The following is a 57,671-nucleotide window of genomic DNA, read 5'->3' on the forward strand; positions in this document are numbered from 1 at the left end:
TCCGGTTGGCCCGGCCCATCACGGCATTGGCCTCGTGCAGGATCGACGGCACCCCCGTCAGCCGCGCAGCCATCATCGGCGGAAAGGTGGGATAGCCGCCGAAGCCGACGACAACGGCGGGTTTGATCTGCCGGATGACACGGCGGGCCTGCAGCGTGCCGCGGGCAAGGCTCAGAACCGTCTTGAGCAAGGCAACGGGCGACTTCGAGCGCAGGGTTTCGGAGGCGATGATATGCACCTCCCTAGCCGGAAAGCTGGTGCCATAGCGGTCGGCGCGCTCGTCCGTCGCCAGATCCACGGTCCAGCCCCGCCGCACCAGCTCATGCGCCAGCGCTTCGGCAGGGAACAGGTGGCCACCGGTGCCGCCGGCCGTCAGGAGAATGGTCTTGCTCATTGAATACCCGGCTGAATGAGCTGTGACGGCGGCACCCGGGCCACCGTCACGCTGTCGCTGTGCAGCGGCCGCGGCTTGCGGCGCGACAGGGCCAGAATGAAGCCCGCCGTCAGCGCCGTCGAAAGCAGCGAGGAACCGCCGTAGGAAATGAAAGGCAGCGTCATGCCCTTGGCAGGCATGAGGTTGAGGTTCACCATCAGGTTGATGGTCGCCTGCAGGCCGAACATCAGCGTCAGGCCGGCCGTCGCCAGCCGCGAGAAGGCATCCTGGTCCCGGCCTGCATTGCGCAGGCCCCGCAGGATGATGAAGGCGAAAATCGCCACCAGCAGCATGCAGACGATGATGCCGAATTCTTCGGCAACCACGGCAAAGATGAAGTCGGTGTGACTGTCCGGCAGTCCGCGCTTGACGATGCCCTCTCCCGGCCCCTTGCCGAACCAGCCGCCCGAGAGGAAAGCTTCACGGGCACGGTCGATCTGATAGGTGTCGCCGGAATCGGGATCGAGGAATCTGTTCACACGCGTGGTCACGTGCGGCAGCAGGAAATAGGCCGAGGCAAGACCGGCAACGCCCACCCCGCCCAATCCGATGATGGCGATCCACGGCAGGCCGTTCATGAAGAACAAACCGCCCCAGACGAGGCCGATCAGCATGGTCTGGCCGAAGTCTGGCTGCGCAACCAGCAGCGCCGCGCACATGGCGAAAAGCAGGGCGGACAGAACCATGCCCGGCACTTCACGGCGGCGTCCGCTTTCCGACAGCAGGAAGGCGACCAGCACGACGAAGGCAGGCTTCAGGAATTCGGAAGGCTGCACCGAAAAACCGGCAATGTTGATCCAGCGGCGGGCACCCTTCACTTCGGCGCCGGCGAAGAGCGTCGCAACCAGAAGCGCAAGCGACACGCAAAAGAGCAGCAAGGCCCCCCGGCGCACCATCCGCGGCGACATCAGCGAGACGCCGAACAGCACGACGACCGCCAGCGGCAGGAACATGGCCTGCCGCTTGACGAAGTAATAGCTCTCCACACCGATGCGCTCGGCCACCGGGGGACTGGCCGCAAAGGACAGCACGACGCCGCCGATCATGAGCAGGACGAAAAGCGCGAGAAGGATGTGGTCAACCGTCCACAGCCACTCGGCCAGCACACCACGATCAGCGCGAGAAACCATCAGGCATCCTCCGTCTTTTCCGGCACCGCCAGCAGGGCCCGGACGCTTTCGGCAAACGCATCACCACGCACTTCAAAATTCGGATACTGGTCGAACGAGGCACAGGCCGGGGACAGCATGATCACCTTCTCGGCATGCGGATCGAGCGCCGCATCCGCCGCCGCACGCTGCACCGCCACGTCCAGCGTGCCGCTGATCTCGTAGGGCACCTTGCCGTCCAGCGTGCGGGCAAACTCCTCGGCCGCCTCGCCGATCAGATAGGCCCGGACAATGCGCGGGAACAACTCGCCCAGCGGCTCGATGCCGCCCGACTTCGGCTTGCCGCCCGCGATCCAGTAAAGCCGGGGATAGCTCGCCAGCGCCCAGGCCGTGGCATCCGCGTTGGTCGCCTTGCTGTCATTGATGAACAGCGTGCCCTCATGGCGGGCGATGATCTGCATCCGGTGCTTGAGGCCGGGGAAGCTCTCAAGCCCTGCGGCGAGCTGCTGCGGCAAAACGCCAAGCGCCAGCAGTGCAGCACAGGCCGCCGCCGCGTTCTGGGCATTGTGCTGTCCGCGAAGCGACGGTGCGCGCGACAGATCGGCAATGACCGTCTCTACGCCCTTGTCCGCGCAGATCAACAGGCCATCACGGGCAAAGACGCCATTGGTCTGCGTCTGATAGCCGGAAATGCGGCGCACATCGTGCCCGGCCGCTTCCAGCCGGTCCGCGATGGCAGCACTCATTTCATCATCCACGCCGACGATGGCGGTACGGGCCGCTGCAACGAGCCGCTCCTTGATGCCGGCATAGTTCTCCATGGTCCCGTGCCGGTCGAGATGATCCGGCGACAGGTTCATGTGAATGCCGGCCGTAGGGGCGAGGCCGGGGGCAAGGTCGATCTGATAGGACGAGCACTCGATGACATAATGCCGGTGCGGCGTCAGAGCGGCGAGGTCGAACACCGGCGTGCCGATGTTGCCGCCCATCTGCACATCCCGCCCCAGCGACTTCAGCAGATGCGTGGTCAGCGCCGTTGTGGTGGACTTGCCATTGGTGCCGGTGATGCAGATGACAGGGGCATCCGGGCACACGAGCGCCCTTTCGCGCGAGAACAGCTCGATGTCGCCGATGACTTCGACGCCCGCCTCACGCGCGAGCTCCACCGTCCAGTGCGGCTCGGGATGGGTCAGCGGCACACCGGGAGACAGCACCAGCGCAGACAGGCACTTCCAGTCGAGTTCGGCCAGATTGCGGGCCTCAAGGCCTTTTGAGCGGGCAAGATCATTGCGCGCAGGCGCATCGTCCCAGACGGTGACATGCGCCCCGCCTTCCTTCAGCGCCAGCGCGCAGGAAAGGCCCGAGCCGCCAAGCCCGAAGAGCGCTACCTCTTTTCCCTTGAAGCAGGTGACCGGGATCATGACCGCCTTACCTCAGCTTCAGGGTGGCAAGGCCGACGAGGGCGAGAACCACGGCGATGATCCAGAAGCGGATCACCACCTGGGACTCGGTCCAGCCCAGCTGCTCGAAATGATGATGGATCGGCGCCATGCGGAACACACGCTTGCCGGTCAGCTTGAAGGAGGCCACCTGCACGATGACGGACACTGCCTCCAGCACGAACAGCCCGCCAACGATGGCCAGAACGATCTCATGCTTGGTGACGACCGCAATCGCGCCGATCATGCCGCCTAGGGAAAGAGAGCCCGTGTCGCCCATGAAGATGGCGGCCGGAGGCGCGTTGAACCAGAGGAAGCCAAGCCCGGCGCCGATCACGGCGCCGCAGATGACGGCAAGTTCGCCCGTGCCGGGCACGTGGTGGATCTGCAGATACTCGGCAAAGACCGCGTTGCCCGACAGATAGGCGATGAGGGCGAAAGTGGCCGAAGCGATCATCACAGGCACGATGGCCAGCCCATCGAGCCCATCCGTCAGGTTCACCGCATTGCCTGCGCCGACGATGACGAAGGCGGCGAAGGGAATGAAGAAGATGCCCAGATTGAGCAGCAGGTCCTTCACGAAGGGGAAGGAGATGGAGGTGGCGAAGGCGCCCTTGTCCAGCATGGTCACCGCCAGCGCCGCCAGACCGGCAATCAGGAACTCGATGCCGAGGCGCGCCTTGCCGCTGAAGCCCTTGTGGGTGGCTTTCGTCACCTTCAGATAATCATCATAAAAGCCGATGGCGCCGAAGCCGACGGTGACCCACAGCACGATCCAGACATAGGGATTGCGCAAATCCGCCCACAGCAGGGTGGAGACGATGAGGCCGGACAGGATCATCAGCCCGCCCATGGTCGGTGTGCCCTTCTTGGTCAGAAGGTGGCTCTGCGGCCCGTCTTCACGGATCGGCTGGCCCTTGCCCTGACGCAGGCGCAGGCCGGCAATGATGCGCGGCCCGAACAGGAACACGAAGAACAGCGCCGTCATGATGGCACCGCCCGTGCGGAACGTGATATACTTGAAGACGTTCAGCGCAGAAATCTGGCCGGACAGTTCACCGAGAAGATAGAACATTTGGATTCCTCAGGCCGAAGCCACTTCATCCGCTGCGGGATATTCCTGCTTGAGCGCGTCCACAAGGGGGCCCATGCGGCTCCCGAGAGACCCTTTGATCATGATGATATCGCCGGGGCGCAGCTCATCCTTGAGGCGCTCGGTCAGCGCTGAGGATTGCTCGGCATAGACAGCGCGTTTCTCACGCGGCAGCCGCTCCCACAAGGCGCGCATCAGCGGGCCGGAGCAATAGACCAGATCTGCGCCGCTGTCTTCGACCGGGCCAATCAAGTCCGCATGCAACTGCCCGGCTGCATCGCCCAGTTCCAGCATATCGCCAAGCACCGCAATCTTGCGGCCCGGCGCTGCGGCCTGCATGCCGCCAAGCACGCTGAGAGCCGCGCGCATGGAGGCCGGATTGGCATTGTAGCTTTCATCGATCAGCACTGCCTCGCCGCCCGGCAGCTTCAGCCGCGTCTGGGCGCCGCGACCCTTGGGGGCCGAAAGCTCCGCCAGAGCCAGCCCGGCCAGCGCCAGATCGCCACCCAGCTCGCAGACAGCCAGCAGCACGGCGAGGCTGTTGCGGACAAGGTGCTTGCCCGGCGCGCCGATCTTGTAGGTGATCTCCTGCCCCAGCACCCGCGCCTGAATGGAGGAGGACCCGGCCTGCACCGCATAATTCTCAAGCAGCGCGTCGCTGCCCTCAGCTTCGCCAAAGGTCTGGATACGCTCGACACCAGCCGTCTTGGCAAGGAAAGTCAGCAGGTCGAACTGGTCATTGTCCTGATTGAGAATGGCAAGGCCGCCCGGCTCCAGTCCGAGGAAGATCTCGGCCTTGGCCTGCGCGATTTTCTCGACCGAGCCGAAAAACTCCAGATGCACCGCCTGCACGGTGGTGATGATCGCCGCATGCGGGCGCACCATCTGCACCAGCGGCGTGATCTCGCCGGCGTGGTTCATACCGATTTCGAAGACACCGAATTCGGTATCCTCCGGCATGCGCGCCAGCGTCAGCGGCACACCCCAGTGATTGTTGAAGGACGCGGCCGAGGCGTGGACCTTGCCAGAGCGGCCAAGCGCGAGGCGCAGCGCCTCCTTGGTGCCGGTCTTGCCGACCGAGCCGGTGACCGCCACGATCCGGGCGCTGGTGCGCGCGCGCGCGGCACGTCCAAGATTGCGCAGGGCCTCCAGCGGATCATCCACCACAACGTAGCGGCCGTCCCGGGGCAGATCGGCCAGCTTGTGCCGGGCAACCAGCGCCAGCGAGGCGCCGGCTTCGAAGGCCTTGGCCACATAATCATGCCCGTCCAGCCGGTCACCGACGATGGCGACGAAAGCCTCGCCCGGCGCGATGGTGCGGGTGTCGATGGAAATGCCGGTGATTTCAGCCTGCGGCTCTCCGCGGGCCTCGCCGCGCGTTGCGGCCAGAAAGGCATCGAGGGTCCAGAGCGGTGCGCTCATGACCGGGCTCCTTGTGCAAGCGCGGTGCGAACCGCATCATGATCCGAGAACGGGAGCACCGTCTTCCCGACGATTTGGCCCGTTTCGTGACCCTTTCCGGCCACACACAACACATCCCCGCTTTCCAGCATGGAAACAGCCGTTGCGATGGCCTCCGCCCGGTCGCCGATCTCCAGCGCGCCTGGAGCGCCCGCCATGACGGCCTTGCGGATGAGTGCAGGATCTTCCGTCCGCGGGTTGTCGTCTGTGACGATGACCACATCGGCGCGGCGGCTGGCAGCTTCCCCCATCAGCGGACGCTTGCCCGCATCCCGGTCACCGCCGGCTCCGACGACCACAATGAGGCGGCCGGTGGTGAAGGGACGCAGTGCAGCGAGTGCATTGTCCACGGCGTCGGGCTTGTGGGCATAGTCCACGAAGCAGAGAGCGCCATTGTCCTTGCGGCCCACCAGCTCCAGACGGCCCGGCGCGCCTTCCAGCGTCTCCAGCGCCCTGAGCACGGCGCCCGGCGCCTCACCAGCCGCAATGGCAAGGCCTGCGGCAATGAGCGCATTGGACGCCTGAAAATGCCCGGCGAGCGGCAGGGAGACCTTGTATTCCCCGCGCGGTGTATCGATCGTCAGAACCTGGCTGAAACCGCTGAACTGGACATTGCGCAGGTGCAGGTCCCTGCCCCGCTCGCCCACGGTCAGCACCTGCTGGCCGCGTTCTCCAGCCACCGCCAGCACGCGGTCAGCCTTGTTCTGCGCCGGGTCCACGACCACCGTGCCGCCGCTGGGCAGAAGCTCGCGGAACAGGCGCAGCTTGGCCTGCAGGTATTCCTCTTCGGTGGCGTGATAGTCCATGTGATCACGGCCAAGGTTGGTGAAACCGGCGGCCACCAGTTCCACCCCGTCCAGCCGGTACTGATCGAGACCATGGCTGGACGCTTCCATCGCGGCATGGGTGACACCGGCATCGGCCAGCTTCGCCAGTTCCGCATGCAGGGAGACCGGGTCCGGTGTCGTCAGCCCGCCATAGCTGGTGCCGGAGGCTGTCACCGTTCCAAGCGTGCCGAGGCTTGCAGCATTGTGGCCACAGCGCTGGAAGATCTGGCGGACGAAATAGGCAACGGAGGTCTTGCCGCTGGTGCCAGTGACGGCCACCATGGTTTCCGGCTGGCGCCCATGAAAGCGGGCTGCAATCTTCGCAAGCGCCAGACGCGGGTTCGCGGCCACCATGACCGGCGCCGGCACGCCGCCACCGGCCTCGATCAGCGCTGCGCCCTCTGCATCGGTCAGAACAGCGGCCGCGCCCTGCTCCACCGCCTTTGCGGCAAAGCGTGCGCCATGGGCCTGTACGCCGCCAAGGGCAAAAAACAAAAAGCCCGGCCCAGCCGCCCGGCTGTCCGAGGTCAATCCCCCGATCACGAGGGTATCATCAGGAACGGCGATGCCTGTGCCCGCCGCAAGTGTTCCTAGCTGCATTGTCTGCCAAATCCGGTAGTGCGCCGTCACAAGCCGGTGCGGAACCCTTTCTCAGCTGCGACCCTGATGTCCCGCTCCGGCGCTTCGATCACGTCTCAATAAGATACTTCGATTGCCTTTGTCCCATCAGTCTGTTTCGGCATCACGCCCAGCATGGGTGCCGCGCGGCGGATGATGTTGCCGACCATTGGCGCGGTGTTCATGCCTGCGGTTGCGGGCAGGCCCGGTTTCTCCGGCTTCGGCTCATCGAGCACGACCAGCACCACATACTTGGGATCATCCATCGGGAAGGCCGACAGGAACGAGTTGCGGCGCTTGTTGGGCGAATAGCGGCCGTTTTCGACTTTTTCAGCTGTTCCCGTCTTTCCGCCGACGATATAGCCGGGCACCTCTGCACGCTTGCCGGACCCGCCCGGATGTACAACGTTGAGGCGGAACAGGTAACGGATCTTGCGGCTGGTCTCTTCGGAAATCACCTGCTTGCCCAGAGACTTGGCCGTTATTTCATCCCGCGGCAGGAAGGTCGGCGGAATGAGATAACCACCATTCACAAGAGCAGCTGCCGCCGTTGCCGTCTGCATCGGCGTCACCGAAATCCCATGACCGAAGGACGCGGTGATGGCCGCCAGTTCACCCCAGCGGCGCGGCAGCAGCGGAGCCGCATTTTCGGGCAGCTCGTTGGACTGGCGCTCGGTCAGGCCGAGGCGTGCATAGAACTCACGCTGATAGTCGACACCGGTCATCAGCATCATCTTGGCCGTGCCGATATTGGACGAATAGAGGAAGACTTCCGGCACCGAGAGGATGCGTCTTTTTCCGTGGAAATCGTTGATCGTGCGCCCACCGGCGCGGATCGGGCGGCTCGCATCGAAGCTGTCGTTCATACCAACCCGGCCCGAATCGAAGGCGCTGGCGAAGGTGAAGGTCTTGAAGACGGAGCCCATCTCGAACACGCCGCCCGTGGCACGGTTCATCCGGTCCTTGTCGAGGGCCTGGGCGCGGTCATTCGGATCGTAATCCGGATAGGACGACATGGCGACGACTTCGCCCGTGTGCACATCCAGAATGATACCGACGCCGGCAATGGCGTTATAGCGCTCAACGCCTTTGACCAGCTCGTCCCGCACGACGAACTGCACACGGGAATCAAGCGCCAGCTTGACCGGCTCCAGCGACCGGTCCGTGGCAAAGCCAAGCTTCTGCAGTTCGGACAGCCATGAATCATCGAGATACTTCTCAAGGCCGCCAATGCCCTGATTGTCGATATTGACCGATCCGATGATATGCGAGGCCAGCGGTCCACCCGTATAGAAGCGCTGTTTCTCCCAGAGGAAGCCGATGCCCGGAATGCCGAGACGGTGAATGGCCTGGTGCTGGGCCGGCGTAACCTCACGCTTCAGCCAGATAAACCCGGCGCGGCTGCTCAGCCGCTTGCGCATGTTCTCATTGTTCAGCTCCGGGAACACGCTGCCGATGCCCTCCAGCGCCTCATCCACGTCGATGATCTTGCGCGGCTCGGCATAGATGGAGGCCGTCTTGATGTCGGTCGCAAGAATTTCGCCGTTCCGGTCGATCAGATCGGGCCGGGAAGCCGCGATGGAATCCTGCGCCGAGATGAAAGCAGCGTTGGGCGCCTCTTCCATCTGGGCGAGATGCACGAGCCGGACGCCGATCACGGCATAGAGCATGGCGAAGGCCGCCATCGCAAAATAGATGCGGGTTCTGACGGTGCTGGTTGACACCGAGCCATAGGCCGGGCGCGCTGCCGCACGGGGCTGGCTGCGCTGGAACTGCAGGAAGGAGGCGGGCTCGCTTGCCATTGTCATTGCAGCGCTCCTATCGGATGGACGAGGTGGAGGCAGGGTCCCGCAGGGCCGCAAAACCATCAAGCGGGGCCTCACCGCCAACAGGGGGCAGCATGACGGGCCGCATCGGCAGATCCTGCAGCTGCACGATCTGCTTGCCCGGATCCATCTCCTGGAGCTTCAGAAATTCATCATAGCGTTCGGTCAGCCCCTGCAGGCGGGCAGGCTGATTGAGAACGCTCCATTCGGCACGCAGCACCCGGATGGCTTCATGCTCTTCGTCGATCTTGACCTTGAGCGACGCCACATATTCGGACGTGTGCTCGGCCTCCATCTTCATGTCGTAAACGACACCTGCGCCCGTCAGCACAGCAAGGACACAGACGATATTGAGATAACGGCTCACCATCGCTCAGCCTCCAAGTCCTTTGAATTCCGCCAGATGCGGAACGCCAATGGCGTGAATATCCAGATCGCGCGCCGGAGCATCGGTCCGCCGCGCCGCTCTGAGGCGGGCCGAGCGGGCGCGCGGGTTGGCCTGCGTCTCGCTCTCGTCCGGCTCCTGACCGCCCTTGACCACCAGCTCGAAGGTCGCCGGCGGCACATCCTCTTCCGGCATATGCCGGGAACCGCCGCCGCGCGTGCGCGTGCGGTCGGCAAAGAACTTTTTCACGATCCGGTCTTCGAGGCTGTGGAAGCTGACGACCACCAGCCGCCCGCCGGGACGCAGAACCTTTTCCGCCGCACCCAGCACGGACGCTGCCTGATGCAGCTCGCCGTTCACATAGATGCGCAGCGCCTGAAACGTGCGCGTCGCCGGATGGATGTGCATCTTCTTCGGCGAGCGCCCGACGACCTTCTCGATCAGCGCGGCAAGATCACCGGTGCGGGTGAAGGGCTGCTCCTTGCTCCGCTGCTCGATGGCGCGCGCCACCTGCCCTGCCCGCTTTTCTTCACCCAGAAGACCGATGATCCGGGTCAGATCCCTGGCGGGAAGCGTATTCACCACATCGGCAGCCGATGGTCCGGCCTGCTCCATGCGCATGTCGAGCGGCCCGTCACGCATGAAGGAGAAGCCGCGATCGGCCTCATCCAGCTGCATGGAGGACACGCCCAGATCCAGCACGACGCCATCCACGGCCTCGACACCGAGCGACGCCAGATGCGCCTCGATATCGGCAAAGCGCCCCGGCACCAGCGTCAGCGCGCCATTCGAGGCTTCTACAAGCGGCTGGCCGCCTGCGATGGCATCCGGATCCCGGTCAACGCCGATGACCTTGGCACCCGCAGCCAAAAACGCGCGGGAATAGCCGCCAGCCCCGAAGGTGCCGTCCACGACAACTTCACCCGGCTTCACGGACAGCGCCGAAAGAACCCCGTCAAGGAGGACAGGCACATGGCGGACAGGTCCGCCGGCGCCTTCAGTCTCGTGACCTTCTGCGCGGCCCGCCATCATGCCGGTCCTCCTGACGCAGCAGCCGGACTCATGCCCGACAGCATCGCAAGCGCGCGCTTCTGGGCCTCTGCGCGATGCTCACGAAAACGCTCCGGCTCCCAGAGCTGAAACTTGTAACCCAGACCCGCGAAAGTGATCTGATCGGTTACACCCGTCTGCTCGCGGATCATGTCGCTCAGAACGATGCGGCCATCGGCATCAATCTTCGGCGTCTCACTGGCACCGAAGAGCGCAATGGCGAGAGCATCATGATCCGGCGACAGCTTGGCAAAGGCGGCAAGGCGCCCTTCGATCTCATTCACCAGCTCATTGCCGCCCGCATCAACGGCAGGCGCATGGGGAGAGGCAATGCAGTAAAGGCCCTCAAATCCGTCGCGCGCCAGCACGGCCCGGAACGGCGCAGGGATCGAAACACGCCCCTTCGCATCCAGCCGGTTGGTAAAATGCGACACAAAGCCGGCCATGATCCCCTTTCAACGCGCCATCCTGGCGCCTGCTGCACTGGCAAAGTCTGAAACTTGCAAAACGAAACCGAGCGTCCCGGCACTCACGGGACAGCCCCTGAAAACAGCCGCCTCGAACGGAACCGGAGGCAGCTTCATGGGTTAATATGGGATAGCATGGGAGATCATGGGCGTCAATGGAATCGGGCGGATTCCACGGCTTGATGCCCTGTGCAATTGCCCCTTCCTCCACAAACATCAACATGGTTAACAAAATGCTGCCTGCGACAGAAATGCTCCGGTTTCCGCGCAAGGCGGTGAACTTGATCCAAGGAGAGGAAAAGGTGTCAGCCGGCCTGTAAGCCGGGTTCTGTAAGGCACGGAAGCAAGCTTCCATACGCGACGGTCATTCATCTGGGACGCCTGTTGCCAGACGCCTCACGCAACCTACCCGGATGGCTGGCCAGGAAACCAACCCGGACCCGAAGGCCCTGTGCCATCCCTATTCGGTTTTGCTCCCGGTGGGGTTTACCGTGCCGCGTCCGTTACCGTCCGCGCGGTGGGCTCTTACCCCACCCTTTCACCCTTACCCCTTGCCCGAAGGGCCGGGGCGGTTTGCTTTCTGTGGCACTTTCCCTGAGGTCGCCCTCGCCGGGCGTTACCCGGCACCGTGTTTCCATGGAGCCCGGACTTTCCTCCCCCGCGGCCTTTCGGCACTTGCGGCAGCGACCGTCCGGCCAGCTGACCGGCTCCCCATACGGAGGAAACGGCAGCCGGTCAAGGACGCTTCTTGCGGGTCCCCTTCATGCAGAAGGCGGCTTGCGGGCAATCATGCGCTGGTAGAGGTAGCCGATGGCGATCAGAACCGCGCCCAGCCCCAGGAAGGACAAGGCCCTCAGCACGCCCTGCAGCGAGGACATGTCGAACAGGAAGACCTTGACCACCACCAGCGCAACAATGGCGCCGGCCACCTGCCGCAGGCGCAGGCTGTCGCGCCAGAGCCCCGCCACCACCCCCGCCACGCCCAGCACCAGCCAGACGATGGAATAGACGTAGTTTTCCAGTTCGCTCACGGGTTCCGTGGTGAGGATCAGCGGGCTGAAGGCATGGCGGATGGTCAGGTTGACGAAGAAGACGCCCATGAGGCCTGCAAAGACCGTCACCAGCCAGACATATCCGGCCGGACGCACCGGGCGCGCCGCATAGGCCAAGAGGGCATAGACCACGAAGGGAACGCCGTAACCGAGCGTGACCCAGTTCAGCACCGGCGTGTAGCCAACCGGAGCCCCGGTCCACAGCGGGTTCTCACTCAGCAGCAGAAGGCCACCCGTCAAAATGCCAAGCACGCTGACGAGCATTGCACCGCCCGAGAATACCAGATTGCCCCTCGCCCCATCCGTGCCCGGCACGATGCGGGTAAGGCCCAGCGAGATGGAGCCTCCGATAATGACCATCATCGCCGTTGCCTTGAACCGGCTGGCATCCGAATAGAATGTGAAAGTCGGATCAATGGCATGCAGCGCCAGCATGGCCAGAGTGATGCTGACACCAGCGATGGCCATCGCCTGCAGGATGCGGGCCCACAGGTCATCACGGGTGCGGGTCAGCGCCCATGCGGCCAGAACCAGCCCCAGCGCCGGGATGCCGTAGCCGTAGAGCAGCTGGTTGAACACCGGCGTGATGCTGAGCTGGCCGCCCGCGATGAACGGGTCCCACAGCAGACGGCAGACATAGGGCAGGATGGCGACGGGTGCCAGAACACGCAAGCCATGCACCGGATAGCGCAGATAGACGAACACGAAGGCAGGCACCAGAAGGCCCAGCGCCGTGGTCAGGAAGCTTCCCTCCAGAACGATGGCGATGGACAGGCCAACGCCGCAGAGTGTTCCGGTGAACCAGGCCGCCGCCGCTCCGGCACTGCCCGGATGCGTGTCCGCGACATCATCCCCGGCCTTCGGCCCGCGCACGGCAAAGAGCGCGGCCAGCCGGTCGCCGAGGAGCAGGAAGGCCGCGGACAGGGCAAGTCCGGTCACGGCAAACAGCGGCGATGCGGCAAGGCCCTCCACCCGCCACCAGGCAGCGGCAAGCAGGGCAAGGCTGCCGGACGCCGCCAGCGAGGCGAGGACGGCACGGGAGGCGGATTTCAGGCTGCCTGCAATGCCCGCAGCCAGCAGAATGGCCCCGCTCACCAGCCCCAGCATGCCGAAGCGGGACAGCATGGCCTGCGTCCCGGACGGTACCGGCGAGATTACCGGGCCGTAAGGGCCATCCACGCCCGCATAGGCGCCAAGGTCCCTGAGCGGCAGATCAAGGCTGGCATAGGCAACCACCTGCACCAGCAGCGGCACCACGGCGGCATAGCGCAGGGCGCTGCAGCCATAGGCGAGCGCCAGCGGCACGGCAGTGAGAAGCAGCGTTTCCAGAACGAAGAGTGAAGCACTGTCCGACAGGCCGACATGGCCAAGGAAGGGCAGCGCCAGCGCGCTGAGCGCGGCCGTGGCGTACCAGTCCGGCTTTTCGGCTTTGTCCGGCGTAAAGTCATGGAAGCGCCAGACGAAGCCCGCCGCCGTGATGACATAGGCGCATGCCAGATAAAGATCGAGCAGCAGCCGGTCTCCGGCACCGGCCGCCATTTCGAAAAGCAGCGCCCAGCCGGAGAGACCCGCCACCGCAAGGCCCGCGAGCCACAGCCAAAGCCGGATGCGCCCGACGGCCACCGCGGCAGCCGAAACGGCCAGCACATAGAGGACCGCCGGGAGGATCTGCGAACTGCCGGAAGACACAAGCATGGGCACCGCATAGCTGCCCGCAAGCCCGAGCGCGGCAAGCGCGGGCCCGTGCAGAAGGGCGGCCAACATGGTGAGGAGCGAGACGGCTCCCAGCAGCACGAAGGCGCCAGCCGGGCCGATCAGATCGTAAAGCGCATAGGCAGCGTAAACATCTGCAAACAGCGCCAGCGTGCCTGATGCGGTCAGAACGGCAGGAATATTGGCCGTGGCAAAGCCCGGCAGGGAGAAGGTGCCCGGCCGGCGGCGGGTCCACTCGCCAAGCCCCAGCAGGATCAGGCCCAGCGCCGCACCGGCGAGAATGCGGGCAAGCGGACCGAGGAGATCGTTCTCGACCGCAAAGCGCACCAGGAACACGGCACCTGCGGCCAGGGCAATGCCACCGGTCCAGATGGTCCACTTGCCGCCGATCTGCTGTTCACGGGCGGCGGCTGCGTCTCTGGCGTCCTGCGCCTCCCTTGCGTCATCCGGAGCCGCAGCCGCGCTGCGGCGGGCTGACGATGTGCGCGCGGCAGCCGCAAACGGGCCTGCGGGGCGTGCTGCTTCCCCGCTTTCGGGCTCTTCTGCGGGTCCGCTTTCCTCCGCCGGACTCGGGGTTTCCGGCTCATCCGCTTCTACAAAGAAATCATCAGCAGAAGGCTGTTGCGGGGTGGTTTCCGGCTGATCGGGCACTGCCGACCCGGCATCCGTCTCCGGTGCGGCCCTTGCGGCAGCCTCATTCAGCTCCAGCCGCCGCTGCAGGCCGGTGACGATCTGCTGCAGGGCTGAAATTTCGCGTTTCTGCAGATCAATCTGCCGCTGCAGGCCGCCCGTCGTGCCATAGAGGATGAGCGGCAGAATGAAACTGACGAACAGGAAGACCAGCGCGAAGCCGATCAGGAGCATGAATTCCATATCCAAGGTTCGTCTCCGCAGACATGCAGATGCACAAAGTCAGCCTGCATCCTGACGCAGGCTGATCAGATTACCTAGTCTCATGTGAAAGGCTGCCCTGTGACTTGCGCCACAGCCCGGAGCTTTTTGAGGCGCAGCCGCCCTCAGGCTGTCTGCTCTGCGGGCTCCCGGGCACCGGCCTCTTCCTCAGAAACTGCCGGAAGAGCGCGCTCGTCGATGGCTTCCGGACCTTTGACGGCGCCGGGACGGCCAAAGAGATAGCCCTGCACCAGATCGCAGCCGGCTGCGCGCAGCAGCACCACCTGGTCCTGATTTTCGACGCCCTCCGCCGTGATCAGCACATCGAGCGAGCGGCCAAGGCCGATGATCGACGTGACGACGGCATCGGTGCCCGCATCCTTGCCGAGGTTCTTGATGAAGCTGCGGTCGATCTTGATCTTGTTGAACGGGAAGCGGTTCAGGTAGCTCAACGAGGAATAGCCCGTGCCGAAGTCATCCATAGCGATGGTCACGCCCATGGCGCTGATGGCTTCCAGCGTTTCCACGACCGCTTCGGTATCGGCGATCAGCAGGCTTTCGGTGATCTCGATCTCAAGCCGCTTCGGATCAAGGCCGGATTCCTCCAGCGCTCTGGCCACCTTGCGCTGGGTTTCCCCTGCCTTGAACTGGGCCGGGGAGAAATTGACGGCGACGCGCAATGTCTTGTCATGCCACTCGGCCGCCTCACGGCAGGCCCGGCGCAGCACCCAGTCACCGATGTCCTCGATGAGGCCGGTGTCCTCTGCCACCGAGATGAACACGTCCGGGGAGATGGTGCCCTTGGTCGGATGCTCCCAGCGGATCAGCGCCTCATAGCCCTTCAGCGTGTTGTCATGCAGCGAGAACTGCGGCTGGTAGAGCAGGTCGAACTGATCATATTTCAGGGCCTTGATCAGCCCGGCTTCCACTTCCTTGCGCCGCTGCGCTTCCGCGTCCATTTCCGGCTGATACCAGAAGAAGGTGGAGCGGCCGGAGTGCTTGGCCCGGTACAGCGCCAGATCGGCGCAATGCAGCATGCGCGAGGAGCGCCAGTTGCCGTCATTGGCCCGGGCGATGCCCATGGACAGGGAGATCTGCAGCTCGATACCGTCAATGATGCAAGGCGGCTTGGTTGCCGCGATCATGTCGCTGGCGAGTTTGGTGATCCGTGCCACATCGGAGAAGGATGTCACCATCACGGCGAATTCGTCACCCGACAGGCGCGCCACCAGATGTTCCCCGAAGACCGCACGCAGCCGGTCGGCGATCACCTGCAGGAAGATGTCCCCCGTACCGTGGCCATAGGTGTCGTTGACCGACTTGAACTTGTCCACATCGATCAGGATCACCGCCATGTTGCTGGCCTTGGCGTGGGTCACGCGCAGGGCTTCCGTCAGCTTGGCGCTGAACAGCGCCCGGTTCGGTAGCGAGGTCAGCGGATCATGATGGGCGAGAAATTCCATGTTGCGGCTGATCCGCACCACATCCCGGTAGCGGAACCAGAGCAGCAGGCCCACAGCAAGGGCAGAGCTGACGGTCAGAACGGCAAGAAGGACCGTTGCCAGAAGAACCGTCCGGTTGGCCCCGGCCAGAACAGGGGCAATGTCGAGCGCCAGCAGATCGACGGAGGTCACGGTGCTGCCATCAGCAACGGGAACAGACACCAGCGCCACATCCTTCGCAGCGCCCCACCAGCTGTAGAATATGGTCACACGCGGCAGACCGCCGTCCCGGGACTGTTCCAGCGCGCGGCGGACCGCCCCGCTGCTGATACCCGCTTCAACGATTGCGGCCGGCATCTCCTGCGGCACGATGCTGCTGCTCTCGTCCGCCGGAGTGTCATCCACAAGCGGCACCCTTGCATGGGCACGCATCGCGGATGAGCCCAGATCTGCCATCACAGTGTCTGCAAAGCGCGTCAGTTCGAAGATATGCAGGGTACCGTCATCAACTCCGGCAATATGCGGCACGAAACTCTGGCTGAAGCTGCGCAGCCGCAGCAGCGCGCTGGACAGATCCTCCGCTTCACGCCCCTGCCCCGCATCAAGGCGCAGATCCGATTCGGTCCAGTTGCGCAGGGACGACTCCAGCGCATCGCCCACCAGCCAGCTGGACAGCAGCCGGTTGCTGGCGAAAATGCCCAAAGACAGCGCAAACACGACAGCAAGCATGGTTGCTGCGGCCATCAGTTCCTGGCGGCTGATTGTGCGCTTCATAGCTGTCTGGACTACCCTGTTTACCAATGTCCCGGCAGCACAATACGCAGATGATGGTTTAGCCCAGGTGAATGAAATCTGCCCTCGCGTTATTTTGCCATCAGTACGCCGGTAGGGGCTTGCGCGCCCCGTGCCGGTGCCTGTACTCGGGTAGGGAAGAAGCAGCGGTGCCCGCCTTTGGCCAGACGGGACCCCGATCCCGGAGCCTGACGCGGTGAACATCTGGTCCAGCATTGGCGCCATCGTCGCAGCCATCGGCTCGGCCATTGGTTCAGGCGGCGCGCAGCTGATCGACCGGCTGGTGCAACTTGTCCTTGCCCGGCCGGAAGGAACATGCACGGTCGGCTTTACCGTCGCCATGATTGCACTGTCTGCGAAGATGGCCAAGGCAGACGGCGTGGTGACGACCGACGAGGTCCTCGCCTTCCGCAAGCTGTTCGAGATCCCCGAAGGGGAGGAACGCAATGTCGCGCGCCTGTTTGATCTCGCCAAACAGGACATTGCCGGCTTCGATACCTATGCCAAGAAGCTGGCGGATCTCTTTCCCTATGACCGCAAGACCCTCTTCGACATTCTCGACGGCCTGTTCTTCATTGCCAAGGCCGATGGGCTGATCCACACGCAGGAGCTTGAGTTTCTGCGTGAGGTGGCACGGATATTCGGCCTCGATGAGCGCGAGTTCAACAAGGTGGTTGCCCGCCATGTGCGCGACCGCAACGACCCCTATGCGGTTCTGGGCATCCATCCGGATGCATCAAACGAGGACGTGAAGGCGCATTACCGCCGCGAGGTGCGGGAAACCCACCCGGACGTGCTGATTGCCCGCGGCGTGCCCCAGGAATTCGTCCGTATCGCCAATGACCGTATGGCCGCCCTCAATGCGGCCTATGCCAAGATCAGTTCGGAGCGTGGCCTGTGAGTGTGAAGCCTGATTGCGGCGTGCCCGCCAGAGTGCACCCATCCCCCAATCACAATGAACGCCGGGACGGCGCAGCGGTTGACATGATCATCCTGCATTACACCGGGATGCAGACCGCCGATGAAGCCCTGCAGCGCCTGTGCGACACGCGCGCGGAAGTCTCCGCCCATTATTTCGTCCATGAGGATGGCCGGATCCTGCAATGCGTCCCGGAAGCCCGCCGCGCCTGGCATGCGGGCAAGTCCTTCTGGAAGGGCGAGACGGACATCAACTCCCGCTCAATCGGCATCGAAATCGTCAATCCCGGCCATGAGTGGGGCTACCGTCCCTTCCCCGAGGCACAGGTCGAAGCGGTTCTGCACCTGTGCCAGGACATCATGCTGCGTCACCAGATGAAGCCCTGGCGCGTGCTGGCTCATTCCGATGTCGCCCCCGGCCGCAAGGAAGATCCGGGCGAGCTGTTTCCATGGAACGTTCTGGCCGCCGGCGGCGTTGCCCATCATGTTGACCCGGTTCCCGTCACCAGCGGCCGGTTCTTTCAGGAGGGCGAAAGCGGCCAGCCCATCGAGGCGCTGCAGTCGATGCTGGCGATCTATGGCTATGACGTGCCGGTGCAGGGGGAGTTCGACGCCCGCACCAAGGCGGCCGTTACTGCCTTCCAGCGCCATTTCCGCCCCGAAAGGGTGGACGGTATCGCCGATGCCTCCACCATTGCCACGCTGCACAAGCTGCTCACGGCCCTGCCCGAACTCTGACCTGCAGCCGGCGGACAGCGGCAATGGCCGGAAACAGCCAGCATCAACCGGCAAGGCACGCTATTGTGCATAGCAACATCCGGGGCAAATCCTGAGATAAAGACGGGCACTTTGATGGCTGAACGCTTCTCACCAAACAAGCGCCCCGCTTTTGCCCAGATCTGCATGATTTACCTATAAAACGCTTAAATATTTAACGGGCTACCCTTAATTTCTGTAACATTTCGTGATGATAGCGGGCCGATTTTGGCCCAAACCGGCGGTCATTTCTCCCCCAATCGAACCGCGGCAAGCCGCATTGACCTCAGCCGCGGGCTGCCCCCGGAAGACACTCACGGAGCCACAAAACATGACCCAGACGCGCACCTCCCTGCGCCGGGCTTTTTATTGCCTTTTCTCTGTTGCGCTGACCCTGACCATGATGCCCGGCGAAAGCCATGCCAAAAGCCGTGCAGCCGCTCCATCCCCTGAAGCCAGCGAGGCAGGCAGCGAAAACGCAAAACCGGAAATGCGCGAGGTCCTGGTCATGGTCGGGGGACGTCTGACGCCTGCCCTCCGTCCCGTCACGGATGAAACGCCCGGCGGCCTGGTCGTCAAGCGGAGCAAGACCGCCGCAACCGAAGCCGGAACACAGGGCACCAGCGAAAGCGGCAAGCTGGCCGCTGCAAGCACGGCGGATGATGACAGCAGCGTTGCAGGACACAGCGCCTATGATCATCTGATCGCCGCTGCCGCCAGGCGTCATGGGGTTTCCGTGGAACTGGCCCACGCCGTGATCCGCGTGGAAAGCAACTACAACGCCCGCGCAAGGGGCCGCCATGGGGAGATCGGCCTCATGCAGATCAAGCCTGCCACCGCGCGTGGTCTCGGCTTCCGGGGCAAGGCGTCGGCACTCTATGATCCGGCAACCAATCTGGAATGGGGCATGCGCTATCTGGCCGGTGCTCAGGCCCGCGCCGGCGGCGACACCTGCGGCACGATCCTGCGCTACAACGCCGGCCATTTCGCCACCCGGATGAACGCCCGCAGCCGCCAGTATTGCGGCCAGGTGAAGCAGATCATCGCCTCGCTGTAACCGGATACGCATAAAAAAGGCGGCCGGATGGAAATGAAAGCCTCCATCCAGCCGCCTCTTGCATTCATTACATGGCCGCAGCTGCCCGCGCCGCCTGATCGTAGGAGCCGGAGACAGAGCGCAGGATGGCCGCAAGGCGCGACAGTTCCTTCTCGTCAAAGCCGATGGCCTTGACCGGCTGCACCAGCAGCGCCTCGCGCAGGCGGCGGTATTCGAGACATGCCTTTTCGCCTTCAGGCGTGATCGCCACCGTCTTCTCCTTGCCCCGCCGCCCGGAGACGATCAGCTTGGCGGCTTCAAGCTTCTTCAGCGCATAGGACACGGTGTAGGTATCCTCGATATTCAGCACGAGGCAGAGATCGGCCAGCGTCTTGGCCCTGCCCCGGTGATTGATCGAGTGCAGCACCTGGACGTCCAGCGGGCTCATGCCCGGCACACCGGCAGCAGCCATGCAGCGGACCATCCAGCGGTAATAGGCGTTGATCATCATCGTCACGCCGAACTCCACCTCCGACAGCGACGGCATGGCGCCAGAAGCCAGATGGGCGGCGGACACGACCGGACCGATCGGAGCCAGTTCCTGCGGTTCTTCTTTTTCTGTCATTGGTCCAGCACATCTCCCCGGTGCGAAATCCCACAATCAAACGCAGCTGCAAACTACCCGACAGATACGCGCCCCAGCAACAGACCCTAAGCCGGCCGCTTGCGCAGATATGACATGCACCTGCTGTTTTACCGGGCACTTTGCCGTCCCGATAATGCACCGGCATGAAAAGACCGCGCATTCCTGCGGCTTAACCGCAGATATTATGCTTGCAAATTCGTCAGGACAGCGCCAGCCGAAACAGCGATGATTTATTGACATTTTATCGGCGTCAATTACCGTTCCGGCAGGGACTGTGAGTTGGGAGGCTTTGCAGCATGACAGGAAGATCAAGCAGGCCGTTTGAGGCTGTTGCTGCATGAGCGTTTCCGGCCCCATTGCCGTCATCGGTGCAGGCATTGCCGGTGTATCAACCGCCGTCTGGCTCGCACGCTCAGGCGCCAATGTGATCCTGATTGACCGGCAGGAGCCGGGCGAGGCCACCTCCTTTGGCAATGGCGGCGTGCTTGCCGCCTGCGCCATCGTGCCGGTGACGGTGCCGGGTCTCATTCGCAAGGCGCCCGGCATGCTGATGGACCCGGACAGCCCCCTGTTCCTGCGCTGGCCCTATCTGCCGAAGCTGCTGCCCTTCCTCACCCGCTATCTTGCCAACTGCCGGGCCGACCGGGTGGAGGCGATCTCGCGCGGGCTGGCCCTGCTCAATGCCGACAGCCTCGCCCAGCATCAGGCACTGGCAGGCGGTACGGAAGCCGAGCGCTGGCTGGTACCTTCCGATTATGTCTTCCGCTATCCGGACCGCGCCGCCTTTGAAGGTGACAGCTTCGGCTGGAACCTGCGCCGTCAGGCCGGCTTCGAGTGGGACGAGATCGAGGGGGCTGCGCTGGCGGACTATGATCCTCTGTTCAGTCCGAAGAACAGCTTTGCGGTGCGGTTGAAGAACCATGGCCGGATCAGCGACCCCGGCCGCTATGTAAAGGCTCTTGCAGGGCATTTTCTCTCTCTGGGCGGAACGTTCCGGCGTGCGGAGATATTCGATTTCCGTATCGGTCCGGACGGTCTGGAGGGACTTGAAACAAGCGATGGTTTCATCGCCTGCGGCAAGGCTGTTCTGGCCACCGGTGTCTGGTCGAAGCCCCTGATGGCAAAGCTGGGCCTCTCCGTGCCGCTGGAAAGCGAGCGCGGCTATCACCTCGAACTCATCGAGCCCAGCGCCATGCCGGCCGCGCCCACCATGATGACATCGGGCAAGTTCGTGGTCACGCCGATGGAAGGCCGCATCCGGCTGGCGGGTATCGTCGAGTTCGGCGGGCTCGATGCAGGCCCCAGCGAAGCGCCCTTCGCGCTGCTGGAGCGGCAGGCCCGCGCTGCCATGCCCGGCCTCACCTGGCGCGAGACCAGCCGCTGGATGGGCCACCGTCCCGCCCCTTCCGACAGCCTGCCGCTGATCGGCGAAGTGCCCGGCTGCCGTGATGTGATCGCCGCCTTCGGCCATCATCACATCGGCCTGACCGCAGGCCCCAAGACGGGGCGCTTCGTGTCTGGCATGCTGACGGGCCAGAAGACCAACTCCGATCTTTCCGCCTTTGATCCGGCACGGTTCGCCTGAAGGAAAAAGGCGCAAGACGCAAGAAGAACCAACCGGCCCAGGCAACGCATCCTGAGGCCAGAACCTGAGGGGAAGTAAGGATGACACGCATGATGAAGACCGCCATTCTGGCCAGCGTCTGCAGCGCAGCGCTGGCTCAGGCCGCCATGGCTGAAAAGTGGGACATGCCGCTGGCCTATCCGGCCAGCAACTACCACACCGAAAACGTCGTCGAATTCGCCGCCTGCGTGAAGGAAGCCACGGGCGGTGAGATCGATATCGTCGCCCATCCGAATGGTTCGCTCTTCGGCGGTGCCGATATCAAGCGCGCTGTCCAGACCGGTCAGGTGCCGATCGGCGAGCGCCTGCTGTCCGCCCATGCCAACGAGAACCCGCTGTTCGGCGTGGACAGCATTCCCTTCCTCGCAACTTCCTTTGAAGAAAGTGGCAAGCTGTGGGACGCGGCTGGTCCGGCCGTCGCCGAGGCGCTGGACGAGCAGAACCTCGTCCTGATCTATACCGTGCCGTGGCCGCCGCAGGGCCTCTATTTCAAGAAGGAAGTGAACTCGGTTGCCGACATGAAGGGCACGAAGTTCCGCGCCTATAACGCCGCCACCTCCAAGATCGCCGAGCTGACCGGCATGGCGGCCGTGCAGATTGAAGCTGCCGAAGTGCCGCAGGCCTTTGCCACGGGCGTGACCGAGTCCATGATGTCCTCCGGCGCAACTGGCTTTGACAGCAAGCTCTGGGAAAGCGGCGTCACCAATTTCTACGAAGTGAATGCCTGGCTTCCGCGCAACGCCGTGTTCGTCAACAAGGACAGCTACGCCGCCCTGACCGACGCCCAGAAGGCCGCCTTCACCGATTGCGGTGCCAAGGCTGAAGCCGCCGGCCTCGAAAAGGCCATTGCCTACACCACCAAGACGCTGGAAGGCCTCACCGCCAACGGCGTGAAGGTGGCCCCGCCCTCCGATCAGCTGAAGGCGGACCTGCAGGCCGTGGGCGAGACCATGACCAGCGACTGGCTGGCCGCAGCCGGCGACAAGGGCAAGGCCGTCATCGACGCCTACAAGGCGAAGTAATCCATGAAATCAGCCTGTCCGGAAACTTCCGGACAGGTCCATTCCCCCCGCCTGTCCGGGTATACCGGACAGGCCCATTCCCGAAGTCTTGCGGATGGCAGGTTCCCGCGCGCAAGGTTTCCGGCATGGTGCCTGAAGGGGCAAAGAGGCTGGTGCTGCAAGGTGCCGGAAAGCCGGCCCCTTTCAAAAAAGAAGGGCAGGCGCCATGGCGAAGAGGGGAACCTGATGCTTGAAAGATCCGGACATGCGCTGCTGCGCGTCCTTGATGGCCTGTACCGGGCCGGAGCCGTGCTTGCGGCAATCAGCCTGGTGATGATCCTTGTGATCATCGTTGCACAGATGGGCGCCCGCTGGCTGGGCATCACCTTTCCAGGAGCCGCCAATTATGCCGGTTATGCAATGGCCTCCGCGTCTTTCCTTGCCTTTGCCCATGCGCTGAAAAGCGGCACGCATATCCGTGTCGGGCTGCTGCTGAACCTTGCCGGGCGGCATGTGCGCTGGGTTGAGGCCTGGTGCCTTGCCATCGGCTCGGCGCTTGGCTGGTATCTGACCTGGTATGCGGTGAAAGCCGTCTACTGGTCCCGCAAGCTGCATGACATCAGTCAGGGGCAGGATCAGACGCCGCTCTGGATCCCCCAGTCGGCCATGGCCGCAGGCGCTGCCCTGCTTGCCATTGCTCTCACCGAAAGCTTCTTCCGGGTACTCGTCACCGGCCGCACCGGCATTGCTGCCGGGACCGGCGAACAGTCCCACGCGGAGTAAGCCCGATGGAAGCCATTGCTCCGATTGTAATTTTTCTCTTCGTCCTGTTCCTGCTGCTGGGCACCGGCGTGTGGGTGGGCCTTGCCCTGCTGGGCGTAGCCTTCGCCGGCATGGAACTCTTCACGTCGCGCCCCGCCGGTGACGCGATGATCACCGTCATCTGGGCGGCGTCCTCCTCCTGGACGCTGACGGCCCTGCCGCTGTTCATCTGGATGGGCGAGATCCTCTACCGCACCCGCCTGTCGCAGGACATGTTCCGCGGCCTTGCTCCCTGGATGGGCGGACTGCCCGGCGGGCTGATGCACACCAATGTCGCGGGCTGCACCGTCTTTGCCGCCGTCTCCGGTTCCTCTGCCGCAACGCTGACGACCGTCGGCAAGATGACCATTCCGGAGCTGCGCAAGCGCGGCTATCCGGAAAAGACCATCATCGGCACGCTGGCAGGCTCGGCCACGCTCGGCTTGATGATCCCGCCATCGCTGACGCTGATCGTCTATGGCGTGACGACGAATGAATCCATCACCCGCCTGTTCATGGCCGGCGTCATTCCCGGTCTCGTTCTGGCCGCCCTGTTCATGGGCTATATCGCCGTCTATTCAAAGGTTTCGAAGGACTATAATCCAAAGCCGGAACCGGTCATGTCTCTGGCTGAGAAGCTGAAGAACTCCCGGTTTCTGCTGCCCGTCCTTGCTCTCATCGTGGTGGTCATCGGCTCCATGTACGCAGGCCTTGCCACGGCAACGGAAGCGGCCGCCCTCGGCGTCATCGGATCACTGCTTCTGGCACTGGCGCAAGGCTCCCTCACCTGGAAGTCCTTCGGCGAAAGCCTGATGGGCGCCACCCGCACCTCCGCCATGGTGGCGCTCATTCTGGCGGGCGCTGCGTTCCTGTCGCTTTCCATGGGCTTCACCGGCCTGCCGCGTGCGCTCGCAGGGTGGATCGGCGGCATGGAGCTTTCCAAGTTCCAGCTGCTGCTGGCGCTGCTGGTGTTCTACATCGTCATCGGCTGCTTCCTGGATGGCATTTCCTCCGTGGTGCTGACCATGGCCGTGGTGGAACCGATGATCCGTCAGGCAGGCATTGATGTGCTCTGGTTCGGCATCTTTATCGTGGTGGTGGTCGAAATGGCACAGATCACGCCGCCTATTGGCTTCAACCTGTTCGTCTTGCAGGGCATGACCAGCCATCCGATGTCCTACATCGCCCGTGCTGCCCTGCCGATGTTCTTCATCATGGTGGTGATGGTGATGCTGCTGATCGTGTTCCCCGAACTGGCCACCTGGCTGCCCATGAACATGGCGAACAGGGGGTGAGCCCTTCGGGCCGCAATGCGTCAGCGCTGGAGAGGCCCGAGCTAAGGACAAACGGCAAGTTGATTTCAAAAATAATTTATCGACAAAATGTCGATAAAAACATAGCTTGAAATCCAGCCATGGAAGAACCGTACCCAGAGGGACGAAAATGAACGGTCAGTGGGATTTCTGGATTGATCGCGGCGGCACCTTCACCGACATCGTCGGCCGCACGCCCGATGGGACAATCCGCGCGCACAAGGTGCTTTCCGAAAACCCGGAAGCCTACCGGGACGCCGCCGTGCAAGGTATCCGCGAGCTGATGGGCCTGGCCGCCGGGGACCCGATCCCCTCCGGCGCCATCGCCACTGTGAAGATGGGCACGACGGTCGCCACCAACGCCCTTCTGGAGCGCAAGGGCGAGCGCACGGCGCTGATCACCACCAAGGGCTTCCGCGACGCGCTGGCCATCGGCTATCAGGCCCGGCCGGACATTTTCGCCAAGGAAATCATCAAGCCGGAACTGCTCTATGAGAGCGTCCACGAGGTGAGCGAGCGCCTGCGCGCCGATGGCACGCTGGAAACGCCGCTGGACGAAGCGGAAGCCCGCGCGGCACTGGAAGCAGCCTGGAACGCAGGCATCCGCTCCGTCGCCATCGTCTTCATGCACGCCTATGCCTATCCGGATCACGAGAAGCGCGTCGCCGCCATCGCCCGCGAAGTGGGTTTCCCGCAGATCTCTGTCAGCCATGAAGTCTCGCCGCTGATGAAGCTGGTGGGGCGCGGCGACACCACAGTGGTGGATGCCTATCTCTCGCCGATCCTGCGCCGCTATGTGCGGCAGGTGCAGGAAGAGCTGGGCGAAGGCCCGCGTCTGATGTTCATGCAGTCCTCCGGCGGCCTGACGGCGGCGGACCTTTTCCAGGGCAAGGACGCGATCCTCTCCGGCCCGGCGGGCGGCGTTGTCGGCGCAGTCGAAACCTCGCGGCTTGCGGGCTTCGAAAAGGTCATCGGCTTCGACATGGGCGGCACATCGACGGATGTCTGCCATTTCGACGGCACTTATGAGCGCGCCTTCGAGACGGAAGTCGCCGGTGTGCGCATGCGGGCGCCGATGATGATGATCCACACGGTGGCCGCTGGTGGCGGCTCGATCCTGCATTACCGCGACGGGCGCTTCCAGGTCGGCCCGGATTCGGCAGGCGCCAACCCCGGCCCCAAGTGCTACCGGCGCGGCGGCCCGCTGGCCGTGACCGATGCCAATGTCATGACCGGCAAGCTGATCCCGGATTTCTTCCCGAAGATCTTCGGCCCCAACCGGGACGAGGCGCTGGACGCAGACGCCGTGAAGACGGCCTTTGCCGAACTCGCGGACAAGATCGGCGGCGGGCGCAAGCCGGAGGAAGTGGCCGACGGCTTCCTGCGCATTGCCGTCGAGAACATGGCCAATGCCATCAAGAAGATCTCCGTCCAGCGCGGCTATGACGTGACGGGCTATGCCCTCACCTGCTTTGGCGGTGCGGGCGGCCAGTCCGGCTGCATGGTGGCCGACAGCCTGGGCATGGAGACGGTGATCCTGCATCCCTTCTCCGGCATTCTCTCCGCCTATGGCATGGGCCTTGCCGACATCCGCGCCAGCCGCCAGCAGGCGGTGATCAAGCGGCTGGAAGAGGCACTGATGCCCGCGCTCGACGCGCTGCGCGCAGAGCTTGCCACCCAGACCGAGGCCGAGCTGAAGGCACAGGGCGTGTCGGGCGATGATTGCGAAACGCTGGCTCGTGCGCATCTGCGCTACGAGGGCACCGACACGCCCCTGCCCGTGCTGCTGGCGAGCCCCGCAGAAATGATGGCCGCCTTCGAGGAAGCCCACCGCAAGCAGTTCGGCTTTGCCTATGAAAACAAGCCAGTGGTGGTGGAAGCCCTTGAGGTGGAAAGCTCCGGTGGCGGCGCCGGCATCACCGAGCCGGATCATCCGCTCACCGAAGGCACACCGGAGCCCGCCCGCACCACCCGCGTCTATGCGTCCGGTCAGTGGCATGAGGCAGGCGTTTACCTGCGTGCGGGGCTGAAGCCCGGCATGAAGGTGCCCGGCCCTGCCCTTGTCATCGAGCCGCATGCGACAATCGTCGTGGAGCCGGGCTGGCAGGCGGAGATCAACGTCAAGGACCACGTGATCCTGCGCCGTGTCGTGCCACTGGAGCGCTCTGCCGCCATCGGCACCCATGCCGACCCGGTGATGCTGGAGGTGTTCAACAACCTCTTCATGTCCATCGCCGAGCAGATGGGCATGACCCTGCAGAACACCGCCTATTCGGTGAACATCAAGGAACGGCTGGACTTCTCCTGCGCCGTGTTCGACCGCAACGGCGCGCTGGTGGCCAATGCGCCGCACATGCCGGTGCATCTGGGCTCCATGGACCGGTCCGTCGAGACGGTGATCAAGCTCAACCAGGGCAAGATCCGCCCCGGCGACGTCTTCGCCCTCAACGCCCCCTACAACGGCGGCACACATCTGCCGGATATCACCGTCGTCTCGCCGGTGTTTGACGATGCGGGCGAAGAGATCCTGTTCTGGTCCGCCAGCCGCGGCCACCATGCGGATGTGGGCGGCTCGGCCCCCGGCTCCATGACCCCGCTTGCCACCACGGTGGACGAGGAAGGCGTGCTGATCGACAACTTCAAGCTTGTCGATCAGGGCCGGTTCCGCGAGGCGGAACTGATCGAGCTGCTGACTTCCCATCCATATCCGGTGCGCAACGTCCACCAGAACGTTGCCGACCTGAAGGCGCAGATTGCAGCCAACGAAAAGGGCATTCAGGAACTGCGCAAGATGGTCGCCCACTTCGGCCTCGACGTGGTGCAGGCCTATATGGGCCATGTGCAGGACAATGCCGAGGAAAGCGTCCGCCGGGTGATCTCCGCCCTGAAGGACAGCGCCTGCGACTACCCAACCGATCAGGGCTCGGTGATCAGGGTGAAGATCACCGTCGACAAGGACAAGCGCGAGGCAACCGTTGACTTCACCGGCACCAGCCCGGTGGCAGCCAACAACTTCAACGCGCCGGAGCCGGTGACCCGCGCGGCCGTGCTCTACTGCTTCCGCGTCATGGTGGACGGCCATATCCCGATGAATGCGGGCTGCCTCAGGCCCATCCGCATCATCCTGCCGGATGGCTGCATGCTGAAGCCGGAATATCCGGCGGCCGTTGTGGCGGGTAATGTGGAGACCTCGCAGCACGTCACCAACGCCCTGTTCGCGGCACTGGGGGCGATGGCGAACAGCCAAGGCTCCATGAACAACCTGACCTTCGGCAACAACACCTACCAGTACTACGAAACCATCTGCTCCGGCTCACCCGCCGGTCCCGGTTTCAACGGCACGGACGCGGTGCATGTGCACATGACCAACTCCCGCCTGACCGATCCGGAGGTGCTGGAATTCCGCTTCCCTGTGCTGCTGGAGGACTTCCACATCCGCAAGGGCTCGGGCGGCAAGGGCAAATGGTCCGCAGGCGGCGGCACCCGCCGCACCCTGCGTTTCCTGGAGAAGATGGATCTCGCCATCCTCAGCTCCCACCGCACCATCGCCCCGAAGGGCATGGAAGGAGGCGAGGACGGGCAGCTTGGCCGCACGGAAGTGCGCCGTCTCGACGGGCGCATCGAGGTGCTGAAGGGCTGCGACCAGACCGTTCTGGAGCCGGGCGAGGCAGTGACCATGATCACCCCCACGGCCGGTGGCTGGGGCCGGCCGGACTAATCATTCCCCGAAGGGGCGGCGCCGAACGGTTCCGCCCCTTTTGCCATACGCATAAGCCACACACGCAATAGTCATTTGCACTGGTAATACGGCCGCCATACTCCCATATGCCGAAAGTTATTCTCGACCTGAGCCTATTGGAGGAAATGCCTGATGCCTGCTGCCGCCCGCCGGATGCGCAAGACGACAGCCGCCCTTGCCCTTGGAATCGCGACGCTTTTTGCCGCCGTTGAATATGCCGAAGCCCGCCGGGCCGGCAGCAGCGGCTTCGGCAGCCGTGGCAACCGCACCTATTCCGCCCCCGCCCCGACCAAAACAGCCCCCGGCACCGCCGCCCCCATGCAGCGCACCATGACGCCGCAGCCCGCACCGGGCCAGCAGGCGGCACCGGGCGCAGCCGCACGGCAGCAGCAGGCAGCCCAGCCCTCACGCGGGCTTTTCGGCGGCATGGGCGGCGCACTGCTCGGCGGCCTGCTCATGGGCGGTCTCTTCGGCATGCTGTTTGGCGGCGGGCTCGGCGGCTTTGCCGGCTTCCTCGGCCTGATCCTGCAGGTGGCCCTGATTGCGGGCATCGCAATGCTGGTCATGCGTTTCCTTGGCGCACGGCGTCAGCAGCCGGCAGCTGCTGCAGCCGGTGGCGCACGTCCGGACCTGCGTACCAGCGCAGGCGGCAATGCGGGCACCCCCTTCAGCTTCGGCGGCAATGGCGGCGGCAAAGCAGGCCCGGCAGCAGCCGCACCGGTGCAGGCTCCTGTCATGGACACCCCGCTTGAGCTGGAAGCTGCCGATTTCGACCGCTTCGAACAGATGCTGGCCGAGGTGCAGGAAGCCTATGGCCGCGAGGACTATGCCGCCCTGCGCCGTCTGGCGACGCCGGAGGCCATGTCCTTCCTCGCCGAAGAACTTGGTGAACTCGCCTCCTCCGGCAAGCGCAACAGCGTTTCGGATGTGAAGCTGCTGCAGGGCGATCTCTCGGAGGCCTGGAGCGAGGGCAACGACGACTATGCAACGGTCGCCATGCGCTTCTCCGCAATCGACGCCATCCTCGACCGCAACTCCGGACGCGTGCTTTCGGGCAGCCTGGAAGAGCCGCAGGAAAGCACCGAACTGTGGACCTTCCGCCGCCAGAAGGGTGGAGAATGGGTGCTCGCCGCTATTCAGGGCACCGAGTAAGACCAAATCCCGGCAAGAAACTGGTCTGGCTGGGATTTTCTTCCTCAATGCAAGCGTGAGAGCTTGTGAGGAGCAAGACCCAAACCTTGCAGGTCCCGGCACCGCCCCCGCCTCATGCATACAGGGTCATGCCCCCTGATGCGCCATTGAAACCGCCCCGCCAACGGGCGGTTTCTTTTTTGAAGTGTTGCAGGACACTCCGGGAACCTTGCTCCACCCAGAAAGGCCCGCAAACATCATCCGGACAGTACGAACTCTCAAGCAACGCGACACCTTGAGGAGCAGCCAAGCCAATGTAACTACCAAGCAACCAAAAGACGCAGAACCCGGCACAGAGAGCACCATCATAAGTGATTTCCCTATGATATCTTTCACAATGAAATCAAATTAAGGCAGAATAATCCTCACATACATCGCACATCTCTACGTCCAATTTATATATTTATTAATTCTCAAGCCAAATCATCACCTCAAACTACAAACTAAACCATCATCAGGATCGCAAGCAAAAGTCCTGATGGGCAGCAACCGGTTTCAATGCGGGGTCACAGGAAATGAGCTCTTCGCGTTCGCAGATCAGCCGCTTTCATTCTATTGCCGCAAAAATTCTTGGGCTTGCCGGCCTCCTTAGCGTGATGATGATTGTAATTGCCGCCGTAGGTCTTCTGCAGATGCAGAAGATTCGCGGGGAGCTGACAGAGATTGCCGATGAAACAATTCCCCTGACCACAAACCTCACGAATGTAACACTGCTTCAGATGGAGCAGGCATTGCTGCTGGAGCGGTTGCTGAGGGCGGGAGACCTCAAAACCTCGGAAGCAACTGGCACTGTAGGCTCTTTGTCGCCGGGACTGATGAAGCTGGCGGAGACGGCTCAGAAGGAAATCCTTCATGCCGAAGAGGTCGCGCAACACGGCACCAAGCTTGCCAGCACTCCGGAGCACAAGGCCAAGTATGAAACCATTCTGGCCCAGCTGAAGCGCATCAAGGCCGAACATCAGTCATATGACGAGCACATCCGGGGAATCGCTGCCCTGATCAATTCTGGAGACATAACCAAAGCATCGGAAGCCTCCGTAAGGCTTGAGCGGGAACAGAAAGAGCTCAACAGGGAGCTGACAGGCCTGACCGAAGACCTCAACAGGTTTACGGAAGAATCCACGCTTCAGGCCAAGGAACATGAAGCGCACGGCCTGACTGTCATGACCGTCATGTCACTCATAGCGATGGGTGCAGGCATCAGTATCGCCTTGCTATTGTCAATCTTTGGCATCAGCCGCCCGCTGCGCAATGTCGTCCACGCCCTCAACCGCCTGGCACAGGATGACACGAGTGTGCAGCTCAAGGTGCGCAGCCGCGACGAAATCGGCGCACTGGCCGCTGCCTTCGAAGCCTTCCGCGAGAAAACCATTGAGATCAAGCGTCTGCAGGCCCAGGCAAAGGAGGAGGAAGAGCGCATCGAGCAGGAAAAGCGCAACGCCACACTTCGCCTTGCGGATAACCTGGAGGCGACGGTCAAGGGCGTGTCGGACAGCATCGCCACTGCCGTGAAGGAGCTGGAAGCCACCGCACAGATGATGGCCAGAAACGCCAATGACACATCCTCCACGGCCAACACGGTGGCTGCAGCAGCAGAAGAATCGAGCCGCGGCGTGCAGACGGTCGCTTCCGCAGCCGAAGAACTCGCCGCCTCCATCGGCGAGATCAGCCGCCAGGTGACAGCCGCTCTCGGTGCAGCCGGCACCACCACCGAGAACGCGCGCAGTTCCAGCGAAACGGTTGGCGTATTGGCTGCGTCTGCGCGCAGGATCGACGATGTGGTGAAGCTCATCAACGACATCGCCGCCCAGACCAACCTGCTCGCCCTCAATGCCACCATCGAGGCCGCCAGGGCCGGAGAGGCAGGCAGGGGCTTTGCCGTGGTTGCCGGTGAAGTGAAGGCACTCGCCACTCAGACCGGACAGGCGACCGAAGACATCAGCCGCCAGGTCGGCGAAATGCAATCCGGCGCCTCCCTCACCTCCTCAGCCATCGAGGCCGTGGTGACTGCCATCAGTCAGATCAACGGCCAGATTTCGGCCATCGCTTCGGCCATCGAGGAGCAGAATGCGGTGACCTCCGAAATCGCCCGCAATGTGCACGAAGTGGCACAGGGCAGCTATGAAATCACCCGCAGCATCGGCGCCGTCCGGGAAAGCGCCATGGATTCAAGCTCCGGCGCCCGTCAGGTTCTGTCCACCGTGGGCGTCCTCTCCGAACAGTCCCGGAACCTGCAGAACGAACTCGGCACTTTCCTGCAGAACATCCGGGCGGCCTGACGGACCTCGGCAGGGATTCAGTGACAAGCGGGGCAGCCATTGGGCTGCCCCGTCAAGTTTCAGGCTGGAGTCCGCCGGTCGAAATGCATCGAGACCGGCTTGTGATCGCTTGTCATCGCAAAGGCTGGCCGCGTTCCCGTAATGGCGTGATGGACGTCATGCTCCACCAGCCCTCCCGCCTGCCGCGCCCGGAAGCTGTTTGCCGTTACCTGACGGTTGCCGGTGAAGGTCTGGCTGAACAGGATGTGATCCAGCAGGATCCGCGGACTGCGGCCGGGATCAAGCCTGTCGCGGAAGAAAACCGACCAGCGTTCCTCCTCCGGTGCGTCAAACAGGGCGTGATTGAGGAACCGGCGGGCAAAGAAGATTTCGCCCTGCAGCGTGCTGATCAGGTCGTGATAGAGGAACCGGCGCTCGATCCGCTCCTTGCCCGGCCCGTCATTCAGATCGCCCAGCACGATCAGCGGCGCGCTTGCATCTGCGGCAAAGCGGGCATCGATATAGTGCCGGACATCCGTGCACTCAGTCGTGATCCTGACGCGGGAGTTGATCAGGTCAGCCACAAGCCCCGGATTGTTGTCGAAGAAGGCGGCATCCGTCACGTCACCCCTGCCGGAAGTGCGGGTAATCTTGCTCTTGAGATGACAGCCGATGAATTCGATGCTCACCCCATCCACATTGGCCAGCAGCACCTGCGGATGGCGCCAGTGGCTGTGATTGCGGGTGATGCGGAACAGGAGCTGGCCGTCCCGGAACTCCGGAAAGGCGACATCCCAGCTTCCAGCCCTGTGTTCTCCGCCGGAATTGGCCTCGGTCAGGCGCTTCCACTGGTCCAGATGAAGCAGTGAACCGGAAAGGCCGGGAATGTCCCGCAGCAGGAACCAGATCCACTGGCGGCCGGTCACCGCATCCGTGCCTTGCATGCCATAGGTCCTGCGGTCATCGGAGCCGCGCGTGACAAGCCTGTAGCCGGGTGCCGCCCTCTCGAAAAAGCGCTTCGCCCGGTCCTCTCCATTCGGTCCCTCGCTGATCATCAGCACATCGGCCGCAAGGGCGGTGATCTCGTCGCGCACTGCGGCAAGGCGGGCCTCGGCTTCCTCCCGGACGCCGTCTGAGGCGGCCTCCAGATCATCGAGCAGCTTGTCCGCATGCTCGATGTTCCAGCACGTCACCTTGAAACTCTGGATCCTGTTGTCTGTCATAAGCACCTCCCTTGCCCTGAAGGAAAGCAATTTAGGCGGGAATTGCAAAACTTACGCAACAGTCATGTCAGATTTCAGAAGGCCTCACAGCCATGGCAGGCCTTCAGGCCGGCGCCTTCGCCCGCGCCGCTTTGGCAAGCTCCACCAGCTTCTCACGCAGGGCCTTGGGCTCCGTCAGCGGTGTGTCGAACCACAGGCGGCAGACGCGGTCACCGGCCGCAAGATCGAGCCCCTCGGGATCAAGGCCCGTCAGCCGCCAGTTCGCCCTGGGCTGACCGCACAGAACCTGCGCATAAAGGGCAAGCGCATCCGCGTGGTCCTCATTCATGTGGGCGACAGCACCAGCCTCCCAGCCGGACAGCGGCGCACAAAGATCCGCCGCCAGCACGAGATCTGCCGCACTCAGCGCATGGGCCTTGCCGAAGCCGCCGTTGAGGCTGGCCCTTGCCACCTCCAGCCGGAAGAAGCTCATATCCGGAAAGTCCAGGTAAAGCCCGGCCTTGGGATGGCGGGCAAGATGGCGGCGGCGGGCCTCGTCATGATCCGGCGAGCCGCGTTCAATCTCCCGCGCCACGGCCATCACCGTCATGCGCGGATGGGCCAGCGGATCGCCCTTGCCGGGTTCTCCCACAAGCAGCGAGCAGCGGCCGTCTGCCAGCATGGCCGGCTTGTGAGCCGCGAGCTTTGAGGCAAGCACGACCGGCGTTCCATCCATGGCGGCAACAGGTGTCACCCGCGAGACCAGCGGATGGCCGGTCCCCACCTCCAGAACACCGAGGGCGGCATGGCGTGCGAGGCGCAGCAGTGAGCGGGCCTGACGGCGCACCTCATCATCCACCTCTTGAAGAAGAGCTTTTTCCTTTCCGGCTTCAGTCACCAGAGTTCTCCGAACAGCAATCTCCCTCCCCGCCATTCTATCCGCCCGGCCGCCAAAAAGACAGCCCCGGCCCTTCCGTAAAGCTGCCGCTGCAGCCGTTGCCAACATGAATGGCAGATGAACGGGCATCTCAGAGTGCATTCAGTCCCCCCATGGCAAATTGGCACCATCGGAACACAGAGGAACGGGCCACACGGATCGAGCCCCCTCACTCAAAGGAGACGGAAGATGAACACCCTGACCAAGCGCATTCTGACTGCTGCCCTTTCGGCCAGTCTGCTGGCGCCGCTGGCAACCGGCGCGCAAGCGGGCGGCTGGGGTGACCGGCACGGCGGCTGGGGCCATGGCCGCGGCTTTGAGCGCGGATATGACCGCGGCTACGACCGGGGCTGGGAAGACCGCAACCGGGTTGAGCGGGGCCGGGACCGGCACGAGGAGCGCGGCCGCAAGCGCAACAACACGGACGCAGCCCTTGCTGCCGGTGTGATCGGCCTTGCCGCCGGAGCCATCCTTCTGGGCACCATGAGCGGCAGCGCCAGCGCCTCCATGCCTCCCCCGGCCTATTACCCGCCGGCTCATGCTCCCATTCCCGCTCCTGGCCCGGTCTATGGCGCACCGGTCTATGGCGCACCTCAGGCATCGCCCGGCTATCTGCCATGGAGCCCGGCCTGGTACGACTACTGCAGCTCGCGCTACCGCAGCTTCAATCCGCGCACGGGCACCTTCACGACCCATGGCGGCGAGCAGCGCTTCTGCCAGTAATACCAAGGCTTCCGATGCTGACGCATCGCACCTTGAAGTTGCTCAGGCGCCGCACGGGCTTGACCGGCTCTTGATGAATCAAGCTCATCGGGAGGCGGTATAACACGGACCGTCAGCCCAATCCCCGGAGGGAGCCCACACTGCGGGCTCCCTTTCTTTTTTCTGTCAGACGGCCGTCAGCCCCACAATCCAACTTGCAAAGTGCCATGCGCCGTGGCTGGCTTCTCCCGCTGGCGGAAGCCGGGCATGTTTGGGAAGGATTGTGGAATGACGATTGAACTCTACATCGCCTATGTGGCGGCCACTCTCGTTGTGCTCGCCATCCCCGGGCCAACCATCCTGCTGGTGATCAGCTACGCCCTGTCGCATGGCCGCAAATCGGCCGGAGCCTGCGTCCTGGGTGTCGCCCTGGGAGATGCAACAGCGGCCACCGCCTCGCTGCTGGGCCTCGGCGCTGTTCTGGCCGCCTCCGCTACCGCTTTCACCATGCTGAAATGGGCCGGCGCGCTCTATCTGCTGTGGCTCGGCATCAAGATGTGGCGGCAGCCGCCGTTCATTCCTGCAACGGACCAGATTAATGCGGCAGCACCCGCCATGGAGCCGCGCAAGATCTTCTGGAACACCTATGTGGTGACGAGCCTCAATCCGAAGGGCATCGCCTTCTTCATCGCTTTCCTGCCGCATTTCATCGCCCCTGCCGCCCCTGTGGCGCCGCAGCTGGTGCTGATGGGCGTGACCTTCGTGGTGCTGGGCGCCTTGAACGCGGGCGTTTATGCGCTCGCCGCCTCTGCGCTGCGCAAGCAGATCCGCAAGCCCTCGCTGATGAAAGCCCTCAACCGGCTTGGCGGTTCCCTGCTGATTGGCGCTGCGGCCATGACGGCCGCCCTGCGCCGGGCTGCAGCCTGATCCAAGACGTCACGCCCCTCGTCAGGACGCCTTTTTCGCGCGCTCCCGGATCACGGCGAGCGCGCGCATCGCTTCAGCCCTCTGCATACGGCCATAGCGCAGGAAGGCATCGTTGATCTCCTGACCGCTCATCTTCAGCCGCTGGGCCCGCAGCTTGACGATGTTCTTGTAGGCATTGTCCGTCACCCCGTTGGCGCGGCACAGGATGATCAGCGGCGCATCATCCGTGTTGAAGACCACCCGGGCCACCATCGCCGTGGGCAGTTCACTTACCTCCGCCAGCAGATGGGCAAGGTCCACAGGACGGTCCGTCTTGGAAAACTGGTTGACCGCATCGTCAATCGGGCGGCGGCGGGCTTTCATATCATCGATCAGCATCTTCGCACGCGACTGGGCGCTGCCCAGATCACGCACCTGAGCCTGCACCTCCTGCGCGGCCCGCTCCGCCAGGATCTGCACCAGCGTTCCATCTCCCCCCAGATCAAGGATACGCTTCTTCAGTTCCTCGGAGAGGTAGGGAACGAGATTGCGGGCGCCCTCGGCCGGAAGATCCTCGCGGCCGATCAGTGCTTCCTGGATCATCGGATGATGCCGGGCCTTTTCCAAGAGCATTTCAAAGACATTGGCGGTGAACCGGGCCTGCTCGTTGCCGGCGACCGTTGCCAGAACCTCGGTGTTTCCCCGGCTTACGATGACACTTGTCACCGCCTCGTTCAGGGGCCGCCGGTCTGCGATGACGCCCAGATGATCCATGCTGCCAGTCTCGGCAAGGGACACAAGATCATCGGTGGTCAAAACCGGTGAACCGGCCAGAACCGGCGCAGCAACGTTAATCCGGTCTGCTGCAAGCGACATGATCAAGTCGCGCGGGGCCGCCTCAGCCTCGCAGATGCGCACGGCCAGCGCCATGCGGGCTTCTTCCTCAAGCTTGCCGATCACCTTGAGCACGATATCGCCAAACAGCAGGCTGATATGGTCGACCTGATCGGATGCGGCGGTCATGAACATGTCCGTCACCGCATCGACGAGCGCACGCCGGCCTTCCGGGGTGTTATCCCTCGCAAGTTCCGCCAGCCTGCCGAAATTTTGCATTTTTGCCCGCCCAAAGCATGCATCAGATCAAGAAACTACATTTTGCAGAACTTGTTACCTTTTTATTAAGCCGATGATAATTCTTACAAATAGATTTTCAACCACAAATATTTATCTCGCCGCACCTGTGTCTTGATAAATCGGCCCTGTCCCCTTGCCAAACACTGCGCCAGCGCTCCTCAGCGCCATGCACAGCCTATAGGCAGGACTACGGTCCCGGCAGGCAGTCCCAGCCAGACAAGAACTGCCATTCATGCGCGTAATCAACGGGTTATATCTTTGAATCAGAGAAAATACGCAACGGCTTTTGCAGTGCAGCACATTTTCTGCTTTGCGCAGGCGGCCACCTTGCCTACATTAATGAACGTGCAGGAAAGGACATCGGGAGGCAAAACAATGTCGATTGTCCGCAATCTTGACGTGATAGCAGTCTGTGCAGCTTTCGTCTTCCTGGGCGCCATTGTGATCGGCGCACTGTAGGAGACCTGGAGGACTGCAGATCTGATGCTGGCTGGGTAGACGATATGCATCAGATGGAAATCCGGCAGGCCGGAGCAACCGGCAGCCGCGCTGGAAAAGCGTAACCAGAAAATATCAGGGATCCAGTGGAGCGCCCGCAGGGTGATGATCCGGCGGGCGTTTTATATCAAGGCGCCGAGACGCTGACGCATCGCTGCTTGAAGGTGCTCAAGCGCCGCACGGGCTTGAGCACCTCCCGATGACGCAGGCTCATCGGGAGCGGGTATCCTGTCAGGACCTCCGGATGCCGGGACAGCAGACCGGCCGCCCGGATCAGAGGCGCGGCCCTGACACAACACAGCCGCCCTTTCGGGCGGCTGCGGAACTCTGTCTTGGGTTAAAGTTTTGCCTGAACTCAGGCGGCCTTGGCGACGAGAGCGTCGATGGCCTCGTTCGCAGCCTTGATGCTGCCCTCAGCGTCCATGGCCAGCTTGTCGGCCGCCACGACTTCCACATCGGTGATGCCGAGGAAGCCGAAGACGTGACGCAGATAGGTGGTGGCATAGTCATAGGACGAGCCGACCGGTGTGCCGCCAGAAGCTGCAACGATATAGGCCTTCTTGCCCTTCAGCAGGCCTTCCGGACCAGCTTCGGTGTACTGGAAGGTTTCGCGGGCGCGGGCCACCAGATCGATCCAGGACTTCAGCGAGGCCGGAATGCCGAAATTGTAGACCGGAGCGGCGATGACGATCACGTCAGCAGCCTTCAGTTCGGCAACGAGGCTGTCGGACAGGGCAAGCTTTGCCTTCTGTTCATCGGTGCGGGCTGCCGGATCGGTGAAGTTGGCGCCGATCCATTCTTCGTCAACCAGCGGGAAGCCGGCGGACACATCGCGGGTCACGGTCTTGGCGCCAGCGATCTTGGCCGCAAGGCCGTTCACCAGCTTTTCGGTGAGATCGCGGGTCGCAGAGCCTGCCTTGCGGGCGGAAGCGTCAATCTTGAGAATGGTCTTGGACATGAAAGCTCTCCTTCGAGATGAGGTGCCGGGGAGGTGAAGCACCGGTTGTTCGTCGGCCTACACATAAACCCGCCCCCCCCCGGAGAACTAGGCCACAGCTGGTGAACAGTCTGTTCGGGTCATCGTGAACCTCCGGCCTGAAGCCGCCGCACTCGAAGCTTCGGCCGAGCAATTTCAAGGCGTGATCCGTCAGCGTCCGAAAACCTTGGTATGACAGGTTCACACCGCCCTCCGCGCTGCGTCCTCCTTCTTGCCAGTCACCTCTGACAAGGAGCAATTCCATGACTACGATTTGGGGCGTCGTGAACGCCAACGGCACCATCGCATCCGGCAGCGGCGGTGAGGGAGACTATGATTTCGCCGTCATCAACGAAGGGCCGGGGATCTACCAGATCTCGTTCAACGGCAATTTTTCCGGTCTGCCGGCCATCACCGGCTCGCAGGTGATGTGGGGCACCATGAGCGAAAGCCCGCTCGACAACGTGGTCTTCCCCTACCTCACCGCCGCCAGCGCCACAGCCATCACCGGCGCCTCGAATGGCGCACCGCAAAACCGCAGCTTCTCCTTCATCGCTGTGGGCGAATCGTCCAGCGGCCGCTGAAAACGCAAAGGGGCAGGCAGCAAAGTGGTGCCGCCTGCCCCTCAGATGCCGTGCCTCACTCAGCCGCAGCGCGGCGGCGGGGGTCGTAGTTGAGGATCGGGGCGAGCCAGCGCTCGGCATAGGCCAGGTCCCAGCCCTTGCGCTGCGCGTAGTCTTCCACCTGATCACGCTCAATCTTGCCGACGCCGAAATAATGGCTGTCCGGGTGGCTGAAGTAGAGGCCGGAGACGGAAGAGCCCGGCCACATGGCGTAGCTTTCCGTCAGGTTGATGCCGGTCGCCTCTTCCGCGCCGAGCAGATCGAACAGCGTGCGCTTTTCGGTGTGGTCCGGCTGGGCCGGATAGCCCGGGGCAGGGCGGATGCCCTGATACTTCTCCTCGATCAGATCCTCATTGCTGAGGGTCTCATCCGCCGCATAGCCCCACAGGTCCTTGCGGACGATCTGGTGCAGCTTCTCGGCAAAGGCTTCCGCAAGGCGGTCGGCCAGCGCCTGGCTGAGGATCTTGTTGTAGTCATCGCCCGCCTTGGCGTAGCGGGCGGCAAGCTCATCCTCGCCGTGACCGGTGGTGACGGCAAAGCCGCCCACCCAGTCGGCAATGCCGGAGCCTTCCGGCGCCACGAAGTCGGACAGGGCCACATTGGCGCGCCCGCCGGCCGTGCGGGCCATCTGCTGGCGCAGGGTGTAGAAGGTAGCGATCGGGCTCGTGCGGTCCTCGCTGCCGAAGATCAGAATATCATCGCCGCGCGCCTGTGCAGGCCACAAGCCCGCAACGCCGCGCGCCGTCAGCAGCTTGCCTTCCACGATCTCGTCCAGCATGCGCCGGGCATCATCGTAGAGTGCCTTGGCCGCCGGGCCATAGCGGTTGTCCGTCAGCACAGCCGGATAGCGGCCCTTGATCTCCCAGGTGGAGAAGAAGGGCGTCCAGTCGATCACCGGCACCAGCTCTTCCAGCGGGAAATTGTCGAAGCGGGTGATGCCGGGTTTGCGCGGCGCCTGCGGCTTGCGGGTGAAGTCGCAGATGAAGGCATTGGCACGGGCATCGGCAATGGACACGCGCGCGCCGGAGCCGCGGGCATTGGCATGCGCTTCTGCAATCTCCGCATACTCCTTGCGGATCTCGGCGTAATAGGGATCGCGCTGGCCTTCGCTCATGAGGCGCGAGGCAACACCCACGGCACGGCCCGCATCGGTCACGTAGATCGCCTGTCCCCGGGCATAGTTCGGGTGGATCTTCACCGCCGTATGGATGCGGCTGGTGGTTGCTCCGCCGATCAGCAGCGGCACATCCAGCCCCTCGCGTTCCAGTTCGGCAGCCACGTGGCACATCTCGTCCAGAGACGGAGTGATGAGGCCGGACAGGCCGATGATGTCCACCTTCTCCGCCTTGGCCGTCTCCAGGATCTTTGCCGCAGGCACCATGACGCCGAGGTCGATCACATCGAAATTGTTGCACTGGAGCACGACGCCGACGATGTTCTTGCCGATGTCATGCACATCGCCCTTCACCGTCGCCATCAGGATCTTGCCCGCAGAAGACGAGCCCTCAAGGCCGGAGAGGCGCTTTTCCTCTTCCATGAAGGGCATCAGATAGGCCACGGCCTTCTTCATCACGCGGGCGGACTTCACCACCTGCGGCAGGAACATCTTGCCCGCGCCGAAGAGGTCACCCACCACGTTCATGCCGTCCATCAGCGGCCCTTCGATCACATGGAGCGGACGCTCCACGGTCTGGCGGGCAGCTTCGGTATCCTCAACCACGTAGTCGTCGATGCCGTTGACGAGCGCATGCTCCAGCCGCTTGGCGACAGGCCATTCGCGCCAGCTGAGATCGGCTTCTTTCTTCTTGCCGCCCTCGCCTTTCCAGCGCTCGGCCGCCTCCAGCATGCGGTCGGTCGCTTCCGGCGAGCGGTTGAGCACCACGTCCTCGCACAGGTCCCGCAGTTCCTTGTCGAGGTCGTCATAGATGGCGAGCTGACCGGCGTTGACGATGCCCATGTCCATGCCGCGCTTGATGGCGTGGTAGAGGAACACCGAATGCATCGCCTCGCGCACGCCCTCGTTTCCACGGAAGGAGAAGGAGAGGTTCGACACGCCGCCCGACACATGGGCATGGGGAAGGTTCTCACGGATCCAGCCCGCCGCCTCGATGAAATCGACGCCGTAGTTGTTGTGTTCTTCGATGCCGGTGGCCACCGCAAAGATGTTGGGATCGAAGATGATGTCTTCCGGCGCAAAACCGGCCTTTTCCGTCAGCAGCTTGTAGGAGCGGGCACAAATTTCGGTCTTGCGCTCGAAGGTGTCGGCCTGCCCCTTCTCGTCAAAGGCCATCACCACGACGGCCGCGCCATAGCGGCGGACAAGCTTGGCCTGCGCCAGAAACGCCTCCTCGCCTTCCTTCAGCGAGATGGAATTGACGATGGGCTTGCCCTGCACGCATTTGAGGCCCGCCTCGATCACGCTCCACTTGGAGCTGTCGATCATGACGGGAACGCGGGCGATATCCGGCTCGGCAGCAATGAGGTTCAGGAAGGTGACCATGGCGGCTTCCGAATCCAGAAGCCCTTCGTCCATGTTCACGTCGATGATCTGCGCGCCGCTCTCCAACTGCTGGCGGGCCACATCCAGCGCAGCCGAATAGTTTCCTTCCTTCACCAGCTTGCGGAAGCGTGCGGAACCGGTGACGTTGGTGCGCTCGCCGACGTTGACGAAGTTGATTTCCGGCGTCAGCACGAAGGGCTCAAGGCCGGACAGGCGCATCAGGCGCGGCACATCTGGCAGCACGCGCGGCGCCTTGTCAGCCACGGCTTCAGCAATGGCGCGGATATGCGCCGGTGTCGTGCCGCAACAGCCGCCGACGATATTGACGAGGCCGGAGGCGGCAAACTCGCCCACGAGTCCCGCCATATGCTCCGGGCTCTCGTCATATTCGCCAAACTCGTTGGGCAGGCCCGCGTTCGGATAGGCGCAGACCAGCGTATCGGAAATACGGGCAAGATCCGCCACATGGGCGCGCATCTCCTTGGCACCCAGCGCGCAGTTGAGGCCGATGGAGAAGGGCTGCGAGTGGCGGACGGAATACCAGAAGGCTTCCGCCGTCTGGCCGGACAGGGTGCGGCCCGAAAGGTCGGTGATCGTGCCTGAGATCATCACCGGCAGGCGGACGCCCTTTTCCTCGAACACCTCATCAATGGCAAAGAGCGCGGCCTTGGCATTGAGCGTGTCGAAGATGGTCTCGACCAGCATGATGTCTGCGCCGCCGTCGATCAGACCGCGTGCGGCCTCCGCATAGGCCTTGCGAAGATCGTCGAAGCTCACGGCCCGGTAGCCGGGATTGTTCACATCCGGCGAGATGGAAGCGGTGCGGTTGGTCGGGCCGATGGCACCAGCGACGAAGCGCGGACGCGACGGGTCTTTCGCGCCCACCAGATCGCAGGCCTCGCGGGCCAGCCGGGCGCTCTCGAAATTCAGCTCATAGGCCAGCGCCTCCATGCCGTAGTCGGCCTGGGCGATGGTGGTGGAGGAGAAGGTGTTGGTTTCAACGATATCCGCCCCGGCCTCCAGATAGGACACATGGATGGCGCGGATATCATCCGGGCGTGTGAGGCTCAGGAGATCGTTGTTGCCCTTGAGGTCCTGCGGCCAATCGGCAAAGCGGCTCCCCCGGAAGGCCGCCTCATCCAGCTTCAGCGTCTGGATCTCCGTACCCATGGCGCCATCCAGCACAAGAATGCGCTTGGCGGCGGCAGCGTGGAGGCGGTCGAAAACGTCAGACTTCTTCAGCATGGATGTGATCCGGTTCCTGTCACACAAAAGGTCCGCCACGCGGACCTGAAGATCATTCCCGTCCGGCGCAGGCCTGAAGCTCCGCGCCCGACATGTTCAAAACTGCCCTTCCCGGCAAGCGGTCAGGCTCATGTTCGAGGTCTACCACATGCACACATCCCGTCTGAAACCGTTAAGGTCATGGCGGAGGGTGGCAGTTTCGTTTCGATTTCCCGGCGTCTTACCCCCTTCCCATGGTAAGCGGAGAACCTTCTCCTCCCGGAACGAAGTTTGAAAATCTCCACCGCCCCCTCACAAGTCTAGTCAGGAAACCTGAGCCGCAGACACTTTCAGGCTCAGAGCCCCCCGCCCTTACCCTGCCCGTCAGGGGAAGGGGAGCGGAGAGACCTCAAGACAAAGCAAATGCCTCACTGCGGGCCAGGCCCTCACGCCACCTGGCGCGCGGTCTCCCCCTGCCCCAGCCCCAGCATGTGGCAGAGGGCGAAGGTCAGTTCGGCGCGGTTCATGGTGTAGAAGTGGAAGTCGCTGATGCCGCGGTCGACGAGATCCATCACCTGCTCATAGGCAACGGCAGCGCCGACGAGCTTGCGGGTTTCAGCGTCATCATCAAGGCCGGCAAAGCGCCGGGAGAGCCAGTCCGGAATGGTGGTTCCGCAGCCCGACGAGAACTTCACCACCTGATCGAAGTTCAGGATCGGCAGGATGCCCGGCACCACCGGAATGGACAGGCCCGCCTTGGCGATACGCTCCAGATAGGCCTCGAACAGGTTGTTGTCGAAGAAATACTGGGTGATGACGCGGCTCGCGCCGGCATCAATCTTGCGCTTCAGATTGTCGATCTCGGTCTGCCAGTCCTTGCTTTCAGGATGGCGTTCCGGATAGCCGGAGACGGAAACCTCGAAATCACCGATCGCCTTGATCCCGGCCACCAGATCGCTGGCATAGGCATAGCCGTCTTCACGCGGCACATAAGCCGTGCCGATGCCCTGCTGCGGATCGCCGCGCAGGGCCACGAGGTGGCGCACGCCAAGATCCCAGTAGTCCTGCACCACGGCGTCCACTTCGGCGCGCGAAGCACCGACGCAAGTCAGGTGCGCCGCCGGCAGCATCGGCGTTTCCTTGAGAATGCGCTCAACCGTGTGGTGGGTCCGCTCGCGGGTGGAGCCGCCCGCGCCATAGGTGACCGATACGAAGGAGGGCGACAGGGTCTCAAGCTTCTGGATGGTTGACCACAGGGTCGCTTCCATCTTGTCCGTCTTCGGCGGGAAGAACTCGAAGGACACCTTGACCGGTGCGCTCTCGCTGCTGTGCGAACGGCGGGCGTCGGTGGAAGTGGACATGTTACGCAACCTCGCGGGTTAGATCGGCGTGCGGCAGGTCCGTCACGACCCTCGGGTCGCGCGCCAGCCACAGGGTGACAGTCAGTGCTGAATGATTGCCTGCAGATGCAGGCACAAGATCTGTGACGTCTTCCACGTCGAGCCCAAGCCCCTGCAGCCAGCGGCCCATCTGCTCGCGGGAGAAGCCGAGACGGCGGTGGGCATGCTCCTCGCGCAGGAACTCAAGCTCATGCGGAGCAAAATCGACGATCATCAGCCGCCCGCCGGGGCGCAGCGCACGGGCAGCCTCCGCCAGGGCACGGGCCGGATCGTCCAGGAAATGCAGCACCTGATGCAACGCCACCAGATCAAAGGAAGCCGGCGGCACATTGAGGGCATAGATATCGCCATGGCGCACCTGCGCCTGCGTCAACCCCTGCTCCGCAAGATTGGCACGGGCAACGGCGAGCATGTCATGCGAGGCATCGACGCCCAGCGCCGTGGTGTAAAGCGGGGCAAACAGCTCGAGCAGACGGCCGGTACCGGTGCCAAGGTCAAGGAAAGACTGGAACGGCTTGTTGCCCAGCGCCCGGAGCATCGCTGCTTCCACATCGCGCTCGGCCACATGCAGCGAGCGCTCCTGATCCCACACCTGCGCCTTGGCGGCGAAATAGGCAGCCGCCTCTTCCGCCTTGGCCTTGCGCAGGCCGTCAAAGCGGGCCGCATCGGCTTCCAGCACATCATCGGAAGGCGTGAGCCGGGCGACAAGATCACGGGCCAGATCCCCGGCAGCGTCCTCCGCCAGCCGGTAGAACACCCAGGAACCTTCCGGATAGCGGCGCACGAGGCCTGCCTCTGCCAACAGTTTAAGATGCCGGGAGATGCGCGGCTGGCTCTGACCGAGAATTGCCGTCGCATCCTTCACCGTCAGCTCGCTGCGGGCAAGCAGCGCCAGAAGCCGCAGACGGCTCGGCTCACCGGCCGCCCTCAGGCCCGACAACAGGTCTTCGATGGAGAGATGCTGATCGCCGCTCATGCCGTCCACACCATACCGCCGCACTCGGCGCTTCTTCATATAAAGATATCTTTATACCACACCAGACGCACGTGCAAGCCCTGAGACGCCTCATGTTCCGGCACAAGGTGAAGAAAGGCTTCATGTGAGGGATAAAATGAAGCACCGGACTCAGAGCATCAGCTGCCCCGGCCAAGTGATTCTGGCGACTCGTTATTCTGCTCCGCAAACGGCTAGATGCGGGCACGGGTCACGTCCGTGTTCAAGCTTTGGCTCTTCCGCCAAATCCTGGAAAAAGGCCCGGATCTCTTCGAGCCGGGCCAGGTCAGCTTGAGGCGCTGTAGAAACTCAGTCTGCAGGAAGATCGGACCGCAGGGCAAAGCGCTGACGGGCGTCCTCAACCCGCATGGCGTCGAAGCGCGCCAGCGCCTGCGCGCGGGCCTGAACCGTGAGCCGGTGGCGCCAGGGGCCGGCCTTCAGCAGGGTCGCCACCGTCAGTGACGACAGATTGTTGGCCTTGGCGACGATGAGGAAAGGCTCCACCTCAAGGCGGACCATCCAGTTGCTGGCCTCGGTGACGCTGACCTTGGTCAGGGAGGCGAAAGCCACCACGGCTTCGGCAAACCGGTCATCGGCTGCCAGCCAGCGCAGGCTGCTCTCGTTGAGGCGCCCGTCGCGCATCATGGTCAGCACCCGGGTGCGCGCCGCTTCAAAGTCGTAGCGGCTCAGCCAGTAGTCATTCGACATGCGCTGTTCGGGAATGCGGGCGGCCTGCGGCAGCTGCTCCGCATCGGCCAGCGCACCGGCAATCACCAGCTTCTGGCGGACGGATTCGGTGGCCACTTCCACCAGCCGGGCGATATGCGCATCGGCAAGATCGCGGCGCTCGCTCAGCGCCAGCTGCAGGGCATGGTCCTCAGCCGCAGCATCCAGCAGCCCCTCGAACCCTTCCAGCGAGAACGCGGCCCCCGGGTTGGCGGCGACGCGGCGCTTGACGCGGATGTCACCGCGGCGGACCAGAACGTCGGTGACTTCCTCGGACAGAACTTCACGCTGGGCGATGGCAAGGCGGTGGGCATTACTGTTGACATCGGCAATCCCGGCGAGTTCGGGATCCTTCAGCACACTGGAACGGCGCAGCAGAGTTTCGGCGACTTCGATCTCATCGCCAGCCAGCTGGCGGATGGTGCGCTCGGGCCCCCTGCGAAGCTCCGCCAGCCGCTCGGCCACAAAGCGCCGGACCTCCACTTCCACCATGTTCACCAGCCGCAACAGGACCGTGTCATATATGTCGACCTGTTCGTCGGAGCATTTGTCTGAGGTCAGAGAGAAGAGTACGGCAACATGACGGGCGAGTTCCGCCTTCCGGTCTGCGCTGGCTTCGGACGATAGTCCGCCAAAATTCACAAGCTCCGTCTGCAACGCTTCTGTCATCTCTCAACCCACATTCGAGGACACGCCAGCACTCTAATAGCGATTCTTGAAGATAAGAGTAACGCCAAAACGTATTCTCTAAGTATGTTTTACCAGCTATCGTTTAAAATTTTAATAAACTAATTTTTCTTTGTTACTTCAACAATTTGAAGCTGAAGAGAACCAAAGCACCCGACCACACCAGCCTGCGAAGCTTGCGCGAAGCTTGCCAAACGGGGGTACGGGAGGAAAATTACGTAGCGTAATTTATTGATCAAATAAAAAAATGGGCGGCCCCAAAAGAACCGCCCAGTCTGGCACCAGTAGCTGGAAACTACTCACAGAGCCATGCTGGCGGAAACCGGACATCAGGTCCAATAGGATTGATTCGGCTTTTAAATAAGATAAACTGATCATATGATCTCACTCCGCCAGCTTCGCTATCTCGACGCCCTCGCCACCCACCTGCATTTCCGCAAGGCGGCGGAGGCCGTCGCCGTCACCCAGCCTGCCCTGTCCATGCAGATCAAGGAGCTGGAGGAAAGCCTGGGCGTCATGCTGGTCGAGCGGCGCTCCGGCCTTGCCCGGCTGACGCCGGAGGGCGAGGAAGTGGTGCGGCGCGGGCGGCGCATCCTCGCCGATGTGCGCGATCTGATGGACTACGCCCGCCACCGGGGCCAGCCTCTCACCGGGCCACTGCGTCTTGGCATCATCCCTTCGATCGCGCCCTATCTTCTGCCCCGCGTCCTGCCCAAGCTGCAGAGCGGCCATCCGGACCTGCGGCTGACCTTGCGCGAGACCCTGACGGATGTGCTGGTGCAGGAATTGATGGCCGGAGAACTGGACGCCATCATCGCCGCGCTGCCCCTCGGCCAGCCGGAACTGACCACCCTGCCCCTCTTTGAAGACCGCTTCCTTCTGGCGGTGCGCAACACGCCCGATCTCGACGAGCGGCGGCGGATCGGCATTGACGAGATCCGGCAGGAGGAACTGCTGCTGCTGGAGGAAGGGCATTGCCTGCGCGACCAGGCGCTCAACTACTGCCAGATCGTCACCTCCGGCCGCCGGTCCTCGCTGGGTGCGACCAGCCTTGCCACGGTGATGCAGATGGTCGCCGCCGGTTATGGCGTCACCCTGCTGCCGGAAATCTGCGCGGATGTGGAGGTGCGCGACGACCGCGTTGCCCTGCTCCGCTTTCAGGATCCCCAGCCTGCCCGCATGGTGGGCCTGGCCTGGCGGCGCACATCCCCACGGCGCAAGGATTTCGAAAGTCTGCGGGATACTCTGGCGGTCACGCTCAGCGGGCTTGGCGTGGCTTCAACACCGCTGGAAATTAGTTAGGCACTCCCTCAGGCAGCAGCCCGCTCGCGAATGCGGTAGACACAACGCCGTCCGCCGGACAGCAGATGCTCGCAGCGCTCAATTTCGGCCTGCGGCCCGAGGACACTGGCAAAGAGCGACAGTTCCGACCGGCAAAGCCCCTGGCAAACGGACGCCGCCGCGCAGATGGAGCAATGGTTCTCGATAAAAAGCCAGCTGCCGTCCGCGTCCCGCTCGACTTCAGCCATATAGCCCTCCCGGTTGCGCAGATCCGCAAGACAGGACAACCGGTCGGACAGCGCTGAAGCTCCAGTCAGTTCCTTTTCGTAAGCTGCCTGCATTTCCTTCTCGCGGAAGGCAATCAGGTCCTCTACCCCTTGCGCGCCGTAAAGCTCCCGCAGGCCGGAGAGCAACGACAGGATCAGGGCCGAATGGTTGTCCGGAAAACGGGCATGGCCGGCAGCACTCAGCGCCCAGACGCGGCGCGGACGGCCCACGGCCCCCTTCATGTCTTCGAAGTCAACCAGTTCCTCCTGCAGCAGCCCGTCGAGGTGCTGGCGCACGGCAACAGGCGTGACGGAGAGCGATGCGGCGAGTTCCGCCGCAGTCTGCGGGCCGCCAGCCTTCAGGGCGTTGAGAATACGGGTGCGGGTTCTGTCTGACATGGGCTGAACATAGCACGGGACCGGCCATATAAAAAGATTTCACTTTTCATATTCCGGAATTCAATTTAGAAAGAAAAAACTTTCTTTACAGGGTCAGCCATGTTCCTTGATCGCGTTTTCCAGTTTGCCAGCACCCTTTCCGTTTTTGCTGCAAGGCACATCACGCGTCCGGCCGGCAGATGCGGGTGCCATCCGCAACTGCGTGACTTGCCCCCCGAATTCCTTGACGACATTACACTTCCCCAGAAAGTTCGCGAATTGCTGCAGCGCGAAGAAAACCGGCAGCAACGAAGCCTGCCCCTTCTTTTCCGGTAATGGAAAGATCACGCCGAAATTCAACAATCCTAAAGAAATGCCGCCACCGAAAATGAATGTACCCTTGCGATATCATCGCAAAAAACGCTAGGGCATGTTAAATGCAGGTTATTACTTTGACCTCAAACTCTGGAGAAGATGAGAGTTCGAAGAGTGACAACGATGCACCGATTTCTTGACTGGATGACTTTGTCAGGCCAGCAACCGGAAATCCTGCCGGCGCAGTTCAGGGAACTGCGCCGGCAGGTGCCGCTTCTCTATGCCTTGCTGATGGTCAACGCGGGCGCCGTGTCTTTTACACATTACGGTCTGGCCCCGGAGTATCTGACGATCTGGCTGCCCCTCCCGCTTTTCATCATCTGTTCAGTGCGGGCCGTGGCCTGGCTGCGCCGGTCTGCCGATGCCGTGTCGCCGGAGGAAGCTCTTTACCAGCTGCGCCGGACCCTCTTTCTGAGTGGCGTTCTGGCGCTTGCATATGTGACCTGGTCGCTGACCCTCGACAGCTATGGCGGACCGCTGGAGCGCGGACATGTCGCTCTCTTCATCGCCATCACAGTGGTCGGTTGCATCTTCTGCCTGATGAATCTGCCTCAGGCCGCGCTTCTGGTGATGGCGCTGGTGACAGTGCCCTACATTGTCTACTACAGCCGCCTTGATCTGACGGTCTTTCACGCCATCTCGATGAATATTTTCCTCGTCAGCCTTGTGCTGATCCAGGTGCTGTTCAATGGCCACAAGGCCTTCACCAACGTGATCCAGGCGCAGCGGGCGCTGGCGCAGAAGCAGCAGGAGACCGAGCGGCTGAGCGAGGAAAACGCCATCCTCGCCCATACGGATGTACTCACCGGCCTGCCGAACCGCCGCCATTTCTTTTCTGCCCTGCAAAAGCGCATCCAGGACGCCTCCTCAACGCACACCAGCTTTGCTGTCGGCGTCCTTGACCTTGACCGGTTCAAGCCGGTGAACGACACCTATGGCCACCATTTTGGCGACCTTCTGCTCGCAGAAGCGGGTGACCGGCTGAAGGGACTGGTCAGCAGCGGCACCCGGCTTCAGATCAGCCGCCTGGGCGGCGACGAGTTCGGCATGATCATCGAGGCTCCGGCTGAGGATCTGGAGGCGCTTGGCCAAGCGATCTGCGACATCATCGCAACCCCTTATGAAATTGAGGGAATTTTTGTCCGGATTGGCTGCTCCTGCGGCCTCGCGGTTTTCCCGGATGCCGGGCGCACGGTCCACGAACTGTTCGACCGTTCTGACTACGCGCTTTACAACTCCAAGACCGGACGGCGCGGTCAGGCAACGCTTTATTCCGTGGAACATGAAAGACAGATCCGCTCTGACCGGGCAATCGAGAGCGCCCTGCAAGGCGCAGATCTTGAAGAGGAATTCGAGGTCTTTCTGCAGCCGATCCTCGACCTGCAGAAAGGCAGCATCACCGGTTTTGAAGCGCTCGCCCGCTGGCACAGCCCCCTTCTCGGTCAGGTCCCGCCAGATCAGTTCATCCCGCAGGCGGAGCGCTCAGGCCTGATGCGGCGCCTCACCATCTCGCTTTTTGGCAAGGCGCTGGCAGCGATGAGCCAATTGCCACCGCATCTCTCCCTGTCCTTCAACCTGTCGGCCCACGACATCACCAGCAAGGAAACGGTGCTCTCCTTGCTCGCACTGCTGGGGCGCAGCAGCATCCAGCCGCACCGGCTGATATTCGAGATCACGGAAACGGCGGTGATGCGCAGCTACGAGAGCGCCGAGCAGTCCATGCGCCTGCTCCGCCAGACAGGCGCAAGGCTGGCTCTCGATGATTTCGGCACCGGCTATTCGAGCCTTGGCTATCTGCACCGGCTGCCGATCGACCGGGTGAAGATCGACAAGAGTTTCGTTTCAGGCATCAATGATCCGAGCGGCCAGGGCATCGTCTCGTCGATCATTGCCCTGTGCCGCTCCATGTCCCTCGACTGTGTGGTGGAAGGCATCGAGATAGAAGCCCAGCGCGACCGGCTGCACAGCCTTGGCTGCCGGTATATCCAGGGCTACCTGATTGCCCGGCCCATGCCCGCCAGAGAAGCAGCCGCATGGCTGGAACACACGGACTATCATCAACCCGCAGCCCGGCAAGGTGTGGTATCCCTGCCTCTGAACTGAGGATCAGGAGACACGGCCGGTGCCGGATGAAACCGAACCTGCGGTGCCCCGGACCGGAGGCACACGCCGGCAGAAAGACATGCGCAAGGCGCTGCGCCAGCTGGCCCCGCGCATTCCCTTGTTTGACGCACAGGCCGTTTTGTTCGGTGCCATGACAGGACATCTGCGCCACCTGCCGCCATCCATTGCCGTGCAGCAGGCCCTCACCTCCCACATCCGCCACACCGCTACCGAATATGACACCCTGCTTGCCGAAGGCTACGACCGGGACTCGGCCCGGCATTTCGTGCTGGATGATATCAATGACCAGCTCGCAGACTGGGGCTCCGGCCTGCGCATCACCGAAGCAGACGGGGACTGAGCCCCGCCTCATATCAAGAGCCAGGGAACTGACGCTTCACGGCCGCCGCGCAACGGGATCGATTTCCACCAGCGCATGAACCGCGAGACCGGTTGCGCCGATGCAGGTGCGTGCGGGCAGCTTGCCCGGTTCAAAATAGCGGCTGTAGGTCTCGTTCATCAGCGCATAATCGCGATGGAAGTCCGTCAGATAGACGCGGGCCATGGTCACATGCTCCAGCCCGAGCCCCACGCCCGCCAGAACGAGCTTCAGGTTCTCCATCACCCGCGCCGTCTGGGCGGCAATCCCCTCCGGCAGCAGCGCATCCGGGGCAGCCGGATCTGCCGGCATCTGCCCGGTGATGAACACCCAGCCATCAGCCTCGACGGCATGGAAGAACGGCGCCATAGGACGCGGTCCGCCGGAAATCATGTGATGGATCGGCAGCCAATCAGTCCCCTTTGTCTGTTATCTCCGCTGCCCCGGCAGCATCCGGACAGTCCGGCGCGCCCTTTGGCGCATTCCGGACGCCGATCTAGCAGGGATTCCTCACGCCGGGCCAGAGCCTCGGCACAGAAGAGCGCTACGGAACAACTTGCGCATAACCCGCAAGGCAAGCACAGCTACAAGACACGGAACTGCCGGAAGCCGCCATCATCGGTATTTTTCCAGACGCAGCGGCACCCGTCCGCGCAGATCATGGAGAGACACGTCAACAGGACTGACAGTGATCTTTTTCGTTTGCATACAAATAAAAAGAATGCACCCTACCCCTCAATCAAGTCAATCCAAATACTTCAAACAAGACGCCATAAACAAAAATAACTCTGCGTATTTTTCAAGCTTCAAAAACAAAATCCCAAAACATGGCAAAGCTTCCAATTAATTTCATGTAAAGATTCTGATGTTTTGATCCGTAAAACTTTCACACGAGGGTGAACGAATGACGATCAAGCAGAAGATGCTCGTTTTGTCGCTGATGGCACTCAGTGCCGTTTTACTGACCGGGCTAATACAGATTTTTTCACTGCGCAGCACGATGCTCGAAGACCGGCGCGATCTGATCCGCTCACAGGTGGAGACGGCCCAGAGCGTCGTGAAGGCCATTGCCGAGGAAGCCAAGGCAGCCGGTGTGCCGCTGGAGACGGCCCAGGCCAACGCGAAGGCCGTGCTGCGCACCATGCGCTTCAACGGCAATGACTATTTCCTCGCCATCGATGCCAGCCCGGCCAATCAGGGCCTCATTCTGGCGCATCCAAGCGCAGCGGTCGAAGGCAAGAACCTTTGGAACTCCAAGGACCCTGCCGGCAATCTCTTTGTTCAGGGCGAGATCGAAGCCGGGCGCAAGGGCGGCGGCTTCTCCGAATTCCTGTTTCCGCGCCTGAATGAGACGGTGGCATCTCCCAAGCTTGCCTACACCATGAATTATGACCCGTGGCAGTGGGCCATCACATCCGCGCTCTACATCGACGACATCAGCGCCGCCTTCTATTCGGAACTCTTCACGATGCTGATGTGGATGGTGCCGCTGATCCTGGCGATTGCCGCAGGCACATTCCTCCTCTCCAACAGCATCACCCGCCCGCTGGAGGACATCACCAATGTGACGCGCCAGCTGGCCGACGGCAACATGACCGTTACCATCCCCGGCACCGGCCGCAAGGACGAGATCGGCCATATGGCAGAGGCCACGGAAATCTTCCGTGACACGATGATCCGCGCCCGTAATCTGGCGCAGTCGCAGGCGGCAGAACAGACCCAGCGCGAGGCACGCGCCATGCATATCGAGGAACTGACCCGCAGCTTCGATGCCAGCGCCGCAGCGCTTCTGCAGGCGGTCACCCAGTCCGCCTCCAGCATGGAAGGCAGCGCCCGCAACATGGCCCGCATTGCCGAAGGCACCAACTCCAGCTCGACCGCCGTTGCCTCTGCTGCCCAGCAGGCCGCCGCCAATGTGCAGACGGTTGCCTCCGCCACGGAAGAGTTGAGTTCTTCCATCTCCGAAATTGCGTCGCAGGTTTCCCGTTCCTCGCAGATCGCCATGCAGGCGGTGGATGAGGCACGGCGCACGGACGGCCAGATCCAGGGCCTTGCCAACGCAGCCAACAAGATTGGCGAAGTGGTGGACCTCATCCGCGCCATCGCCGAACAGACCAACCTCCTTGCACTGAACGCCACCATCGAGGCGGCGCGCGCCGGCGAAGCCGGCCGTGGCTTTGCCGTGGTGGCGGCCGAGGTGAAGGAACTGGCCTCGCAGACATCCAAGGCAACCGAGGAAATCACCACGCAGATTTTGGCCATCCAGTCGGAAACGCGGGTGGCCGTGGACGCGGTGCAATCCATCGGCAAGACAGTGGAAGAGATGAACCACATTGCAGCGGCCATCTCGGCATCCGTCGAGGAACAGGGCGCGGCCACCAGCGAAATCGCCCGCAACGTCGAGCAGGCCTCGCGCGGCACGCAGGATGTGACGGACAACATCCTCGAAGTCTCCCACGCGGCCAGTGAAACCCGTGGCGCCGCCGCCAGTGTGGAACAGGCCGCAGCTGCGGTGACGCGCGACGCGCTGGCGCTTCGCACCGAGGTGGAAAGCTTCCTCAGCGGCGTCCGCGCCGCCTGACGGACAGAACAAGCGTTCTGGCCGAAAAGGCCGGGTCCCCGTGGCCCGGCCCTTTCGTTGCCACAGGACGGGCACAATGAGGCCGCACTATCCCGGCACAAGTTGCATCCGGAACACTTTCACGCTTGCATTTCCTTCGAGGTCATCATGAAAATCAGGCACTTGCTGGCAGTGGCCCCGCTGCTTCTCTCCCTCGCCGTTCCCTTTGGATCTGCAATGGCCGAAAACAGAATAGACATCATCCGCCCCGATGCCCCGGTGCTTGCGGCCTATGGAAGCTATGGGGTTGGCGTGACGACCATCGAGCTGACCAATCCGGGTCAGATCGATGTGCTGAACTCGGAACCCGGCAAGGAGCCTGTCCTCTATGACAGGCCGCTGACGGTCGAGGTGTTCTATCCGGCTGCCGCCGATGCAAAGCCCACTCCGCTCAAGGCGATGATGCGGGACGGCAGCACGATGATCGAACTCAGCGGCCGCGCCTCGCGCGCCGCCGAACCGGACCTGAGCGGCGCGCCCTATCCGCTGGTCATCATCTCCCACGGCTATCCGGGCAACCGCTTCCTGATGAGCCCGCTGGCGGAGAACCTTGCGAGCAAGGGCTTTGTTGTTGCCTCCATCGACCACACCGAATCCACCTATGACAACAGGGCCGCTTTCATCTCGACACTGGTCAACCGTCCGCTGGACCAGATGTTCGTGCTCAACGCCATGGAAGAGCAGGGCAAGACGCCGGGCGGCCCGCTGGAGGGGCTTCTGTCCACCGAGCGGACCGGCCTCATCGGTTATTCCATGGGCGGCTACGGCACGCTGATTTCCGGCGGCGCAGGCCTTGCCGATTTTGCCCGCGAGGCTTCATGGGCTGATGGCAAGGGCGCGTTCCTTGAGCGCCATCTCGCCGGAAGCGAGAGCCATGAAGCGCTGGTCGATCCGCGCCTCAAGGCCATTGTCGCGGTCGGCCCTTGGGCCCGCAAATCCAATGCCATGAATGCGGACGGTCTGGCCGGCTTGCGGGTTCCGGCGCTGATCGTGGGCGGCAATCAGGACGAGATTTCCGGCTACAGTGACGGCATCCGCAAGATCTGGCAGGAGGCCAAGGGCACCGACCGCTATCTGCTGACTTTCGTCAATGCGGGCCACAACGCCGCCGCTCCCATGCCCGCTCCGGCGGAAAGCTACGCCTTCAGCGAGGCCATCGGCTTCCCGCCGTTTCAGCATTATGCCGATCCGGTGTGGGACAGCGTGCGGATGAACAACATCCTCCAGCATTTCACCACCGCCTTTCTCGACGTTAATCTGAAGAGCAAGACGGACGAGGGCAAGTATCTCAAGCTCATGCCCTATGCCGAAGATGGCGTCTGGTCGATGAATGCGGATGGCAAGCCCAACGCGGACCACACCTACTGGGAAGGCTTCCCGCAAGGCAGTGCCATCGGCCTGCGCTTCGAGCACCTGGAGAAGGGGGAGTAACTCCTTCCCTCCAATCAGCCCGGATAGATCCAGTGCTCCGGCAGATGCGCCGTAATGGCATCGCCCGGCAGGATGCGCCCCGGCAGTTCGACGAAAGCGACAAGGCCGCGCAGATACTGCGCGGTCTTCGGGAACAGCAGATCGAGCCCTTCGCGCTCCGGCACATGCTCCGCAATCTTCCGGCCAGCCGCCCGGCAGGGTGAATTGTAGCCATCCACCCGCAAAACAGCCCCGCTCTCGAACACGAGCCGGGTGCGTGGCGGCAGCAGGCTGAGGCTGGGGATGCATTGCGTCACCACATTGCCGCCGATCCAGCCGGCGGGCAGCGCATCCAGTTCCATCCGCGAGGCAATCAGCGCCAGTTCCTCCACAGACAGGATGGAGAGCTGACGCTCGTTCACCATCACCGTGCCGCGCGGATACCAAGGCTCGCGCCCGCCCGAGCGCCGGGTGCGTCCGCCATGCCGGTCACCTTCGATGCCGTCAAAGCCAAGATCCAGCGCCGCGCAGGGGACCGTTGCGAAGTCTGACTTCTTCGCCGTTCGCAGCACTTCGGCCGTCTTGCCGGAAATCTTGCGCGCGGGCACCCGTTGCAGCCGCGCCAGCCTGTCCTCAAGCGCCGCATGCCCGGCCTCACCAGTCTCCACACTCATGACGCCTTGCCCCTCAAGTTTTCCGGCCTCACCCAAGGCCGGATACTTAGCGCATGCAGGCGGGAGCGGCCAATGAATTGGCGTGAAGTGAGTATCACGCAAATTGCACGCCGAAGGCGCACAATCTCGGCTGCCCTGCGTCCTGCCGGAGGAGGAACAGACCCTCCAAGGAGATCCGAATGAGCACCAGCAGCGTCACCCTGAATCTCGTCAATCTGCGCGGGAAGCCAACGGCCCCAGACGAAGATATCTACATCCTGCTGACCGGCGAGGACGTCACAGGTCTGACCGGCATCACGCTTGGCACGATTACCCCCCTGTCACAGATCACGAATGCCACGATCAGTTTCACGACGATCAATTCGGGACGGCTCTATGCGGGGCTCGGGCAGTTCCCCAATCCGCCCACCCCGACCGGTGGCATCTATTACGGATGGATCGAGTTCAGCTGCCTGACGGCGGGAGACAACCTCTGGATCAACATGTCGAATGTGGATCTGCTCGGCCTGCCGCTCGCCATTGCAGGCACGGAGGCAGGGGGAAGCAGCTTCTCGCTCGGCTACAAGGACCCGATGACCCCTACCCTCATCAACACCATGAAGAATTCGGTTCTGACGAAACATGGACAGGGCGCGGTGATCACCACGGTTTCCGGCCAGCAACTGGTGATCGGGCCCACCATCATACCCTCAGCATATCCCGACATGACCCCCTACGTGGTGAGCCTCGTCAAGGCCAATGCCCCCGTCACCATCGTTTCCGACACCCCGCCCGGCGGTTCTCCCGAGACCTTTACCGGCAACTTCCAGGCAGCCGACCCGAAAACGGGCGTGATCCTCTCCCTCAAGGGTGACCAGGGTGACACATTCGAGTTGACGGCGGTCAACCTCAGCAGTTCGATCATCTACCGCTGCGATGGAGGCACGGTCATATTCAATGGCCGCGTCGTGCCGCAGAACCGCACCGCAACGAATGATCCATCGGGCCAGCCCGCCTCCCAGATCATCAGCAACTCGGTGTTCCGCAACCTGATGATCGGCTTCAACGAGGGCTATTTCACCCCCACAGGGCCCAACAACTCCAGCCAGTTTCCGGGCCAGACGCCTTTTGCCGGCGGCAATGGCAACCTCTATGCGCAGGCGATTCACAACGGCACCAATTCCTATGGTTATCCTTATGCGGACAGCAATCTGAAGGTACTCATCCAGGCGGATCCGGCCCAGCCGGTCACCGTCTCGGTCCTCGCCGACAGCATGGCCTATGGCTACACGGACAATCCGGGCGGCGGCAGCAATCAACCCTCCAGCGGCACCTACCAGTTCGGCATCGGGTCAGGCAGCGGCGCATTGGGGCCGATACGCATCGGCAACTGGGTCTATGAGGCATCGCCCAACACGGACGGAAGCCCGGGCGGAGCCTTCGGCGGCTTCCTGCCGGACCTGACAGACTGGACGCAGATGCAGTTCACCGGTGCAGGCCCCGGCGCCTATATCTGGGTGAAGAACGGCCAGGTCGAGACAGGCGGCTGCCTGAATGCCGCCGGCAGCTGGAATGACAGCAAGACCGTCTACAGCTGGCCGGCCAACCTGCAATGGGTGCCGGGAGCCATAGCCCCCGCCAAGCCCACGAGTTGAGACACCGCCTGCCGCAGCAGCCGCCCTGTGCTGCGGCAGGCCTTCAAAGAGACAGCAGACGTAAACTCTCTTGCATTACCATGCGTCCCCAACGGCATGCCGGGCAGCCTACAGGAACTGGGGGGGCGTGGAATGATGGCGTTTGCGGGCAAAGTTGGACA

Annotated in this window: 44 protein-coding genes and 1 other RNA gene (1 of these 45 running past the window's edge); 19 read left to right on the forward strand and 26 right to left on the reverse strand. The window is 62.9% G+C overall.

Going from position 1 to position 57,671, the window contains the following annotated elements:
• The 13 genes from murG to ASC48_RS01080 form a co-directional block, all read right to left on the reverse strand.
• On the reverse strand, nucleotides 1-394 hold the beginning of the coding sequence (murG, locus tag ASC48_RS01025; RefSeq protein ID WP_055453974.1) for an undecaprenyldiphospho-muramoylpentapeptide beta-N-acetylglucosaminyltransferase. Its footprint begins 725 nt before the window's first position; 394 of the gene's 1,119 nt are visible here — the first part of the coding sequence; it begins with the start codon at nucleotides 392-394; its stop codon lies beyond the left edge, outside the window.
• On the reverse strand, nucleotides 391-1,563 hold the full coding sequence (gene ftsW / locus ASC48_RS01030; protein ID WP_055453975.1) for a putative lipid II flippase FtsW: 1,173 nt from the start codon (nucleotides 1,561-1,563) through the stop codon (nucleotides 391-393). Before ftsW ends, murG begins: the two co-directional genes overlap by 4 nt.
• Nucleotides 1,563-2,963, reverse strand: coding sequence for a UDP-N-acetylmuramoyl-L-alanine--D-glutamate ligase (gene murD / locus ASC48_RS01035; RefSeq protein WP_055453976.1), 1,401 nt, complete (start codon nucleotides 2,961-2,963; stop codon nucleotides 1,563-1,565). Before murD ends, ftsW begins: the two co-directional genes overlap by 1 nt.
• A 7-nt stretch (nucleotides 2,964-2,970) precedes the next feature.
• Nucleotides 2,971-4,056 (reverse strand): phospho-N-acetylmuramoyl-pentapeptide-transferase, encoded by a 1,086-nt coding sequence (gene mraY / locus ASC48_RS01040; protein WP_055453977.1) that lies wholly within the window; start codon nucleotides 4,054-4,056, stop codon nucleotides 2,971-2,973.
• A 9-nt stretch (nucleotides 4,057-4,065) separates the two neighbouring features.
• Nucleotides 4,066-5,496: a UDP-N-acetylmuramoylalanyl-D-glutamyl-2,6-diaminopimelate--D-alanyl-D-alanine ligase gene (locus ASC48_RS01045; RefSeq protein ID WP_055453978.1), complete on the reverse strand. Its 1,431-nt coding sequence runs from the start codon at nucleotides 5,494-5,496 to the stop codon at nucleotides 4,066-4,068.
• Nucleotides 5,493-6,962 (reverse strand): UDP-N-acetylmuramoyl-L-alanyl-D-glutamate--2,6-diaminopimelate ligase, encoded by a 1,470-nt coding sequence (locus tag ASC48_RS01050; protein ID WP_055453979.1) that lies wholly within the window; start codon nucleotides 6,960-6,962, stop codon nucleotides 5,493-5,495. Before ASC48_RS01050 ends, ASC48_RS01045 begins: the two co-directional genes overlap by 4 nt.
• A 95-nt stretch (nucleotides 6,963-7,057) precedes the next feature.
• Nucleotides 7,058-8,788, reverse strand: coding sequence for a peptidoglycan D,D-transpeptidase FtsI family protein (locus ASC48_RS01055; protein WP_055453980.1), 1,731 nt, complete (start codon nucleotides 8,786-8,788; stop codon nucleotides 7,058-7,060).
• 10 nt (nucleotides 8,789-8,798) lie between these two features.
• Nucleotides 8,799-9,176 (reverse strand): cell division protein FtsL, encoded by a 378-nt coding sequence (ftsL, locus tag ASC48_RS01060; RefSeq protein ID WP_055453981.1) that lies wholly within the window; start codon nucleotides 9,174-9,176, stop codon nucleotides 8,799-8,801.
• Nucleotides 9,177-9,179: 3 nt separating this feature from the next.
• The gene (gene rsmH / locus ASC48_RS01065; protein WP_055453982.1) at nucleotides 9,180-10,223 is read right to left on the reverse strand and encodes a 16S rRNA (cytosine(1402)-N(4))-methyltransferase RsmH; all 1,044 of its coding nucleotides are present in this window, start codon (nucleotides 10,221-10,223) and stop codon (nucleotides 9,180-9,182) included.
• The gene (locus ASC48_RS01070) at nucleotides 10,220-10,687 is read right to left on the reverse strand and encodes a division/cell wall cluster transcriptional repressor MraZ (RefSeq protein ID WP_055453983.1); all 468 of its coding nucleotides are present in this window, start codon (nucleotides 10,685-10,687) and stop codon (nucleotides 10,220-10,222) included. The genes rsmH and ASC48_RS01070 overlap by 4 nt, the downstream gene beginning before the upstream one ends.
• Before the next feature lie 322 nt (nucleotides 10,688-11,009).
• Nucleotides 11,010-11,411: RNase P RNA component class A (gene rnpB / locus ASC48_RS02895), an RNA gene on the reverse strand.
• A 58-nt stretch (nucleotides 11,412-11,469) separates the two neighbouring features.
• Nucleotides 11,470-14,346 (reverse strand): DUF2339 domain-containing protein, encoded by a 2,877-nt coding sequence (locus ASC48_RS01075; protein ID WP_055453984.1) that lies wholly within the window; start codon nucleotides 14,344-14,346, stop codon nucleotides 11,470-11,472.
• 143 nt (nucleotides 14,347-14,489) lie between these two features.
• Nucleotides 14,490-16,580, reverse strand: coding sequence for a putative bifunctional diguanylate cyclase/phosphodiesterase (locus ASC48_RS01080; RefSeq protein ID WP_055453985.1), 2,091 nt, complete (start codon nucleotides 16,578-16,580; stop codon nucleotides 14,490-14,492).
• A gap of 214 nt (nucleotides 16,581-16,794) precedes the next feature.
• Between ASC48_RS01080 and ASC48_RS01085 the strand changes: the two genes are divergently transcribed.
• The 3 genes from ASC48_RS01085 to ASC48_RS20225 all read left to right on the forward strand — a co-directional run bounded on the left by ASC48_RS01085 (nucleotide 16,795) and on the right by ASC48_RS20225 (nucleotide 19,329).
• Nucleotides 16,795-17,499 (forward strand): J domain-containing protein, encoded by a 705-nt coding sequence (locus ASC48_RS01085; RefSeq protein ID WP_055453986.1) that lies wholly within the window; start codon nucleotides 16,795-16,797, stop codon nucleotides 17,497-17,499.
• Nucleotides 17,496-18,254: an N-acetylmuramoyl-L-alanine amidase gene (locus ASC48_RS01090; RefSeq protein ID WP_026355622.1), complete on the forward strand. Its 759-nt coding sequence runs from the start codon at nucleotides 17,496-17,498 to the stop codon at nucleotides 18,252-18,254. Before ASC48_RS01085 ends, ASC48_RS01090 begins: the two co-directional genes overlap by 4 nt.
• A gap of 508 nt (nucleotides 18,255-18,762) precedes the next feature.
• A complete protein-coding gene (locus ASC48_RS20225) occupies nucleotides 18,763-19,329 on the forward strand; it encodes a lytic transglycosylase domain-containing protein (protein WP_409843316.1) in 567 nt (188 codons plus the stop codon).
• A gap of 67 nt (nucleotides 19,330-19,396) precedes the next feature.
• Here the strand turns inward: ASC48_RS20225 and ASC48_RS01100 are convergent, their stop codons facing one another.
• Nucleotides 19,397-19,933 carry a winged helix DNA-binding protein gene (locus ASC48_RS01100; protein ID WP_050474254.1) on the reverse strand — a complete coding sequence of 179 codons (537 nt, stop codon included), beginning with the start codon at nucleotides 19,931-19,933 and terminating at the stop codon, nucleotides 19,397-19,399.
• A gap of 358 nt (nucleotides 19,934-20,291) precedes the next feature.
• Between ASC48_RS01100 and ASC48_RS01105 the strand changes: the two genes are divergently transcribed.
• From ASC48_RS01105 to ASC48_RS01135, 7 genes are all read left to right on the forward strand, one after another.
• The gene (locus tag ASC48_RS01105) at nucleotides 20,292-21,539 is read left to right on the forward strand and encodes an NAD(P)/FAD-dependent oxidoreductase (protein WP_055453988.1); all 1,248 of its coding nucleotides are present in this window, start codon (nucleotides 20,292-20,294) and stop codon (nucleotides 21,537-21,539) included.
• 80 nt (nucleotides 21,540-21,619) lie between these two features.
• Complete coding sequence (locus ASC48_RS01110) at nucleotides 21,620-22,600, forward strand: TRAP transporter substrate-binding protein (protein WP_082439929.1); 981 nt, start codon at nucleotides 21,620-21,622, stop codon at nucleotides 22,598-22,600.
• A 225-nt stretch (nucleotides 22,601-22,825) separates the two neighbouring features.
• Nucleotides 22,826-23,362, forward strand: a complete 537-nt coding sequence (locus ASC48_RS01115) for a TRAP transporter small permease (RefSeq protein ID WP_050474256.1) — start codon at nucleotides 22,826-22,828, stop codon at nucleotides 23,360-23,362.
• A 5-nt stretch (nucleotides 23,363-23,367) separates the two neighbouring features.
• Nucleotides 23,368-24,675, forward strand: a complete 1,308-nt coding sequence (locus ASC48_RS01120) for a TRAP transporter large permease (protein WP_055453989.1) — start codon at nucleotides 23,368-23,370, stop codon at nucleotides 24,673-24,675.
• A gap of 148 nt (nucleotides 24,676-24,823) precedes the next feature.
• Nucleotides 24,824-28,411: a hydantoinase B/oxoprolinase family protein gene (locus tag ASC48_RS01125; protein ID WP_055453990.1), complete on the forward strand. Its 3,588-nt coding sequence runs from the start codon at nucleotides 24,824-24,826 to the stop codon at nucleotides 28,409-28,411.
• 153 nt (nucleotides 28,412-28,564) lie between these two features.
• Entirely contained in the window at nucleotides 28,565-29,584 is a 1,020-nt protein-coding gene (locus ASC48_RS01130; protein ID WP_055453991.1) for a TIM44-like domain-containing protein, read from the forward strand.
• A 635-nt stretch (nucleotides 29,585-30,219) separates the two neighbouring features.
• A complete protein-coding gene (locus tag ASC48_RS01135) occupies nucleotides 30,220-31,902 on the forward strand; it encodes a methyl-accepting chemotaxis protein (protein ID WP_055454294.1) in 1,683 nt (560 codons plus the stop codon).
• 59 nt (nucleotides 31,903-31,961) lie between these two features.
• On the opposite strand, the gene ASC48_RS01140 is transcribed toward ASC48_RS01135, so the two are convergent.
• A complete protein-coding gene (locus ASC48_RS01140; RefSeq protein ID WP_055453992.1) occupies nucleotides 31,962-33,104 on the reverse strand; it encodes an endonuclease/exonuclease/phosphatase in 1,143 nt (380 codons plus the stop codon).
• A gap of 103 nt (nucleotides 33,105-33,207) precedes the next feature.
• Nucleotides 33,208-33,981 carry a HugZ family pyridoxamine 5'-phosphate oxidase gene (locus tag ASC48_RS01145; protein ID WP_082439930.1) on the reverse strand — a complete coding sequence of 258 codons (774 nt, stop codon included), beginning with the start codon at nucleotides 33,979-33,981 and terminating at the stop codon, nucleotides 33,208-33,210.
• A 228-nt stretch (nucleotides 33,982-34,209) separates the two neighbouring features.
• Here ASC48_RS01145 and ASC48_RS01150 point away from each other — a divergent pair, with 228 nt between their 5' ends.
• Together ASC48_RS01150 and ASC48_RS01155 are read left to right on the forward strand one after the other, a co-directional pair.
• The gene (locus tag ASC48_RS01150) at nucleotides 34,210-34,743 is read left to right on the forward strand and encodes a BA14K family protein (RefSeq protein WP_055453994.1); all 534 of its coding nucleotides are present in this window, start codon (nucleotides 34,210-34,212) and stop codon (nucleotides 34,741-34,743) included.
• Between the two features lie 267 nt (nucleotides 34,744-35,010).
• The gene (locus ASC48_RS01155) at nucleotides 35,011-35,649 is read left to right on the forward strand and encodes a LysE family translocator (RefSeq protein WP_055453995.1); all 639 of its coding nucleotides are present in this window, start codon (nucleotides 35,011-35,013) and stop codon (nucleotides 35,647-35,649) included.
• A 21-nt stretch (nucleotides 35,650-35,670) separates the two neighbouring features.
• Here ASC48_RS01155 and ASC48_RS01160 read toward each other — a convergent pair whose 3' ends face one another.
• Both ASC48_RS01160 and ASC48_RS01165 read right to left on the reverse strand, forming a co-directional pair.
• Nucleotides 35,671-36,741, reverse strand: coding sequence for a DUF2336 domain-containing protein (locus ASC48_RS01160; RefSeq protein WP_055453996.1), 1,071 nt, complete (start codon nucleotides 36,739-36,741; stop codon nucleotides 35,671-35,673).
• Nucleotides 36,742-37,615: 874 nt separating this feature from the next.
• Entirely contained in the window at nucleotides 37,616-38,218 is a 603-nt protein-coding gene (locus ASC48_RS01165; RefSeq protein WP_055453997.1) for an FMN-dependent NADH-azoreductase, read from the reverse strand.
• Between the two features lie 281 nt (nucleotides 38,219-38,499).
• Here ASC48_RS01165 and ASC48_RS01170 point away from each other — a divergent pair, with 281 nt between their 5' ends.
• Nucleotides 38,500-38,820 (forward strand): hypothetical protein, encoded by a 321-nt coding sequence (locus ASC48_RS01170; protein ID WP_208975484.1) that lies wholly within the window; start codon nucleotides 38,500-38,502, stop codon nucleotides 38,818-38,820.
• A gap of 55 nt (nucleotides 38,821-38,875) precedes the next feature.
• On the opposite strand, the gene metH is transcribed toward ASC48_RS01170, so the two are convergent.
• From metH to ASC48_RS01190, 4 genes are all read right to left on the reverse strand, one after another.
• Entirely contained in the window at nucleotides 38,876-42,604 is a 3,729-nt protein-coding gene (gene metH / locus ASC48_RS01175) for a methionine synthase (protein WP_208975485.1), read from the reverse strand.
• 425 nt (nucleotides 42,605-43,029) lie between these two features.
• The gene (metF, locus tag ASC48_RS01180; protein WP_055453998.1) at nucleotides 43,030-43,944 is read right to left on the reverse strand and encodes a methylenetetrahydrofolate reductase [NAD(P)H]; all 915 of its coding nucleotides are present in this window, start codon (nucleotides 43,942-43,944) and stop codon (nucleotides 43,030-43,032) included.
• 1 nt (nucleotide 43,945) lies between these two features.
• Nucleotides 43,946-44,959, reverse strand: a complete 1,014-nt coding sequence (locus ASC48_RS01185; RefSeq protein ID WP_055453999.1) for an ArsR/SmtB family transcription factor — start codon at nucleotides 44,957-44,959, stop codon at nucleotides 43,946-43,948.
• 327 nt (nucleotides 44,960-45,286) lie between these two features.
• Nucleotides 45,287-46,372, reverse strand: coding sequence for a DUF2336 domain-containing protein (locus ASC48_RS01190; RefSeq protein ID WP_055454000.1), 1,086 nt, complete (start codon nucleotides 46,370-46,372; stop codon nucleotides 45,287-45,289).
• 396 nt (nucleotides 46,373-46,768) lie between these two features.
• Here ASC48_RS01190 and ASC48_RS01195 point away from each other — a divergent pair, with 396 nt between their 5' ends.
• Nucleotides 46,769-47,692: a LysR substrate-binding domain-containing protein gene (locus ASC48_RS01195; RefSeq protein WP_055454001.1), complete on the forward strand. Its 924-nt coding sequence runs from the start codon at nucleotides 46,769-46,771 to the stop codon at nucleotides 47,690-47,692.
• 8 nt (nucleotides 47,693-47,700) lie between these two features.
• On the opposite strand, the gene ASC48_RS01200 is transcribed toward ASC48_RS01195, so the two are convergent.
• Both ASC48_RS01200 and ASC48_RS01205 read right to left on the reverse strand, forming a co-directional pair.
• On the reverse strand, nucleotides 47,701-48,336 hold the full coding sequence (locus tag ASC48_RS01200; protein ID WP_055454002.1) for a helix-turn-helix transcriptional regulator: 636 nt from the start codon (nucleotides 48,334-48,336) through the stop codon (nucleotides 47,701-47,703).
• Nucleotides 48,337-48,429: 93 nt separating this feature from the next.
• Nucleotides 48,430-48,678: a hypothetical protein gene (locus tag ASC48_RS01205; protein ID WP_055454003.1), complete on the reverse strand. Its 249-nt coding sequence runs from the start codon at nucleotides 48,676-48,678 to the stop codon at nucleotides 48,430-48,432.
• Nucleotides 48,679-48,813: 135 nt separating this feature from the next.
• On the opposite strand from ASC48_RS01205, the gene ASC48_RS01210 reads away from it, so the two are divergent.
• Together ASC48_RS01210 and ASC48_RS01215 are read left to right on the forward strand one after the other, a co-directional pair.
• Nucleotides 48,814-50,793, forward strand: a complete 1,980-nt coding sequence (locus ASC48_RS01210; protein ID WP_208975486.1) for a putative bifunctional diguanylate cyclase/phosphodiesterase — start codon at nucleotides 48,814-48,816, stop codon at nucleotides 50,791-50,793.
• A 79-nt stretch (nucleotides 50,794-50,872) separates the two neighbouring features.
• On the forward strand, nucleotides 50,873-51,154 hold the full coding sequence (locus tag ASC48_RS01215; protein ID WP_208975487.1) for a DUF2293 domain-containing protein: 282 nt from the start codon (nucleotides 50,873-50,875) through the stop codon (nucleotides 51,152-51,154).
• 36 nt (nucleotides 51,155-51,190) lie between these two features.
• Here the strand turns inward: ASC48_RS01215 and ASC48_RS01220 are convergent, their stop codons facing one another.
• Nucleotides 51,191-51,565: a RidA family protein gene (locus tag ASC48_RS01220; RefSeq protein WP_055454005.1), complete on the reverse strand. Its 375-nt coding sequence runs from the start codon at nucleotides 51,563-51,565 to the stop codon at nucleotides 51,191-51,193.
• Nucleotides 51,566-52,076: 511 nt separating this feature from the next.
• On the opposite strand from ASC48_RS01220, the gene ASC48_RS01225 reads away from it, so the two are divergent.
• Together ASC48_RS01225 and ASC48_RS01230 are read left to right on the forward strand one after the other, a co-directional pair.
• Nucleotides 52,077-53,753: a methyl-accepting chemotaxis protein gene (locus tag ASC48_RS01225; RefSeq protein WP_055454006.1), complete on the forward strand. Its 1,677-nt coding sequence runs from the start codon at nucleotides 52,077-52,079 to the stop codon at nucleotides 53,751-53,753.
• A gap of 216 nt (nucleotides 53,754-53,969) precedes the next feature.
• Nucleotides 53,970-55,223, forward strand: coding sequence for an alpha/beta hydrolase family protein (locus ASC48_RS01230; RefSeq protein WP_082439953.1), 1,254 nt, complete (start codon nucleotides 53,970-53,972; stop codon nucleotides 55,221-55,223).
• A 14-nt stretch (nucleotides 55,224-55,237) separates the two neighbouring features.
• Here ASC48_RS01230 and ASC48_RS01235 read toward each other — a convergent pair whose 3' ends face one another.
• The gene (locus tag ASC48_RS01235; protein WP_055454007.1) at nucleotides 55,238-55,876 is read right to left on the reverse strand and encodes an MOSC domain-containing protein; all 639 of its coding nucleotides are present in this window, start codon (nucleotides 55,874-55,876) and stop codon (nucleotides 55,238-55,240) included.
• Nucleotides 55,877-56,055: 179 nt separating this feature from the next.
• Between ASC48_RS01235 and ASC48_RS01240 the strand changes: the two genes are divergently transcribed.
• On the forward strand, nucleotides 56,056-57,510 hold the full coding sequence (locus tag ASC48_RS01240; protein WP_055454008.1) for a beta-1,3-glucanase family protein: 1,455 nt from the start codon (nucleotides 56,056-56,058) through the stop codon (nucleotides 57,508-57,510).
• Nucleotides 57,511-57,671: the final 161 nt, after the last annotated feature.

This window comes from Pannonibacter indicus, assembly GCF_001418225.1.
GTDB classification, from domain to species: domain Bacteria; phylum Pseudomonadota; class Alphaproteobacteria; order Rhizobiales; family Stappiaceae; genus Pannonibacter; species Pannonibacter indicus.

Excerpts from the sequence above, each read along its gene's own strand:
- mraY (WP_055453977.1), bottom strand. The coding sequence starts at position 4,056 with ATGTTCTATCTTCTCGGTGAACTGTCCGGCCAGATTTCTGCGCTGAAC.
- ASC48_RS01190 (WP_055454000.1), bottom strand. The coding sequence starts at position 46,372 with ATGACAGAAGCGTTGCAGACGGAGCTTGTGAATTTTGGCGGACTATCG.
- ASC48_RS01150 (WP_055453994.1), top strand. The coding sequence starts at position 34,210 with ATGAACACCCTGACCAAGCGCATTCTGACTGCTGCCCTTTCGGCCAGT.
- ASC48_RS01125 (WP_055453990.1), top strand. The coding sequence starts at position 24,824 with ATGAACGGTCAGTGGGATTTCTGGATTGATCGCGGCGGCACCTTCACC.
- ASC48_RS01155 (WP_055453995.1), top strand. The coding sequence starts at position 35,011 with ATGACGATTGAACTCTACATCGCCTATGTGGCGGCCACTCTCGTTGTG.
- ASC48_RS20225 (WP_409843316.1), top strand. The coding sequence starts at position 18,763 with ATGCGCGAGGTCCTGGTCATGGTCGGGGGACGTCTGACGCCTGCCCTC.
- ASC48_RS01045 (WP_055453978.1), bottom strand. The coding sequence starts at position 5,496 with ATGAGCGCACCGCTCTGGACCCTCGATGCCTTTCTGGCCGCAACGCGC.
- ASC48_RS01240 (WP_055454008.1), top strand. The coding sequence starts at position 56,056 with ATGAGCACCAGCAGCGTCACCCTGAATCTCGTCAATCTGCGCGGGAAG.
- ASC48_RS01215 (WP_208975487.1), top strand. The coding sequence starts at position 50,873 with ATGCGCAAGGCGCTGCGCCAGCTGGCCCCGCGCATTCCCTTGTTTGAC.
- ASC48_RS01160 (WP_055453996.1), bottom strand. The coding sequence starts at position 36,741 with ATGCAAAATTTCGGCAGGCTGGCGGAACTTGCGAGGGATAACACCCCG.
- ASC48_RS01110 (WP_082439929.1), top strand. The coding sequence starts at position 21,620 with ATGACACGCATGATGAAGACCGCCATTCTGGCCAGCGTCTGCAGCGCA.
- metH (WP_208975485.1), bottom strand. The coding sequence starts at position 42,604 with ATGCTGAAGAAGTCTGACGTTTTCGACCGCCTCCACGCTGCCGCCGCC.
- ASC48_RS01075 (WP_055453984.1), bottom strand. The coding sequence starts at position 14,346 with ATGGAATTCATGCTCCTGATCGGCTTCGCGCTGGTCTTCCTGTTCGTC.
- ASC48_RS01135 (WP_055454294.1), top strand. The coding sequence starts at position 30,220 with ATGATGATTGTAATTGCCGCCGTAGGTCTTCTGCAGATGCAGAAGATT.
- ASC48_RS01230 (WP_082439953.1), top strand. The coding sequence starts at position 53,970 with ATGGCCGAAAACAGAATAGACATCATCCGCCCCGATGCCCCGGTGCTT.
- ASC48_RS01195 (WP_055454001.1), top strand. The coding sequence starts at position 46,769 with ATGATCTCACTCCGCCAGCTTCGCTATCTCGACGCCCTCGCCACCCAC.
- ASC48_RS01080 (WP_055453985.1), bottom strand. The coding sequence starts at position 16,580 with ATGAAGCGCACAATCAGCCGCCAGGAACTGATGGCCGCAGCAACCATG.
- ASC48_RS01185 (WP_055453999.1), bottom strand. The coding sequence starts at position 44,959 with ATGAGCGGCGATCAGCATCTCTCCATCGAAGACCTGTTGTCGGGCCTG.
- ASC48_RS01050 (WP_055453979.1), bottom strand. The coding sequence starts at position 6,962 with ATGCAGCTAGGAACACTTGCGGCGGGCACAGGCATCGCCGTTCCTGAT.
- ASC48_RS01210 (WP_208975486.1), top strand. The coding sequence starts at position 48,814 with ATGCACCGATTTCTTGACTGGATGACTTTGTCAGGCCAGCAACCGGAA.
- ftsL (WP_055453981.1), bottom strand. The coding sequence starts at position 9,176 with ATGGTGAGCCGTTATCTCAATATCGTCTGTGTCCTTGCTGTGCTGACG.
- murD (WP_055453976.1), bottom strand. The coding sequence starts at position 2,963 with ATGATCCCGGTCACCTGCTTCAAGGGAAAAGAGGTAGCGCTCTTCGGG.
- ASC48_RS01225 (WP_055454006.1), top strand. The coding sequence starts at position 52,077 with ATGACGATCAAGCAGAAGATGCTCGTTTTGTCGCTGATGGCACTCAGT.
- ASC48_RS01170 (WP_208975484.1), top strand. The coding sequence starts at position 38,500 with ATGACTACGATTTGGGGCGTCGTGAACGCCAACGGCACCATCGCATCC.
- ASC48_RS01235 (WP_055454007.1), bottom strand. The coding sequence starts at position 55,876 with ATGAGTGTGGAGACTGGTGAGGCCGGGCATGCGGCGCTTGAGGACAGG.
- ASC48_RS01220 (WP_055454005.1), bottom strand. The coding sequence starts at position 51,565 with ATGATTTCCGGCGGACCGCGTCCTATGGCGCCGTTCTTCCATGCCGTC.
- ASC48_RS01115 (WP_050474256.1), top strand. The coding sequence starts at position 22,826 with ATGCTTGAAAGATCCGGACATGCGCTGCTGCGCGTCCTTGATGGCCTG.
- ASC48_RS01130 (WP_055453991.1), top strand. The coding sequence starts at position 28,565 with ATGCCTGCTGCCGCCCGCCGGATGCGCAAGACGACAGCCGCCCTTGCC.
- ASC48_RS01100 (WP_050474254.1), bottom strand. The coding sequence starts at position 19,933 with ATGACAGAAAAAGAAGAACCGCAGGAACTGGCTCCGATCGGTCCGGTC.
- rsmH (WP_055453982.1), bottom strand. The coding sequence starts at position 10,223 with ATGATGGCGGGCCGCGCAGAAGGTCACGAGACTGAAGGCGCCGGCGGA.
- ftsW (WP_055453975.1), bottom strand. The coding sequence starts at position 1,563 with ATGGTTTCTCGCGCTGATCGTGGTGTGCTGGCCGAGTGGCTGTGGACG.
- ASC48_RS01070 (WP_055453983.1), bottom strand. The coding sequence starts at position 10,687 with ATGGCCGGCTTTGTGTCGCATTTTACCAACCGGCTGGATGCGAAGGGG.
- ASC48_RS01165 (WP_055453997.1), bottom strand. The coding sequence starts at position 38,218 with ATGTCCAAGACCATTCTCAAGATTGACGCTTCCGCCCGCAAGGCAGGC.
- ASC48_RS01120 (WP_055453989.1), top strand. The coding sequence starts at position 23,368 with ATGGAAGCCATTGCTCCGATTGTAATTTTTCTCTTCGTCCTGTTCCTG.
- ASC48_RS01140 (WP_055453992.1), bottom strand. The coding sequence starts at position 33,104 with ATGACAGACAACAGGATCCAGAGTTTCAAGGTGACGTGCTGGAACATC.
- ASC48_RS01200 (WP_055454002.1), bottom strand. The coding sequence starts at position 48,336 with ATGTCAGACAGAACCCGCACCCGTATTCTCAACGCCCTGAAGGCTGGC.
- metF (WP_055453998.1), bottom strand. The coding sequence starts at position 43,944 with ATGTCCACTTCCACCGACGCCCGCCGTTCGCACAGCAGCGAGAGCGCA.
- ASC48_RS01105 (WP_055453988.1), top strand. The coding sequence starts at position 20,292 with ATGAGCGTTTCCGGCCCCATTGCCGTCATCGGTGCAGGCATTGCCGGT.
- ASC48_RS01055 (WP_055453980.1), bottom strand. The coding sequence starts at position 8,788 with ATGACAATGGCAAGCGAGCCCGCCTCCTTCCTGCAGTTCCAGCGCAGC.